Raw genomic sequence first — 56,513 nt, forward strand, 5'->3', positions numbered from 1 at the left:
CCCACCGGCGGCATGGCATCGGTAACCAGGATGACCTTGCCGCGCGGCTTGCACGCCAGCGCCACACGCAGGCTGGCCGGGTGCACGTGCACGCCATCGGCGATGATGCCGACCCAGCTGTCGCGGTCTTCCAGTGCCGCACCGACGGCGCCCGGCTCGCGTCCGGTCAGTGGCGACATCGCGTTGTACAGATGAGTGAAGCCACGGATACCGGCCTCCAGGCCGGCACGTGCTTCTTCGTAACTGGCCGCGGTGTGACCGGCCGCCACCACCACGCCACGTTCCACCAGCGCGCGGATGCTCTCCAGCGGCACCCGCTCGGGCGCCAGCGTAAGCAGGGTGACGCCATTGTCCAGCGAGGCGGCCAACGCGATCTCGGCGGCATCCGGCACGCGGAACTTGTTCGGATCGTGCGTGCCCTTGCGCGCCGGCGCGATGTACGGCCCTTCCAGATGGATGCCGAGCACGCCCGGCACGCCTTCGCTGATCGCCTGGCGGGTCGCGGCAATGGCCGCGCGCATCACCTGCACATCGTCGCTGATCAGGGTCGGCAGCAGGCCGGTGGTGCCGAAGCGGCGGTGCGCCTGCGCCAGCGTACGCAGCGTGGCGACATCCGGGCTGTTGTTGAACAGCACGCCGCCGCCGCCGTTGACCTGGGCATCGATGAACCCCGGCAGCAACCAGCCACCGCCCAGGTCCACCTGCTCATCGGCCTGGCCGAGCATCGGGGCGGCATCGGACACCAGCGCGGTGATCCGGCCACTTTCGATCACCACGGCCAGGTCGTCGCGGAAGTCGTCGCCGGCCAGGATGCGGGCGTTGCGCAGGACAGTTTTCATCAGACGGTTTCCGTCACCTTGTTCAGATGCGGCGGCAGGTCGGGGTTGTGGCCGCGACGCAGCGCCAGCGCGTTGATCGCGCGGTAGAAACTCTGGATGGTCAGCAGCGGCGCGCACGCCGGGTGCGGCGCGACCGGCAGCGGCAGGTCACCGCCGACATCGGCCAGCCACACCTGCGCATCGCGCGCGGCAAACTCGCTCAGCACCGCGCGGGTACCGGCGCCGGTTTCATCCGGCTGGGCGAAGGCCAGCACCGGGAAACCCGGGCCGACCAGCGCCATCGGGCCGTGCTTGACCTCGGCCGAGCTGTAGGCCTCGGCATGCAGGCCGCAGGTTTCCTTGAACTTCAGCGCCGCTTCCTGCGCGGCGGCCAGGCCGAGGCCACGCCCCAGCACGAACAGGTTGTGGGCCGGCACCAGGCCATCGGTCAGCGACGACCAGTCGCTGTTCCAGGCCTCGCGCAGGGCATCGGGCAACGTGCGCAGCGAGGCGATCAGCCCCACGTCCTGGGTCCAGTAGGCCACCAGCTGCAGGATTGCCGACAGCGAGGCCAGGTAGCTCTTGGTCGCCGCCACGCTGCGCTCGGCACCGGCCCCCAGCGGAATCACCGTCTCGGCCAGCTGCGCCAGCGGCGAATCCTCGACATTGACCAGCGCCACCACACGCGCGCCGGCCGCACGGGCGGCCTCGGCGTTGCGCAGCAGGTCCGGGCTCTTGCCCGACTGCGAGATCACGATGTACAGCGCGCCGCGCAGCTTCAACGGTGCCTCGTAGACCGAGCCCACTGACGGCGACGCCGAGGCGGTGACCAGCCCCAGGCGTGTTTCCAGCAGGTACTTGGCGTAGGTGGCGGCGTGGTCGGAACTGCCCCGTGCGCAGGTCACCACGAACGGCGGCGGCGCCGCGCGCAGGCTGGCGGCCAGCGTCTCCACGGCCACCTGGTTGCGCGCGAACTGCGCGGCGATCACATCGGCAGCCTCGGCGGCTTCGCGGTACATCAGGGTGTCGTGGGGAGCAGGCAGGGACATGGGGACTCAGGTCGTTTCAGGAGAAGGAAGCCGTGCACCCTGCGGGCGCATCGGCGCGGTGGAGCCACGCACCACCAGCTGCGGCACGAAGCCCTGGTTCTGCAGCTGCAACGGTGCATCGTCGTAGGCATCGCTGCGCAGCTGCGCGATCAGCAGGCGCGCGGCATGCCGGGCGATGTCTTCAGTGGCCTGCTTGGCAGTGGTCAACGGCGGCCAGGACTGGCGCGAGAACGGACTGTCCTCGAAGCCGGCGATGGACAGATCGTAGGGCACGTTCATGCCGGTGGACTTGGCGGCCGCCAGCACGCCGGCGGCGATTTCATCGTTCGAGCCGAAGATCGCGGTGGGCGGTTCGCGCAGCGCCAGCAGGCGGCGCGCCCCACGGAAGCCGTCGTCGAAGGTGTAATCGCCCTGCACCACCAGGTGCTTGTCGATGGTCATGCCGTAGTCGCGCAGCGCGGCCTCGTAACCGGCATAGCGCTCGCCACTGGAGCGGTGCGAGGTGCCGCCCCAGAGAAAGCCGATGCGCTGGTGACCCAGCTGGATCAGATGCTCGGTGATTTCATAGGCGGCCTCGCGGTCGTCGACGAACACACAGGCACCATCCTGCGGATCGGCCGTGGCGGCAATGATGCGCACCAGCTTGATCCCGCGCGCGGTGAGCGCGGCCACCAGATCCTTGCGCTCGGACATCGGTGCGGTCAGCACCAGCCCGGCCAGGCGCGAACGCTGCACCCAGTCGGCCAGTTCCTCGGCCAGCATCGGCGAGCTGGAGTCGCAGGGATGGATCTGCAGCCCGAACCCGGTCTCTCGGCAGGCCGCGAGCACGCCGTTCTGCACGCCGATGATGTGGTACGGATTGGGGTTGTCGTAGACCAGCCCGACCACCAGCGTGGTGCCGGTGCGCAGGTTGCGCGCGGCCGGATCGGGCTCGTAGTCCAGCTCGGCGATCGCACGCAGCACCCGCGCACGGGTGGCCTGCATCACCGAGGGCTCGTTGTTGATCACCCGCGAGACCGTCTTCAGCGATACCTTGGCCCGTTCGGCGACATCCTTGATGGTCGCTCTACGCATCGTCTTTTCCTGGCTGACCGGTTGAGCGTCCATGATCGCCGATCACTGCCCGTCGCGGGACAGCCCGACGCGGTGGCCGCGCATCGAATAGAACAGGATGTACAGGTAGCAGGGCACCATCAGGCCGGCGAACACCCACTGGAAGTCGAAGTGCTGCTTGAGCACGGCGAACAGCTGGGGAATGATCGCGCCACCGGCGATGGCCATCACCAGCAGGGCCGAGCCGGTCTCGGTGAAGCGGCCCAGCCCGCGGATCGCCAGCGGAAAGATGGCCGGCCACATCATCGCGTTGGCGAAACCGAGGGCGGCCACGAAGCCCACCGACACGTAGCCGTGGGTGAACAGCGCGCCGATGCAGAACACCACGCCCAGCACCGCGGAAATGCTCAGGTAACGCGACTGCGAGACCAGGTGCGGGATCAGCGCCAGGCCGGCCAGATAACCGATGAGCATCGCGCCCAGGGTGATCGAGGTGAACATCTTGGTCTGGTCCAGCGGCAGGTCGAAGCCATGGCCGTAGGTACCGATCGCATCGCCGGCCATCACTTCCACGCCGACATAGACGAACAGGCACAGCACGCCCAGCCACAGGTGCGGGAACTGGAAGATGCTGGTGCGCTCGGCCACTCCCGGCGCGCGGGCCGGCGTAGCGTTGGCTTCAGAGGTCTTCAGTTCGGGCAGCGGCGAGAACAGCACGCCGACCGCCAGCACCACCAGCAGCCCGGCCATGGCCATGTACGGCAGCTGGATCTTGGCCGCGAAGTCGTTGAGCAGCACCGTCTTGGCCGCGGCGTCGGCAACCTTCACCTGGGCATCCAGATCGCCGATCCCGTGCAGCACCAGCGTGCCGATCAGCACCGGGGCGAGCATGCCGGCGATCTTGTTGCAGATGCCCATCAGCGCGATGCGCCGGGCCGCGGTTTCGATCGGGCCGAGAATGCTGATGTACGGATTGACCGCCGTCTGCAGCAGGGCCAGGCCGCTGCCGATGATGAACAGGCCGCTGAGCGCGCCGGGGTACCAGCGCTGCTGGGCGAAGTGGGCGAATACCACCGCACCGGCCGCCATCACCAGCAGGCTCAGGCTCAGGCCTTTCTTCATGCCGGTGCGCTTGAGGATCCACGAGGCCGGCAGTGCCAGGAAGAAATACGACAGGTAGAAGACCATCAGCACCAGGAAGGCGCCGACCTCGTCCAGCTCGAAGGCGAGCTTGACGAAGGTGATCAACGGACCGTTGAGCCAGGTGAAGAAGCCGATCAGGAAGAACAGCACGCCGATGATCAGGATCGAGGTAAGCACGCTCGAACGCGCGGAGGCAGCAGGCACGGCAGACATCAAGGAGGCTCCTGCATCGACGGCACCGGAGCGGCGTCGGAAGAGTGGCTGGGAACAACGTTGTCACATTTATTCGTTGCAGCCGCCGGGTTTGTCAACAACTGGTTCACGCCGACGCCGCGCATTTTCCTTTGCTGCACCTGCGCAATCTGGCGGCAGCGCTCGCGGTGGGCGGAGCGGAGCCCGTATTCACGGCAGTTTGCGAAAACATGACGGCTGTGTGATGAAAACGTTTTCCCGCGCAAACCCGCGTTGCGGCGCAGCATCGAAAGTGTGAGGTTATCGTTGACATCGTTGTCAGAACGATTACAGACTCCGCCTCAATCGCCGGGTCAGCCCTGGCCACGCCCAACCGATGGAGTCCGTGTGACCATAGCCGCCCACGCTGTTCCGGCCCATGCCCCGCCCGCCGCGATGCCGCCGTTCCTGGCCGCCGACGTGGGTGGCACGCATGTCCGGGTTGGCCGGGTCCAGGCCAGCGCCGATCCGGCCCATCCGGTGGAGCTGCTGGACTACCGCAAGTTCCGCAATGCGGATTACTCCGGCCTCAGCGCGATCCTGTCCGACTTCCTGGCTGATGGCCCGCGCCCGACCCATTGCGTGGTCGCCACCGCCGGCTATGCCCGCGACGACGGCACGGTGATCACCGCCAACCTGCCCTGGCCGCTGTCGGCGCGGCAGATCGAGCGCGATGTCGGCCTGGACCAGGTCTACATCGTCAATGATTTCGAAGCCGTGGCCTACGCCGCCGCCCAGGTCGATGCCAGCGGCGTGCTGCAGCTGACCGGCCCGGCCACCGCCCCGCGCGGCCCGACCCTGGTGGTCGGCCCCGGCACCGGCCTCGGCGCGGCGGTCTGGATCCCGACGCCGCACGGCGCGGTGGTCCTGGCGACCGAAGCCGGCCAGCCGACCCTGGCCACGACCACCGAACTGGAGATGGCGATCGTGCGGCAGATGCTGCGCGAGCGCTCGCACGTATCGGTCGAGCAGGCGCTGTCCGGCCCCGGCCTGATGAATCTGTACCGCGCCCTGTGCGCGTTGAACGGCCAGTCCCCCACGCTGACCACCCCGGATGCGATCACCGCGGCCGCGATGACCGACCAGGACCCGCTCGCGCGGCAGAGCCTGGAGGTGTTCTGCGGCCTGCTCGGCAGCACCATCGGGGACATGGCGCTGCAGTACGGCGTCACCGGCGGTGTCTACCTGGCCGGCGGCATCCTGCCGCAGATCCGCGACTTTCTGTTGAACAGCACCTTCGTCGAGCGGTACCTCAACAAGGGCCCGATGCGCGAGGCGCTGGAACGTATTCCCGTGAAGGTGGTCGAGCACGGGCAGCTGGGCGTCATCGGCGCTGCCAGCTGGTACCTGGGCCATAGGGACCACCCGACCGCCTGACGGCGCGCCGGGAAAGGCACTACGCAGTACGCAGCACCCATGGCACGCCCCGGTTTAGGGCGCGCGGAAAAGTCGTACCAGACGCAAGAAGACACGCCGTCGCCGGCGAACCATCGGATTGATGAGGAGAGACATCATGAACCATCGCAAGAGTCTGCTTTCGGCAGCCATTTTCAGCTGTCTGGTGTTCAGCGCGCAGGCGCAGGAAACCTCCAGTACCCCCACCGACCTGGACACCGTCAGCGTCGTCGGCATCCGCGCCAGCCTCGAAAAGTCGCTGGATACCAAGCGCAACAACGTGACCATTTCCGAGGCGATCACCGCCGAGGACATCGGCAAGTTCCCCAGTACGAACGTTGCAGAAGCGCTGTCTCAGCTGCCCGGCATCTCGCTGGACCGCCGCTTCGGCCAGGGTGAGCGCGTCAGCATCGACGGTACCGACCCCAGCCTCAACCTGTCCTTCCTGGACGGCCACCCGGTCGCCCAGGCGATCTGGCTGTACGGCGAGCAGCCCAACCGCGGCTTCGATTACACCCTGCTGTCACCGCTGATCCTGGGTCGCATGGAAGTCATCAAGTCCTCCGAAGCGCGCCTGACTGAAGGCAGCCTGGGCGGCACCATCCTGATGCACACCCGCCAGCCGCTGGACATGCGCGCCAACGAAGTGGCCGCTTCCGTGGGCTACAGCTACAGCGACCAGGCCAGCAAGGGCAAGCCGAACGCCTCGGCCATCTACAGCTGGAAGAATGACGAAGAAACCTTCGGCATCAACGTGGCCGCGCAGCACTATGAAGAGCGCGTGGACCGTCAGGGCATAGAAGTGTTTGGTTACGCCAAGGCGTCCACCTTCACCAACGCGCCGGGCGTGGACCCGAATGCGGACGTACCCAATTCGGTCAACGCGGCGTGGTTCCAGCAGGACCGCAAGCGCGACAGCGCCGTGGTCAATCTGCAGTTCAAGCCGACCGACGAACTCGAGTTCAACCTGAGCGGCCTGTACATCAAGGAGAACTTCGACAACTACAACCAGTCGATGTACTCCTTCCTGACGTGGAATCCCGGCACCGTAGGTGCGGTGAACCAGCTCGGCGACGTGCGCAACGGGGTGGTCACCAGCGGTCACTCCAACGCCAGCGCGACGGCCAACAGCGGCACGGTGATCTACGACAACAACGTGCGCGAATCCGAAGTGACCACCAAGGGCCTGGACCTTCGCGGTGCCTGGAAGGGTGAAGGCTGGGGTATCAGCGGCCAGGCTGGCCAGAGCAAGTCCGAAAACAAGGATCTGGCCCAGTACTTCATCGAACCGTTCTACAACGGTGGCTTCAGCTGGAACCTGGACAAGGGCATCACCTTCGACAACCCCGATGCCGCCCGCAATCCGGCCAACTGGGGCTCGGCCGGCGGCTGGTTCGGCAACAACGGCATCTTCTCCACCGACAGCAAGGACACCTACGCACAGCTGGACTTCAATGTGCAGTTCGACAGCATCTTCAACCAGCTGCAGTTCGGCGTTCGCCACGGCAAGCACGAAGAGAGCTTCGATCTGAACGTGTATGGCGGCGTGCGTCCGGGCACCCTGGCCGACGTCGGCACCATCGGTCTGACCGACATCCAGGGCTTCGCCGATGGCCAGGGCCGTCATATCCAGGCCGGCCGCGACAACGTGCTGAACTGGGTCAAGGGCAGCCCGCTGGACTTCGCCAACCCGGATCCGGCCAGCTATCTCAACAACAGCTGGGCGCTGGAGCAGACCAACAATGCCGCCTATGCGCAGTTGAACTTCTCCAATGGCCCGGTACGCGGCAACGTCGGCGTGCGCTACGTGGATTCCAAGACGGCCGGCAGCGGCTTCGTCTACGGCGGTACCCCCACCCTGACCGATCTGGACAGCAAGTGGCAGACCCAGACCAAGAAGGAAGACTTCCTGCTGCCCTCGGTCAACCTGGTCTACGACACCGACAGCGACTGGGTGTTCCGCTTCGGCGCCAGCAAGGTCATCGCGTGGGCGCCGTACAACCAGATGGTGAACAACACCTTCCTCAACGACACCACCCTGACCGGCAGTGGCGGCAACGCGGCCCTGTCGCCGTATGAGTCCTGGAACTACAACCTGTCGGCCGAGTACTACTTCGCTCCGCAATCGGTGGTGGCCTGGTCGCTGTTCTACAAGAAGATCGACAACTACATCGATACCAGCGCCGTCACCGAGCGCCAGTACAACTCGATCCGCGATACCTCGCCGGCCACCTGGGCCAACATCGTGGGCACCAACGGCTGTGCGGCCGACGGCTATTGCGACTACAGCATCCAGCGTCCACGCAATGCCGGCAGCGGTCACGTCAAGGGCTTCAACCTCAGCTACCAGCAGCCCTTCGGCGAAAGCGGCTTCGGCCTGACCGCCAACTACACCTACGCCAACGGCGAAAACAATTCCGGTGATGCGCTGCCCTACCAGTCGCGCAACTCGGTTGCGTTCAGCCCGTACTACGAAAAGGGTCCGATCAACGCCCGCCTGACCTACAACTGGCGTGACAGCTACCTGGCCGGCGGCTACGTCGCAGGCTCGGCACCGGCCAGCGTGGACGACTACGCCGAGCTGGGCGCCAGCTTCGGCTACACCTTCAACGAGAACTGGTCGGTCACCGTGGACGCCCAGAACCTGCTCGATGAAGAGTACTTCCAGTACCTTGGCGACAAGGATCACCTGGCCTCGCGTTACAAGAGCGGCCGCCGCTACATGGCCACCCTGCACTTCAAGTTCTGATCGCCTTGGCACTATGCTGAATGCCTGAAACGGGCCCGGATTTCCGGGCCCGTTTTCACAGGTGGAACCCGATTCGCTACAAAGGAATGACCCGATGCACACCCGCACCCGTCGTACCTCGCTGTCGCTGCTGACCTTCGCACTGGCACTTTCCCTCGCCCCGCTGGCCCAGGCCACCGACGCACAGGCGCCGAACGGCCCGCAGGCCCTGCCCGGCTCGCTGATGCTGATTCCCGCACCGGCCAGGGTCGACCGCCTCGACGGCGCCGGCTACACCGTGACCGCCGCCACCCCGGTGCATGCACAGGGCCAGGCCGCCGCCCGTGTGGCCGCACAGTTCGCCACCCTGCTGCGTGACAGCGGCGGCCCGGCGGTAACCCTCAGCGAAGGACGCGGCAAGGACGGCATCCGCTTCGTGCTCGACGCCACGCTCAAGACCGGTGCCGAGGGCTATCAGCTGCGTTCGGACGCGCGCGGCGCGACCGTGCAGGCCGCCACCGAAGCCGGCTTGTTCTATGGTGCGGCCACGCTCTCGCAGCTGCTCACCGGCGGCAGCGAAGGCAAGCTCCCGGCGCTGCGTATCGACGATGCGCCCCGTTTCAGCTGGCGCGGCCTGATGCTCGATTCGGCCCGCCACTTCCAGAGCCTCGATGAGATCAAGCAGGTCCTCGATGCCATGGCCGAGCAGAAGCTCAATACCTTCCACTGGCATCTCACCGATGACCAGGGCTGGCGCATGGAGATCAAGCGCTACCCGAAACTGACCGGCGTCGGCAGCTGCCGTATTCCGGCCGGCGATGGCGGCCGCGATCCGGTCACCGGCGCCGAGCGCCCCTATTGCGGGTTCTACACCCAGGAACAGATCCGCGAGGTGATCGCGTATGCAGCCGCGCGCCATATCCAGGTCATTCCCGAGATCGACGTGCCCGGCCATGCCACCGCGGCGATCGCGGCCTATCCGGAGCTCGGCACGATCGACACCCCGCTCAAGCCGCTGAGCGAATGGGGCGTGTTCCCGAACCTGTTCAACACCGACGACAGCACGCTGGCCTTCCTTGAAAACGTGCTGGAAGAAGTCATCGCGCTGTTCCCGGCCAAGTACGTGCACGTGGGTGGCGACGAAGCGGTCAAGGACCAGTGGGAAGCCTCCGCGCGGGTGCAGGCGCGCATGCGTGAGGTGGGCGCCGGCGATGAGATGGAGATGCAGAGCCACATCATCAAGCGCCTGGAAACCTTCCTGGAACAGCACGACCGGCGCCTGATCGGCTGGGATGAAATCCTCGAGGGCGGGCTGCCGCCGGAGGCCACGGTGATGTCCTGGCGCGGTACCGAGGGCGGCCTGAAGGCCGCCAGCGAAGGCCACGACGTGGTGATGTCGCCGGTGACCGACATGTACATGGATTACCTGCAGACCAACTCGCCGAACGAGCCGCCGGGCCGCCCGGCGACGATTCCGCTGGCGCGCGTGTACGGTTTCGAACCGGTGCCCGACGCGCTGGCCAAGGACAAGCAGCACCATATTCTGGGCCTGCAGGCCAACATGTTCACCGAGCACACGCGCAGCTACGCACGCCTGCAGCACAACCTGTTCCCGCGCTTGGCCGCAGTGGCCGAGACCGGCTGGTCGCCGCGCGAACGCCGCGATTACGCCGATTTCCTGGCGCGCCTGCCGGCGCAGCTGCAGCGTTACCAGGCCATGGGCATCGCATATGCGCAGACGCCGTTCCAGGTGGAACTGGACAGCCGTGACGACCGCGCGGCCGGCACCGCGACGCTGGCCCTGCGCACCCCGCTGGGCTACGACATCCACTACAGCGTGGACGGCAGCGCGGTCACCGCGCAGTCACCGCGCTACACCGCCCCGCTGCAGCGGCCGCTGCCGGTGGCACTGCAGGCCGCCACATTCTTCAATGGTCAGGCACTGGCCAAGGCGGCCAGCCGCTTCGACATCACCGCCGCCTCGCTGCTGTCGCGGACCGACGAACATCTTGCGCAGTGCCCGGGTGACGGCCAGCTGCTGCTGCGCCTGGAAGACGACGGCCCGGCCGATGGCGAGCGCGCGATCTTCAACGTGGACATCTTCAACCCGTGCTGGCTGTGGAAAGACGCGGATGTGGACGGCATCGCCAAACTGCGCGTGCGTGCCGGGCAGATCCCGTACTACTTCCAGCTGGCCCACGATGAGCCGAACCGCCGCTTCGCGCCCAAGCGCAGTACGCACGGGGAAATGGACATCCTGGGCGGGCAGTGCGATGGCAAGCCGCTGGCCAGCGTGAGGCTGCCGGCCGCGCCGGGCGCCGATGGCTTCATTACGCTGGAAGCGGCGCTGCCGCGTTCGCTCAAGGGCACGCAGAACCTGTGCGTGCGCTTTACCGGCGATACCCGGCCGACGATGTGGGTGCTGGATGAGCTGACGCTGGTGCCGCGGTAACGCCGCGGCCACCCTCGGTCGTGCCGGCCGCTGGCCGGCACACCCCGCCTCACGCTGCCGGTATCAACCGCGCAGGCGTACCAGCAGATTGCGGAGCGGCGTCACTGCGATCGCCATGCCGGCCAGCACGCCAACGCTGTTGGCCAGTGCGTCCATCGGGTCGGCCATGCGGTTGACGGTCAGGGCGCCCTGGGCGAACTCGATGCCGATGCCCAGCCCAACCAGTCCGACCGCTGCCCAGACCAGGGCAGCGCGTCGCTGGTAGATCTGCACGGCGGACGAGGCCAGCAGGAAATAAGCGAGGAAGTGCTCGATCTTGTCGCTGTTGTCCGGCAATGGAATCGGCGGCGGCGGGATCAGGCAGACCACGATCGTGCCCAGCACCGCCATCCACCACAGCGCCAGCCAGAACCGCGGCCAACGCAGCGGCTTCAACAGGTTCGTGGCAGCCACCTTACAGGCGCCAGGTCAGATCGCCGAGCGCGAACGCCGGCTCGAAATCCACGTCGCGCTGGAAGCCCATCACCTGGAAGCGCTCGCCCATCTCGGTCGGCAGCGTCAGCTTTTTCACCTGGTCGCGCAGCCGCACCCGGCCGATCTCGTCGGTGCGCGCATCGGCTTTTTCCAGCAGCGTATCCAGCCCGTTGCCGAGCAGGAAACTGGCCTGGGTGCAGTAACCGGCCAGCTCGAAACCCGCGCCCGTGCCGGCTTCGGCCAGCGCGGTGAAATCCACCGAGGCAGTGAGGTCCTGCAGGCCCGGCCACCGGTACAGCTCGTTGTGCACGTGGTGGCGGTAGAACGCGCGCACGGTGCCCTCGTCGCGGTCGTCTTGGTAATACTCGTTGCGCGGGTAACCGTAATCGACGAACAGCATCGCGCCGCGCTTCATGCCGCCGGCGATCGCCTGGATCCAGTACGGCAGCTGCGGCAGCAGTTCGGAACGGTAGCCGTCGGCGAAGGGCTTCTCGCGGTAATGCTCGACGTGGCGGACGGCGGCGCTGAGCATCGCATCGGCCGGCTGCGCGCCGCGCACGAAGGCGCCCTCGGCATCCAGTTCGACGGTTTCTTCGTAGACCATGCCGTCGCGTGCGAGGAAGCGCGGCGTCGGCAAGGCATCGATCACTTCATTGGCGAAGACCATGCCGTCCCAATCGTCATCGAACGGACCGTTCAGCCATTCCACCAGGGCAAACACCGGCGGGATCAACGCCTTTTCCAGACGCTCGCGCTGGCGCTCACGCAGGTCCGCGCTGGGCTCCAGGATCGCGTAACGCTCGGGCAGCGCGTCCAGTTCAAGCATGCGCTTGAGCAGCACTTCGGCGAAGGCACCGCTGCCGCCGCCGACTTCCATGAAACGCGCTTCCGGGCCGAGCTGCTGCATCACCGGGGCGATCGCATTGGCCAGGGTCGCGGCGAACAGCGCGCCGATTTCCGGCGAGGTGGTGAAATCGCCGGCGGCCCCGAACTTGCTGGCGCCAGCGCTGTAATAGCCCCAACCGGGCGCGTACAGGCTCAGCTCCATGAAGCGGGAGAACGGCATCGCGCCGCCGTTGGCGAGGATTTCAGCGCGCAGCGCCGCAGCCAGCTCGTCGCTGTGGGCCAGGGCGTCGGATTCGGGGAGGGGCAGTGGGGAATGCATGGCACGGGCGATTGCGGTGACAATGCACAGCATAGCCTGAGCAGGGAGTACCCCCGATGACCGATACCGCGCCCGTGGCGCTGATCACCGGCAGCGCGCGCCGGATCGGCGCGGCCATCGCCCGCCAGTTCCACGCCTGTGGCTGGTCGGTGGTGCTGCACGCCCACACCTCCACCACCGAGCTGCAGCAGATGGCCTTCGACATGGACATGCTGCGCCCGGGCAGCGTGCTGGCGCTGCAGGCCGACCTGCGCGATGCCGATGCCCTGCCCGACCTGATCGACCAGACCGTGGCCCAGTTCGGCCGGTTGGATACGCTGGTCAACAACGCCTCCAATTTCTACCCCACCCTGCTCGGCCAGATTACCGCCGCGCAGTGGGACGACCTGTTCGCGGTGAACGCGCGTGCCCCGTTGCTGCTGGCCCAGGCGGCCGCACCGCACCTGCGCCGCCAGCAGGGCAGCATCGTCAACCTGACCGACCTGCACGGCACCCAGCCGATGCGCGACCACCCGGTGTACGCGGCGGCCAAGGCCGCGCTGGAAATGGTGACCCGCTCGCTGGCGCTGGAACTGGCGCCCAAGGTGCGGGTCAATGCGGTGGCGCCCGGGGCGATCCTGTGGCCGGAGCAGGGCAAGGATGATTTCGCCCAGCAGGCGCTGCTGGCGCGCACGCCGCTGGCCCGCACCGGGACGGTGGAGGAGATCGCCGAGGCGGTTTACTGGCTGGCCACGGAGGCCGCGTTCGTCACCGGGCACACGCTGCGCGTGGATGGTGGGCGGACGTTGTCGTGAACCCCGGTTGGACCGCACGCCGGGGAGAGTCGGCCGCTGGCCGGCGCTGTATGAACCGGCATTGTCGGGTTGCCGGCCAGCCGCCGGCCCTCCCCGATGCCTCGATCAGCCGGGCACCAGGTCCATCGTCTCGAACGGCTCGCCGAACTGCCGGTGGGCCCGCCACAGTGCGTCCAGGGTCAGCCCGCTGACCGGGTCGCGGAACGCCGGGGCGATATCGGCCAGTGGCTTGAGCACGAAGGCGTGCTTGAGTTCCGGGCGTGGAATGCGCAGATGGCCGGGGCCCTCCACGATCAGATCGCCGTAGAACACCACATCGATGTCCAGAGTACGGTCGCTGAAACGCGGGCCGCTGCGGTCACGGCCGTGGGCGTCTTCCAGCGCATGCAGCCAGTCATCCAGCGTCTGCAGCGGCAGATCGGTCTCGATCGCCACGGCATTGTTGAGGAAATCCGGGCCGTCGAAGCCCACCGCTGCGGTGCGGTAGGCCGGCGAGACGGCGATCGTGCCGAAGCGCGCGCGCAGGGCCTCCACCGCGGCGTGAAGGTGCTGTTGCGGCTGCAGGTTGCTGCCCAGGCTCAGGAGCGCAGTGGTCATGGTATTCAGCGTACGTGGGGCGATTCCACACGGGGCCAACAGGGCCAGCGCATAGAATCGGGGTGCACATCATAGGACACCGACATGACCTATTGCGTCGGCATCGAGGTGGACGAAGGCCTGGTCTTCGCCGCCGATACCCGTACCAACGCGTCGCTGGACGACGTGCGCGTGCACCGCAAGCTGCACGAATTCGAGTTCCCCGGTGAAGCGGCCTTCGTGATCATGGCCGCCGGCAACCTGGCGACAACCCAGCTGCTGATCTCGCGGTTGCGCCGTGACGTGGACGAGCAGCGCCCGGAAAACCTCCGCGCCTACCGGCATCTGTTCGAGGTGGCCGAGTACGTGGGCCGGGTGCTGCTCGACAGCCAGGTCAAATCCAGCACGCATGAGGCGGGGCAGGACGGCATCGTGACCCAGGCGACGCTGATCCTGGGCGGCCAGATCGGCGGCGAGCATCCCGGCCTGTACATGATCTATCCGCTCGGCAATGCCATCGCGGCCTCGCCGGAAACCCCGTTCCTGCAGATCGGCGAATCCAAGTACGGCAAGCCGATCCTGGACAGGATCCTGCGCCCGCAGACCCGGCTGGAAGACGCCGCGCGCACCGCCATCGTCTCGCTGGACTCGACGATCCGCTCCAACCTCTCGGTGGGGCTGCCGGTGGACCTGGTGCTGATCCGCAAGGATGACCTGCGCATCACCCAGCGCATGCGCTTGGCCGGCGACAGCCCGCTGTATGCGGAGATCCACGGCAACTGGTCCTACAAACTCGAGCAGGCCGTGGCCAGCCTCCCACGGTTTCCGTGGGAGGTCTGATCAGGCGGTCTCCAGCGCCTCGGCGACCGAGCGGAACACCTGCTGCATTTCCAGCGGCTTGCGCAGCACGTGCACGTTGATGCCGGGCGGGAACACCGCCAGCGGTACGGTGACGTCGGCTTCTTCCAGCACCAGCGCCGGCCCGCGGTAGCCCAGCGTGGCCATCTCGCCCAGCAGATGGCTGGCCGAGAGCAGTTTCGAGCCGGCATCGGCGATCACCAGTGCGGGCATGCTTTCCTGCTGCATCCAGCGCAGTGCGGCGGCACCATCGGAGGCCAGCTGCAGGTGATAACCCTGGCTGGACAGCGCATTGCCCAGCAGCGACAGGCGTGTCGCCTCACCGTCCACGACCAGGATCGACTGCCCCGTGCCGGCGGCGATCGGCCCATCCACCGTGGCGGCCGCGTCGGTGCTCTCGCGCATCGGCAGCAGCAGATCGAAGCGGGTGCCCACGCCGGGCTGGCTGTCGACGTGGATGCTGCCGTGGGCGCCTTCGATGATGCGCTTGCACGAGATCAAACCCAGGCCGGTGCCGGTGGCTTTGGTCGTGAAGAAGGGATTGAACAGATGCGACAGCGTGTCCGCATCCATGCCGATGCCTTCATCGGTCACCGAGATCCGCAGCCAGTCCTCGCCATGCGTATCGGCGGCGGACGCCGCGCGCAGGGTCAAACGGCCACCGTTGGGCATGGCCTGGATGGCATTCAACGAGAGGTTGAGCAGCACCTGCTGCAGCTCGGTGTAGTTGGCATCTACCGCCAGGCCATCGGCCACCTCCAGATGCAGGGTGACCTTGGCCGGCAGGTTGCTGCGCAGGAGCAGCTCCACGCCTTCGAACAGGTGGACCAGGCAGATGTGCTCGCTGGTATTGCGCGAACCGCGCACGAAGGACAGCATCGATTCGGCCATCTCATGCCCGCGCCGGCCGCATTCGGCGATGATGTCGGCCAGATGATGCAGCTGCGGATCATCGGTCCGTGCCTTCATCAGGTCCGGCATGATCAGCAGCGGCTGCAGGATGTTGCGCAGGTCGTGGCTGAGCCCGGCCGCCAGCAGCGACAAGCTCTCCAGACGCTGCGCGCGCATCAGCTCGGCTTCCACGCGCTGGCGGTCGATCGCGCTGCGGGCTTCGCGCACGGCACGCGCCACCGCCGAGGGCAGGCGCGCCGGCTGGTGCTTGATGATGTAGTCGTTGGCGCCCTGGTGCAGGGCGGCCACGGCGTTTTCCTCACCCATCGTGCCGGACACGAAGATGAAGGGCACCTCAGGCAGCGCGGCGCGCACGATCTGCAGCGCCTCATTGCCGGAGAAGCCGGGCATGCTCAGGTCCGACAGCACGATGTCCGGCGCGGCGCGCGCCAGCGCCTCACGCAGTTCCTGCGCGCTCTCGACCCGCTCGAAACTGGCCTCCAGGCCAGCGTCGAGCATCTGCTCGCACATCAGTTCGGCGTCTTCCGGCGAATCCTCGATCAGCAGGATCCGCAGGGCACCCAACGCAGGGCCGGTCAGCGGCATGGCCTTACTCGATCTCCGGTGCCTGGTTGATCAGGCCCCAGAACTTGCCCAGGGTCTGCACCGCGCCGAAGAACTGGTCCACGTCCACCGGCTTGACCACGTAGGCGTTCACGCCCATGTCCCAGCTGCGCGCCAGATCGCTTTCCTCGCGCGAGGATGACAGGATCACCACCGGCAGCCGCTTGAGCTCTTCGGTGTTGCGGATTTCCTTGAGCACTTCCAGGCCGTCCATGCGCGGCATCTTGATATCCAGCAGCAGCACCGCCGGCAGGCCTTCGTCGCGGTTGGCGAAGGCGCCGCGACGCAGCAGGTAATCCATCGCTTCCACGCCGTCTTCGACGTGCACGATCGGGTTGGCCAGGCGGGCCTCCTTCAAGGCGTCGATGGCCATCTCGGCGTCGGCGGGGCTGTCCTCGGCAAGGAGGATGGTACGGAGAGCGGTCATGCGGCGGAGCCCTTGTTGATTGCGTCGAGCGCGGGTGGAAGAACGAAGTGGAACGTGGCGCCCTGATCGACCGCCGACTCGGCCCAGATGCGGCCGCCGTGGCGGGTCAGTACCCGGCGGACACTGGCCAGGCCGATGCCCGTACCCGGGTAGTCGCTGGCCTTGTGCAGCCGTTGGAACACCCCGAACAGCTTGCCGGCGTAGGCCATGTCGAACCCGGCGCCGTTGTCGCGGACCGTGAACAGATGGCTGCCGTCAGGCTGCAGTTTGTAGTCGACCTCGATCCGGGCCGGCTCGCGGTTGGAAGAATACTTGATCGCGTTGCCGAGCAGATTCAGCCACACCTGGCGCATCATGTTTTCATCGGAAACGATGATCGGCAGCGGCGCGATCTTCCAGTCGACATGGTGCGGCACGCCGGTGCTCTCGGCCTCGCTCTGCTGGTTGGCATCGAGCATGGCGCGGGTGTCGGCGACCAGCGACTGCATGTCCACCGCCTGCAGCCGCATCGCGGCCCGGCCTAGGCGCGAATACACCAGCAAATCGTCGATCAGCGCGGCCATGCGGCGCGCCGAGTTGGAGATCACGCCCAGGTAGTGCAGGGATTTCTCGTCGGCCCCCTCGCCCAGGTGGCGGGTCAGCTTGTCGGAGAAGCCGGCCACGTGGCGCAACGGCGCGCGCAGATCGTGCGAGACCGAATAGCTGAACGCTTCCAGCTCGCGGTTCACCTCGGAAACCTGCTCGACCTTGCCTTCCAGCTGGCGGTTCAGTTCCTCCACCCGCAGCTGCACGGCGCGCTGGACGGTGACATCGCTGACCGTCATCAGCACCACTTCGTCATCCTTGTCCGGCAGCGGCATGCGCCGCGCGTTGATCAGCATGATCCGCACCACGTCATCGGCGGTGCGCTGTTCGTGTTCGTAATCCCACAGCTCGCGGCCGCGCAGCAGCACGTCGGTCAGGCGCTGGCGGACCACCGCGTCGGCCCAGGCGCCGTCGCCGATGCTGTCCAGCGGCAGCCCTTCGGCCGTGGTCTCCTCGTCCAGCCCGTACAGCTCGGCGAACGCCGGGTTGTGCATCTGCACGCGCAGGCTGCGGTCGAGCAGTACGATCGGCTCGCGCACCGTATGCAGCACCGAGGCTGCCCGCCCGGCGGCGCGCAGCGAGGCGCGTTCGGCGCTCAGGCGGTGGCGGATCTGCCGCTGCAGCAGCCACAGCACCAGGCCAAGCAACAGCAGCTGCACCACCAGCGCCGACCAGGAGATGAACTCGCCCTGGCGCTGCTGCGCCGTGAACAACGCCGAACGCTTGGCGAGCAGCTGCTCCTCGGTGGCCTGCAGTTCTTCGACCAGGTTGCGGATCGGGTAGCGGGTGGTCAGATCGGCCACCAGCTGCCGCTGATCGGCATCGGGCGCGGAACGGGCCAGTTGCTTGGCCAGCTCCATGCGGCGTTCGAGCATGGACTGGATGCGACCGATCCGGACCAGCTGATCCGGATTGTCGCGGGTCAGCTCGGCCAGCCGGGCCAGCCGCCCCGGGATATCGTCGGCCTGGGCCAGCCGCTCGCGCAGGCCGGGGGCGTCGATGCCCTTGGACATCGTCAGTGCGGCCGATTCGACATCGCGCACGTCGGCCTGCAATTGGTAGACCGCCACGCCGACATCCTGGGTGTGGGTGACCCAGTTCATCGCATCGACGTTGTCGTCGGCCAGTTTGCGCAGGGTGAGCCACGGCACCACGATGATGGCTACCGCCGCCAGGGCCAGGGCCGGCAATCGCCAGCGGTCCCAGATTTGATCACTGAACACCAGCGCCATAGTCCCTCGTCAGCTCGATGCCACCCCTGCTCCGGCCCATGCGCGTACCGCCGGCATGCGCACCGCATGGCGATGGCGAAGCGCTGAATATACTCCACCCCTTTGTGAATACGCGGTCCCTCACCTGACTGAACAGCACGCAGGACCACCGGGCGCGCACAAAAAAGCGCGCCCGAAGGCGCGCTCTGTTCATCGGTGCAGCAGGACTCAGCGCTTGGCGGCCGTCGCGGCAACCTTCAGGTTGGCAGCGTCGACGCGCTTGACGCCCTTGATCTGCTGGGTCACGCGCACCGCCTTGTCATGCTCGGCCTGGCTGGCCACGGTGCCGGTGAGGGTGACCACGCCATTGACGGTCTCCACCTTCACTTCGGTACCCGGGACGTTCTTGCTGGTCAGCAGGTCGGTCTTGACCTTGGTGGTGATCCAGCTGTCGGTGACCGGCTCGGCCGAATCGTGCGTATCGGCATGGGTCATCGCGGCATGATCGGTGGTCTTCGGCGGATCCTTGGCCATGGCCGACGAGGTGCCCAGCACCATGCCCAGGGCCAGCGAAGCAGCAAGCAGATTACGGGTCGTGTTGGTCATGTTCGAATTCCTTTGCGGATGTGCTGCCAGTGTCCGTGCCGGGCCGTGGAGGGGGCGTGCGCGCCACATAACGTCGCCGTGAACCACTCAGCTTCCTGCCTGACCATTCATGTTTCCGCACCGCGCGCGCACCCGTTACGCTGTCCTGCCCATCCTGTTGGAGCGCACCATGGCCACCGAACTGCAGGTCGGACTGATCGGTTACGGATTGGCCGGCAGCGTCTTCCATGCGCCGTTGATCCTGCACACCCCTGGACTGGCGCTGCACAGCATCGTCAGCTCGCAGCGCGACCGCCTGCTGCGCAGCTTCACCGATGTGCGCCTCTGCGAAGACCCGCAGCAGCTGTTCGACGATCCGGCAGTGGATGCAGTGGTGATCGCCACGCCCAACGATGCGCATGCTCCACTGGCGCGCGCCGCCCTCGCGGCCGGCAAACACGTACTGGTGGACAAGCCCTTTGCGCTGTCCGTGGCGGAGGCCGAATCGGTGGTGCAGGCCGCGCAGGATGCAGAGCGTGTCGTCACTGTGTTCCAGAACCGCCGCCATGACGCCGACTTCCTCACCCTCAAGCGGGTGATCGACGAGGGCGGATCGGCCGCGTCGCCGAATGCCATTCCCACTTCGACCGTTTCCGCCCGCAGGTGCGCGATCGCTGGCGCGAAAGCGATGCGCCCGGCAGCGGCCTGTGGATGGATCTCGGTCCTCATCTGCTGGATCAGATGCTGCAGCTGTTCGGCTGGCCCGGCGCGATCAGCGTGGACCTGATGGCGCAGCGCCAGCACGCCTTGGGCAATGACTATTTCCACGCGGTGCTGCATTACCCGCACCACCGCGCGATCCTCCACGCCGGCTCGCTGGTGGCCGCCTCCGGCCCGCGCTTCATCGTGCATGGCGATGCCGGCAGCTACCTCAAAGACGGGCTGGACGTGCAGGAAGACCAGCTGCGCCGCGGCATCGCGCCGGGTGCGCCGGGCTGGGGCCTGGACCCGCAGCATGGGCAGCTGGTGCGGATCGACGCCGACGGTCACACCCAGCGCAGCAGCGTGGACAACGTGCCCGGTGACTACCGCGCGTTCTATGCGCAGTTCCGCGATGCGATGCTGGGCGTGGGGGAAGCCCCGGTCAGCACCGCGCAGGCGCTGCAGGTGATGCGCCTGCTGGAGGCCGGTGCGGAGAGCGCGCGCAGCGGGCGGCGGCTGGCGCTGTGAATCGATCACGCCTGCCCGGGTAGCTGCACGCGCTGCGTGGATGCAGGCCGGACGATCACGTTCGCCGGCCCGCGTCGATCGGCCTCAGGTGGTCTTGATCGCGTGACCACCGAACTCGTTGCGCATCGCCGCCAGCAGGCGGTCACTGAAGGAATTCTTCTCGCGCGAGCGCAGGCGTTCGAGCAGCGACAGCGTGATCACCGGCGCCGGCACGTCCAGATCGATCGCCTCGGCGACGGTCCAGCGGCCTTCGCCGGAATCTTCGACATACGGTGCGATGCCGTCCAACTGCGGGTTGCGGCCCAGCGCATCGGCACTGAGATCGAGCAGCCATGAACGTACCACGCTGCCGTGCTGCCACGCCTTGGCGACCTGCGCCAGGTCGAGATTGAACTCCGCCTTGTGCTGCATCAGCGCAAAGCCTTCGGCGTAGGCCTGCATCATCCCGTACTCGATGCCGTTGTGGACCATCTTGCAGAAATGCCCTGCCCCGCTCGGGCCGACGTGCGCCCAGCCACGGTCCTCGCCCGGCGCAAGGGTGCGGAAGATCGCCCCGACCCGCTCGACCGCGGCCTTGTCGCCGCCGATCATCAGGCTGTAGCCCTCCTGCAGACCCCACACACCGCCGCTGGTGCCGCAGTCGATATAGGTCACCTCCTCACCGCGCAGCTGCTCGCTGCGGCGCACGGAATCCTTGTAGTACGAATTGCCGCCGTCGATCACCACGTCGCCCTCGGACAGATGCGGCGAGAGCGATGCCAGGGTCTGGTCGACCACACCGGCCGGCACCATCAGCCACACCACACGCGGGACCGGCAGCGCGGCGAGCGTCTCGGCGATCGAGGCGCTGACCTCGAAACCACGTTCGGCGGCCGCGTTACGTGCCGCCTCACCGGGATCGACACCGATCACGTGGTGGCCGCCGCGGTGCAGGCGCTCGGCCATGTTGGCGCCCATGCGGCCCAATCCGATCATTGCGATATCCATCAATCACCTTTGCTCAGTTGTCGTGTTGTCTTGCAGGAACGCTGCCGGCGGGGAATCGCACTGGCGAAGGCGTGCGTCGATCCAGCGCCGATACAGCGTGGTATGCAGGTTGTGCAGCCCCAGCTCGATCGCGAACGGCGTGCGCGGGTTGCGATCGAGCAGGCGCGCGATGTGGTACCCGATAGGACGTATACCGCGAGGATGCACGTAAATCAGGAACCCCTGGTAGAACGGATCGTCCAGCAACGCATCCAGTTCCTTCAGCAGCGGTTGCTGTTCGGCCGGCACCTCGCGCCGCCAGATCGGATCGCGCTCGATCAGCAGCCGCTCGAAGCGGCGCGGCCCCGGGCCCGGCATGCGCTGGGCCAGCGACCAGATGCGCCGGTTGATCTGGTCGTAGTGGGCGAAGCCGTCGTGCTCGCGCAGCGCGCGGGCGGCCGCATCACTGACATCGACCACCACGAAGTTCTCGGCCTGGTTGTTGATGTCGTCCAGATACGCGCGCTCGAACACGTGTTCGATGAAACCGGGCGTACCGACGAAGGCCTGCCGCCCGCGTTGCGCGGTCTTCTTCGCTTTGCCGTCGGCCAGGAACGCACCGGCATGCCGGCCGAGCAGGATGCTGTCGGTCTCGTGCAGGGTCAGGAAGGTGCCGATGGAGAGCTCGTCGGCGGAGAACTCGCGATCGAACGCGGCATCGCCGTACAGCTCGCGCTGGGTCGCCAACTGCGCGACCTGGCGGCCGACGCCGCACTCGGCACGCACCCGGCCGTCGTAGAAGGTCTGCAGCGCCGCACTGTTGGCCCCGGCCGGCTGATAGCCGCGCCCGAAGCTGCGGAAGCGCTCCCAGCCCTTGGCCTGCGCGCCACCGGCGCCGAAGCCGATCCAGCCCAGCTGCAACGCCGAGAAGCGGAAGCCGTCGTTGTCCTGCAGCGCGGTAGTGGCGCGGCGCGTGGCCGCGCCGAGCTTGAAGGCATACGCGCAGACCGTGGCCGGCGCATCGAACAGGGTCGGCAGCCACTGCTGCCGCTGGGCCTCTGACCACTGCCGCGGCAACTGCACGCGCAGGTCGCCGGCCGCCTGCGCCTGGCGCAGATCGGCGCGCTCGCAGACCGGTCCGCCGTGCACCTTGGGGGCGTCGATATCGGCTGCAGCGACCTGCCAGCCAAGGTCCTCCAATACGCCCTGCGCACAGGACGCCGCGCTCCACGCGCTGCCTGCCGGGATCAGCCCCAGCAGGACCGCAAGCGCATGGCGGCGCCAACGCCGCGATCCTGTTGCCATGACCTGCCGCACCGCAGCCCGCTCAGTGCAGGGGGGCCGGGGTATCGCTCACCACCGTGGCAGGCGTAGCCTCCACCGCCGCGGCAGGGGCCGGCGTGGGCTCGGGCACGGCCGCCGCAGGCAGATACTGCTGCAGGCGCTCGAAGAAGCGGCGATAGAAGGTGGCGTCCTGCACGGTGCTGCTGGCCACTTTCACCAGCGAGTCGTCATTGCTGCCGAACGGCAGCGACACCGAGCCCAGCGCGCCGACACCCACGCTGGCCGAGGTCGGGCTCTTCTTCAAAGCGTAACGGTCCTGCACCGCGCTGACGAAGACCAGCGCCTGGTCGCCGCGCGGCGCACACGAAATACGCAGCACCAGCTGCTCGTGCTCTTCATCCTTGGGCTGGAAGTTCTTGTTGCCTTCCACCGCGTCATCGCCGGCACGGGCGATCGCATAGCCCTGGCTGAGCAGGGTCCGCCGCGCGGCTTCGCAGGCCTGGGCAGGCGGGCCGGGCACGGTACGCGAATAGGTATCGCCGGAGTCGAACGACTCACGGATCAGGGTGCTGTCGGCGGCGCGGCCGCCACAGGCGGCCAGGGCAGCGAACACCGCCAGCAGCGGGATCGAACGTACACGACGAAAGCGCATGGCCGCTCCTGCGGAAATTCAGCCTCCAAGAATAGACCCGTGCGCGTTGGCAGGAGGTGGATACGCACAGGCCGCCCCGAAGGGCGGCCTGTGGAGTTGTCACCTGTTCAGCTGGCGGTGGCCGCTACGGTCAGTCCGCCCAGCGGCCAACCGCAGTCGACTGCGGCAGCACCTGCGCCGACAGCGGGCGGTCGGCCTCGAGCAGGTTCACCGCATCGGCCAGGATCGCCGCCGACTCGCGCAGCAGCGGATCCGGACGCTTTTCAGCGGCCTTCTCGCGGGCGGCATCCTTGACGATGTCGCGTTCGTTGCCGGTCAGGCCGTCGTCATTGCTGTCGTCGGCCAGCGGGTCCAGATCCAGGCCCAGCTGCTTGCGGATCGCCTGGCGATCGGTGCGCTGCCTGTCCTGCTTCTCACGCTCGGCGCGGCGCTCGGCTTCGTTGAGCGAGATGTACTTCTTGGCCTTCTCGGCGCGGAACTGCTCGACATCCTCGTTCCACCACTGGAATTCCTTGTCGGCGGCGATGCGCGTGTCGTGACGACTCTCCAGCTTGGGCAGCAGCGGGCCGAAATTGCCGTACTGGGTGTGCGGCACGGCGGCGATGCGGGTCCACGGCAGCGCGTTGTCGTAGGTGCTTTCGCCGTACTCGCTGGCGTCCACGCTGGCCGGGAAGGCCAGGTCGGGCACCACGCCCTTGTGCTGGGTGCTGCTGCCGCTGACGCGGAAGAACTGGGCGATGGTCAGCTTGACCTGGCCGAAGCGCTGGGTTTCGCCACTCGGCCAACGGTCGAGGTCGACGATGTTCTGCACGGTGCCCTTGCCGAAGGTGGTCTCACCGATCACCAGGCCACGGCCGTAATCCTGGATCGCACCGGCGAAGATCTCCGAGGCCGAGGCCGAGCCGCGGTTGATCAGCACGGCCAGCGGGCCGTCCCAGGCCACCACATCACTGCGGTCGCTGTTGACGGTGACGCGGCCACCGGATTCGCGCACCTGCACCACCGGGCCCTGTTCGATGAACAGCCCGGTCAGTTCGATCGCTTCATCCAGTGAACCACCGCCGTTGTTGCGCAGGTCCAGCACCACGCCGTCTAGCTTGTCGGCCTTGAAACCGGCCAGCAGCTTGGCCACGTCGCGGGTCGCCGATGCATAGTCGGCGGCGTTGCGGCGGCGGCCTTCGAAATCCTGGTAGAAGGTGGGCAACTTGATCACGCCCACCTTGCGCTCGGGCTCCCCGTCCTTGGCCGGAATGGTCAGGGTCTCGCCCTTGGCGGCCTGTTCGGCCAGGCGCACCTTCTGGCGGGTCAGCACCAGGGTGTGGTGCTTGCCATCCACGCCTTCCTCGGCGGGGATGAATTCCAGGCGGACCTGGGTATCGCTCTTGCCGCGGATCTTGGCCACCACATCATCGATGCGCCAGCCGATCACGTCTTCCAGCGGACCGGACTTGCCCTGGCCGACGCCGACGATGCGGTCGCCCGGCTTGAGCGTGCCATTCACCGCGGCCGGACCACCGGCGATGACCTCGCGGATCACCACCATGTCGTCCTGGCGCTGCAGCTGCGCGCCGATGCCTTCCAGCGACAGCGACATCGCCTGGTTGAAGTTCTCGGCGGTACGCGGGGTGAAGTAATCGGTGTGCGGGTCCACCGCGCTGGTGTAGGCGTTGAGGAAGAACTGGAACACGTCCTCGCCCTTGAGCTCATTGACCGACTTTTCCAGCGTGGCGTAACGCTTGTCCAGCGTCTTGCGGATCTCCGCCGGCTGCTTGCCGGCCAGCTTCAGGCGCAGCCAATCGTTCTTGACCGACTTGCGCCACAGATCGTCCAGTTCGGCGCTGCTCGCGGCCCACGGCACGTCCTTGCGGTCGTACTCGAACTTTTCATCGGTGCTGAAATCGAAATCCTGCTTGAGCAGCTTGCGTGCATAGCCGACACGCTCACCCACGCGCTGCTTGTACACCGCGAACACCTGGAACGCCGGCTCCAGCTCTCCGCCGCGGATCGCGGTGGCGATGTTGGCCTCGAACGGTGCGAAGCGGGTGATGTCGGCCTGGGTGAAGAACTGCTTGCTGCTGTCGAGCGACTCCAGATAGCGCTTGAAGACGTCCTTGGAGGTCGCGGCATCGAGTGCACGCGGCCGGTAGGCGTATCGGCTGTCCGAAAGCAGTCCGTAGACGAGCTTGGAGGTGGTCACCTGGTCGGCCGTGGCCGCCGAGGGCAGCGCGGGCGAATCGGCGTAGGCGGCCAGTGCCATCGGCGCGGTGAGCGCCAGGGCCATCAGGAATGCGGGGGCTTTGAATTTCATGGACTAGCTCGTGGCACCTTGCCAAGGGAGAGACTGCGTGCATTACAGACACCTCGACAGTGCCGAAAGTTGCCGCGTTTGTCACCGGGGCCTTCAGCCTACCGAGGCCGTTGGAGAAATTTGTGAATACCGGGGGCAGCAGCGCGCAGGCACGAGCCTGCGGCCATCCGCGGTTCAGGGCCGCGGCCGGGGAAAGACAGGGGGAATGACAGAACGGGCCCCGAAGGGCCCGCTGGATCAACCGGCGACGCCGGCGTCGGCCGCCTGGCGGTCGGCATGGTAGGACGAGCGCACCATCGGACCGGAAGCGACGTGGCTGAAGCCCAGCGCGTTGCCGTACTCCTCCAGCGCCTTGTATTCCTCGGGGGTCCAGTAACGCAGCACCGGGTGATGATGCGCGGTCGGCTGCAGGTACTGGCCGATCGTGATCATGTCCACGTCATGCTCGCGCAGGTCGCGCAGGGTGGCCTGCACCTGCTCCAGGGTCTCGCCGAGGCCGAGCATGATGCCGGACTTGGTGGCGATCTCCGGGTGCTGGGCCTTGAACTTCTTGAGCAGGGTCAGCGACCACTGATAGTCCGCGCCCGGCCGCACGTTGCGGTACAGGTCCGGCACGGTTTCGATGTTGTGGTTGAACACATCCGGCGGGTTGGTCGCCAGGATCTCCAGCGCGCGCTCCATCCGGCCCTTGCCACGGAAGTCCGGGGTCAGCACTTCGATCTTGGTGTTGGGCGACTTGGCACGGATGGCACCGATGCAGTCGGCGAAGTGCTGGGCACCGCCGTCGCGCAGGTCATCGCGGTCCACGCTGGTCACCACCACATACTTCAGGCCCATATCGGCCACGGTCTGGGACAGGCTGGCCGGCTCGTTGGCATCGGGCGGCTTGGGCCGGCCGTGGGCAACGTCGCAGAACGAGCAGCGGCGGGTGCAGACCTCGCCGAGGATCATGAAGGTCGCGGTGCCGTGGCTGAAGCACTCATGGATGTTGGGGCAGCTGGCTTCCTCGCAGACCGTGACCAGGCGGTTCTCGCGCAGCTTGGCCTTGAGGTTCTGCACGGCGTTGCCGGAGGGAATCCGCACGCGGATCCACGACGGCTTGCGCAGCACCGGCACGTCGGCGAACTGCACCGGCGAGCGGCCGATCTTGTCACCGCCGATCTGTTTGACGCCCGTCTGCAACGGGGCGGCGGACGGCGTGTCGCCCTGCACAACCTGCAGGGGAATGAGGCGAGCGGTGGTTTCAGTCATGGCCTTGGTCGGCGGCGTTCACGCCGCGTCAGTCAAATCGGGTAATTCAGCGGCCGGCTCGAGGGCCAGGCCGAACTGGCGGGCCAGATGGCCCAGCAGCACCGGCGTGACGGCCGCCATGCCGGACGGTCCCCCCAAGTCTACCACCGAGGTCACCTGCAGCCCTTGATAGCCACAGGGGTTGATCCGGCGGAACGGTTCCAGGTCCATGGTCACATTGAAGGACAGGCCATGGAAGGTGCAGCCGCGGCGCACGCGGATGCCGAGCGCAGCGACCTTGGCCCCGCCCACGTAGACCCCGGGCGCGCCCTCCAGGCGCTCGGCGCCGATGTTCCAGTCGCCGAGAGTGTCGATGAGGGCCTGCTCGATGCGGCAGACGTAGTCGCGCACGCCGATCCCGAGCCGCCGCAGCTGCAGCAGCGGGTAGATCACCAGCTGGCCGGGGCCGTGGTAGGTCACCTGGCCGCCGCGGTCGACATGCAGAACGGGAATATCGCCGGGGGCGAGCACGTGCTCGTCCTTGCCGGCCTGGCCCAGCGTGAATACCGGGTCGTGCTCGACCACCCACAGTTCGTCGCGGGTGGCATCGGTGCGGCCATCGGTGAAGCGCTGCATGGCATGCCAGACCGGGGCATAGGGCTGGCGGCCGAGCTCACGCACGAGGGCCGGTTGCGGCGCCCGGTCGCCCGGGGCCGCGGCGGTGGCACAGCTGGCTACAGCGTCCACTTCACTTCCGGATGGTCGCGCAGGGCGGTGTGGGCGGCGTCGTACTGTTCGCGGTTGTCGGCCTTGAACACCAGCCGCACGGACACGTATTTGCCGTTGGACGAGTGTTTCCAGCTGACCCGCTCGGTCAGTACTTCCAGGCCGGCGAGCTCGAGCAGGCGCGGCAGTTCGCGTTCCAGGTCGTTGCCGGCCGCGCCCATGGCGCTGAGTTCGAACTGGCCGGGGAACTGGAAGCCGTGGTCGGGGTTGTCAGACTTGATCTCCATGCGCCCATTATCGGGTCGCACGGCGACAAACCCAAGAGCCTGCATGAATGTGGCCGGAGGTGGCGGCCGTGCGGCGGCCACCTCCGGGCCGGCTCAGCGGGCCAGTTCCATCAGGGTGGAGTTGACCCAGCCCTTGTTGCCCATTTCGTCTTCCACTTCCCACATCGCGCCTTCCTTCAGGCCGGTGGGATACAGCAGCATGCCCGGCTCCAGCGAACGCACGGCCGTGCCGGTGCCCTTGGCGTTGGCCAGCAGGCGGCCCGGCTTGAGCATGGTCGCAGCCTGGCTGACGTTGGTCGCAGCCGGGTTGCCGGACAGGCCACCGAGCTCGCCCACCAGGTTGGTGTAAGCCTGCAGGTACGCCAGGGTGATGACCTGGCCGATTTCGGTGTTGGCATAGCCGCCCACGCCCATGCTGGCCAGGCCGCTGCCACCGAACAGGCTGCCGCGGGCGCCCCAGCCCAGGTCGGTCTTCTTGGAATTGCCTTCGACCACGGCCACCTGTTCGGAGGACCGCACGTCGGTCAGGCTCAAGGTGACGTTGGCGGTCTTGCTGCGCAGGTTGAGGCCGCTGACCACCGAGCCGGCCTTGCCACCCACCAGACCACTGAGCAGGCCACCGATGGCATTGCCGCCGGCATCGCTGTTCTGCGAGATCAGGTCCGGAATCAGGACGTAATCGGCGGCACGCATCTGGCCCTTGCCGACGTTGGAGCGATTGCGCAGTTCACCGTCGGCAGCGAGCGCACGCTCGGCCTGGGATGCGGCCAGGCCCACCCCGCGGTCGACCAGGGTGAAACACTTGGACTTGCTGACGAACACCTTGATCAGACGCGATGGCGCCGGCAACTGCTGCCCGCTCCACCAGTTCACCACGTCTTCCGGCTCGATCACCGCGATCGTGCCCAAGGGCTTGCTGCAGACGGGAATCTCCGCCTGGCCGGCCTGGCTCTGTTCCTGGGCGGAACCGCGGCTGCCGAACGCGTCGCGCAGACCCGCCGACGCCGGCGTGCTGAGGGCCATCAGCCCGGCGCCCAGCGTGGCGCAGGCCAGAAGATGGGCGAGCGAATGTGATTTGATCATCTGTGTCATCCAGCGCTGCCGCCAACGGGCAAGCGCACTCCATGGGTTGAGAGAGGGCCTGCCTGCGCAGACCCGAATCCTTTACGGCGTCCCCTGACGCCTCGCGGAGAATATGGCAAAGCGTTTCCAACCACAACGCCAGCTGACTGAGGGGGCACAGGGGGACCGGCCCGCTGCCGGCGCCACGCAGCAGGGACGGCGTTTCCCGGGACATGCCGGGTTTCGAAACAGACCGATGAACGTGGCGTAGTCGATCCCTCACATCCCTGTCTGTACCGTATCCCGGCAAAAGACGACCGAAACCCATTCTTATATGCCCATCCATCCCAAGCGCTGCGCCGCAGCGCTCGCCCTGTCCGGCCTGATGGCCTCCGCCCTCCCCTTCGCCGCCCAGGCCGCCCCGCAATGCGGGCCCGATGCAATGCGCGAGCACCCGCCGCAGATCAATGTCCGCGTGGACAACGACCTGTTCGGCGGCAAGGACCAGGATCAGGGCTATACCAACGGCGCACAGATCACCTTCGTCTCGCCGAATCTGGTCGATTACACCGACGATCCGTGCCTGCCGCGCCTGGCGCGCTGGGTCAACAGCCATCTGGAGCGGCTGCACCCGGGCGAGTACGAACAGCAGAACATGATCTTCAGCCTGGCCCAGGGGATTTTCACCCCGACCGATTTCACCCGGAAGGACCTGATCGAGGACGACCGGCCGTATGCCGGTGTGCTGATCGGCAGCTTCGGGTACAACGCGCGCCGCGGCGACCGGCTGCAGACCACGCAGCTGGCGGTGGGCGTGGTAGGGCCGTGGGCACAGGGCAAGCAGGTGCAGAACGCGGTGCATGATCTGCTGGGCGATGAGAAGTTCCAGGGCTGGGACAACCAGCTGCACAACGAGCCGGTGTTCATGCTCACGCACGAGCGGATGCGCCGCTGGCCGGCCGATGCCACGGAGAATCTGGGCGGCTGGGGCTGGGATGCGATCAGCCACTACGGTGGTGCGGTGGGCAACCTGGCCACCCACCTCAATGCAGGTGGCGAGGTCCGTTTCGGCTGGAAGCTGCCCGACGACTTCGGCAGTACGCCGCTGCGCCCGGCCGGTGAGAACACGGCACCGACGCGCGGCGGCAAGCCAAGCGGGTGGTCGTGGCATCTGTTCGCGACGACCGATGCGGCGTGGGTGATCCGCGATATCACGCTGGATGGCAATACCTTCCGCAACAGCCACAGCGTGGACAAGCGCCCTGTGGTGGGGACGGCCGGTTACGGCCTGGCGGTGATGCGCGGACGCTGGAAATTCGCGTTGGCCCGTTACCACAGCACGCGCGAATTCGATGGGCAGCGCGAGGCGCCGGTGTTCGGCAGCTTTACGATCAGCCGCTCGATGTAAGGCGACTGTCCGCCGGTGCCAGCCGGTGGCCGCCAGTAAAGAAAAGACCGGCTTTCGCCGGTCTTTTTTTTCATCTGAGGCAGTGGCGCGGATTACTCCGATTCCCACCACATCCAGAAGCTGTCCCACAGGCGCTTGAAGAAGCCGGCTTCTTCCACGGCGGCCACGGCCACCAGCGGGGCCTGGGCGACAACCTGGTTGTCCAGCATCACCTTCAGGGTGCCGACCTGCTGGCCGGCGGTGAACGGGGCTTCCAAGGTCTTGGGCACATCGATGCTCGGCTTGAGATCGTTGTAGCGGCCACGCGGGACACTGACCAGCATCGGCTGGGCCACGCCCAGCTGCAGCTTGTCGGTCGTGCCCTTCCACACCTTGTGCTCGGCCACGACCTTGCCCGGCTCGTACATGCGGTGGGTTTCGAAGAAGCGGAAGCCCCAGTTGAGCAGCGCCAGGCTGTCATCGGCGCGCTGCTTTTCCGAGCCGCCACCGAGCACCACGGCGACCAGACGCTGATCACCGCGCTGGGCCGAACTCATCAGGCAGTAGCCGGCTTCGGAGGTGTGACCGGTCTTGATGCCGTCCACGCTCTGGTCGCGCCACAGCAGCAGGTTGCGGTTGGGCTGGGTGATGTTGCCGACGGTGAATTCCTTCACCTTGTTGTAGGCGTAGGTTTCCGGGTAGTCACGCACCATCGCGCGGCCGAGCAGTGCCAGGTCGTAAGCGGTGGTGTGGTGGCCCGGGGCGCTCAGGCCATGGGCGTTGACGAAGTGGGAATCCTTCATGCCGATCTTGGCGGCGTAGCTGTTCATCAGCGAGGCGAAGGCCTCTTCGCTGCCGGCCACGTGTTCGGCCAGGGCGATCGCGGCATCGTTGCCGGACTGGATCGCCATGCCCTTTTCCATGTCTTCCAGGCGCGCGGTCTGGTTGACCGGGAAGCCGCTGTAGCTGCCGTCGGTGCCGGCGCCGCCCTCGCGCCAGGCGCGTTCGCTCATCATCACCTGGTCGTCGGTACGGACCTTGCCGTTCTTGACCTCGGCGGCCACGACATACGAGGTCATGACTTTGGTGATGCTGGCCGGGGCCAGTTGTTCGTGCACGTTTTCACCGGCCAGGACCTGCCCGGTGGCGTAATCCATCAGGATCCAGGCCTTGGAGACGCTGGGCTTGGGCGCCGGCGGGGTGGCCACGGTGGCCGGCGCGGCGGCGGCGGGAGCAGGCGCCGGTGCCGGGGTCGGCAGGGGGGTCTGGGCGGAAACCATGCCCACGAACAGGGTCGTGGCCATGGCAGCGGCGGCAAAGCGGAATTTCATCGGACAGCAAGCTCCTGGAGGGCGCCAAGGGGTGGATGAGGGATAGCGGGCATTGTAGGCCCAAGGAGCGGCGGCACGCGCTGGCGTGCCGCGGGCAGTGGAAGGCTCAGTCCTTCACGATCTGCGGCGCCCCGAAGCCCAGACCGGCAATCCGGCCGGCAAGTTCCGAGGCGCTGGCATGGTCGGGGGCCGGGACGCGCAGGCGCCACAGGGTGCGCCCGCCACTGACGATGTCACTGATGCTGGCCCCGGCGATGCCGGCCGAGGACAGCTGGCCAAGCGCGCGCGTGGCGTTGTCGCGGCTGGCGAAGCTGGCGACCTGCAGCAGCACGCTGCCGAGCACCTGCTGGGAAAGTGTCGCGCTGGGCGCCGGCGCCGGGCGTGCGGCGGGTGCGGCGGCGGGCAACGCGGCCACCGCGACCGGGGCGCTGTTCACGCTGGCGGCCTGGGTGGTGGCGGGCTTGCCGGTGGCCACGCGTACGCCGTTGTCGCGCATCCAGTGATCGAAGTTGTCGGCGTTGCCGGGCTTGGCCGAATCGGCAACGCGGTAGCGGTACTGCTCGCCGGCCGGTTTGGCGGCGGCGGTCGCCGTGGCGGCGGGCAGCTTGCCGACCAGCGCATCCATCTCGCTGGCGCTGCGTGCCGCGGCAGCGGTGGAGGTCGCCGCCGCCGCAGCGGCCGCGACTTCGCGGCGCTCGCGGCGGCTGGGCTTGTCGACCATCAGGTTGTCATCCCCCGGGGCCAGCGCGCGGACTTCCACGTTGCCGGTGCCGCGCTGGGTGATGCCCAGGCGCACGGCGGCGGCATAGCTGAGGTCGACCACGCGGCCATCGTGGAACGGGCCGCGATCGTTGACGCGCACGATCACCGATTCGCCGTTGTCCAGGTTGGTGACCCGGGCGAAGCTCGGCAGCGGCAGCGTCTTATGCGCGGCGGTGAAGGCGTACATGTCGTACACCTCGCGGTTGGAGGTCAGGCGCCCGTGGAACTTGGCGCCGTAGTACGAGGCGGTGCCCTTCTCGGCGTAGCCGCGGGTTTTGTCCATCACCTGGTACTGCTTGCCCAGCACGACATACGGCGATTTGTTGCCGATCGGCGAGCGCGGCAGGTCAACCACTTCCGGCTCGGGGATGCAGGCCACGTTCGGGATGTAGGTGGGCGTGCTGTCATTCACGCCGGGCTTGTACAGGCCACCGGCGCGGTAGTCACCGCGCGTGCTCGGATCTTCTGCGGCGGCCTTGTAGGGCGAACCGTCAGGGCAATGCGCCGGGCGCCCGCCCTTGCCCTGCACCACCGCACCGGACGGCTTGCTGCTGCCGGCGCTGCTGCCACCGGGTTTCTTCGGCGCACTGCTGCAGGCGGCCAGTGCCAGTATCAACAGACCCGGGATCAGCCATCTGGAGCGTGCGATCGTGTTCATGCCGGCGGCAACTCCTGTCCGGCGATGGCCTGGGACAACTGGTACACGGCCATCGCGTACATTTTCGAGAGGTTGTAGCGGGTAATGGCGTAATAGTTCTGGAAGCCCAGCCAGTACTGCTTGCCGGTGCTGCCTTCCAGCGTGATCGGGGTGGCGGTCAGGCCGGCCGCGACCGGCACGCTGGGCTGGTAACCCCGTTGGGCCAGCTGCGGCAACGTCCAGGTCGGCGCCCATTCGGTCGGATTGAATTCCTCACGACCGGCCTGCAGCGTCGCCGGCACGGCGACCGGGCCACCGCGGACCCAACCGCCCTTCTTGACGAAGTAGTTGGCGATCGAGGAGAACACGTCGTCGTAGCTGGTGAACAGATCGCGGCGGCCATCGCCGTTGCCGTCCACCGCATAGTCGAGGTAGCTGGAGGGCATGAACTGCCCCATGCCCATCGCGCCGGCGTAGCTGCCCTTGATCGCGGTGATGTCCAGCTTCTCGTCGCGGGTCAGCGCGAACAGCTGTGACAACTCGTCGCGGAAGAACAGTTCGCGGCGCACTTCGCGTTCCAGCTTGGCCGGGTCGCCGCTGCGCGGGTACTTGAAGGCCAGCGTGTACAGGGCATCGAGCACGCGGTAATTGCCGGTGTTGCCGCCATAGCTGGTTTCCACGCCGATGATCGCCACGATCACTTCGGCCGGCACGCCGGTGCGCTGCTGCACGCGCATCAGCTCATCGCGGTGCTGGGCGAGGAATTTCCTGCCGCCCTCGATCCGCGCCTGGCTGATGAACATCGGCCGGTATTCGTTCCAGGGTTTGACCCGCTCGGCCGGGCGCGACATCGCGGCGATGATCGGATCACGGATCTGCGCCTGGGCCAGGGTCGCTTCGATCTGCGCGGCGGGAATGCCGTAACGGGCCGCGGTGTCGCGCACGAAGTTGGCGCGGGCCACCTCGAACGGCACCGGGGTCAAGTCGACCGGGGCGGCATTGGCACCGGCGGCCTCGGGAGCGGCTTCGGCCGGCCCTTTGTTGCCCGCCGCTGGCGTGACAGGGACACCCGAGGCCTGCGGCGTCGGTGAAGGAGTCTGCGGCTGGGTCGCACAAGCGACCAAACCGAGCGTGAGCATGCAGGCCAGGGAGCGTCGAATCATCGCGGCAGGTTAGCAGGTCATGGATGAATTAAAACCCCTAAGACCATGAATCTCAACGGATTGCCTGAGTTTCTTCGCGACCGTTAAGCCCGCGTGTAGAGAGGCGCGACCTCCCCTGCCCATTCATGTTCTGACGCCGTGGTGTCCAGCGTGCGCCGATGCAGTGAGGCCTCAACTCCGTTCACCGGCGAGACCCGACGAAGCGCCATGGAGCAACGTACGTCTCACTTTTGAGAAAGATGCGGTAGGCACAAGAGGTCTGCCGGTTGCGTCCCCATCCCCGCAGACGCAACCGGCCAAACCGGACCCGGTCGGCAGCGGCGTGGCGCGCATCTCCCCAGCGCGCGCCTCGCCCCTCTACCTGTGAGGCCAACTACTCCCCGCCAGACTCCCCCTCCGCGATGCTTGGCTCAGCGCGTCGTTGTTGGCGGGCCGCCATTGTGCAGGCCGTTTACGACAAGTCCATTGATCGAGATCAAGTCACTTCATATCTGTGCGCCACTTCTCACTTTTGTCTCGGCGCGTTGACATTGTTTGCACCTGAAACCGTTTCCGTATGCTGGGCTGCGCAAGGGCTGGCGCAGGATCACTCATGTCGCATGCACCGGCTGATGCTGCCGCGCCGCCATCACCAACCCGAAACTGGCCAGCAGCGATACCGCCGAGGTGCCGCCATAGCTGATCAGCGGCATCGGCACGCCCACCACCGGCAGCAGACCCGAAATCATGCCGCCGTTGACTACCACGTAGACGAAGAACACCAAGCCGGTGGTGCCCACCAGCAGGCGTGAGTAACCGCAGCGCGATTGGCTGGCGATCCACAGGCAGCGTGCGGTGACGAACAGGAAGAGGCTGAGCACCACCGCCACGCCCACCCAGCCGAACTCCTCGGCCAACACCGAGAAGGCGAAGTCGGTGGTGTACTCGGGCAGGAAATCCAGCGTCGCCTGGGTGCCCTGCCCCCAGCCTTTGCCATGCAGGCCGCCCGAGCCGATCGCGATCTTGGACTGGATGATGTTCCAGCCCGTGCCCAGCGGATCGTTCTCGGGATACAGGAAGGTCAGCACGCGATCCTTCTGGTACTGGCGCAGCAGGCCGAACCAGGCCAGTGGCGCGGCCACCGACAGCCCCCCCAGCGCCACGGCCATCCACCACCAGCGCAGCCCTGCCAGCAGCAGCGCGAACACGCCACTGGCGGTCACCAGGGTGGCCGTGCCCAGGTTGGGCTGCAGCAGGATCAGCACCGCCGGGCCACCGATCAACACGGCGGCGGTCAGCACCGCACGCGGCCGCGGCGGCAACGGCTGCTTGTGCAGGTACCAGGCCATCATCATCGGCAGGCTGAGCTTGAGCAGCTCGGAAGGCTGCAGATAGAACACGCCCAGATTCAACCAGCGCTGGCCGTATTTGCCGGTGCCGACCACATACACCGCCAGCAACGGCAGCAGGGACAGCGTGTAGATCCATGGCGACCACGCGCGCAGCGTCACCACCGGCAGCCGCGACAGTCCCCACAGCGCGGCAAGGCCGGCACCGTAGCGCATCGCCTGCGCATGCACGGGCCCGTCCACGCTGTGCAGCACGGCCAGGCCGGCCACCATCAGCAGACACAATGCGCCCAGCAGCGGCAGGTCCAGCGTACGGAAAAAGAAATGGAACACGGCGCGTGCGCGCTGCAGTAGTTCGACCATGCGGACGACTCCTGTGGATGACGCGACGCACAGCAGGAGGCGACACGGCGAACAGAAAGCGGACCCGCGATGCGGGCCGGCGCGAGCGCAGGACCGTAACACGCGCGGGCGCCCCAATCCTTAGCCGACACGTACCGCCGGGGCGCGGCGTACGCCGCGCGCGCCCTCAGCCGTAGCCGCCGTGCACCGGATTGTGGCGACGCACCGCCATCACCAGACCGAAGCCGGCCAGCAGCGACACCGCCGAGGTGCCGCCGTAACTGATCAGCGGCATGGGAACACCGACCACCGGCAACAGCCCGGAAATCATGCCGCCGTTGACCAGCACATAGACGAAGAACGCCAACCCGGTCGCGCCGGCCAACAGCCGCGAATAGGAGTCGCGCGACTGCGAGGCGATCCACAGGCAGCGCCCGATCACCACCAGGTACAACGCAAGCACGAGGGCCACGCCGATCCAGCCGAACTCTTCGCTGAGCACGGAGAAGGCGAAGTCGGTGGTCTGTTCGGGAATGAAGTTCAGGTGCGACTGCGAGCCCTGGCCCCAGCCCTTGCCGTCCAAGCCGCCCGAGCCGATCGCGATCTTGGACTGGATGATGTTCCAGCCCGCACCGAGCGCATCGCTCTCCGGGTCCATGAACATCATGATGCGGTCCTTCTGGTACGGCCGCAGCAGCCAGAACCAGGCCACCGGCGCGGCCGCGGCGACACCGCCGACCGCCACCCCCACCCACCACCATGGCAGCCCCGCCAGCAGCAGCACGAACGCACCGCTGGCGGCGATCAGCACGCCGGTGCCGAAGTCCGGCTGCAGCATCACCAGTCCGGTCGGCACGCCGATGATCACCGCGCTGGTCAACACCGTGGAGAAGCGCGGCGGCAACGGCATGCGATGCAGATACCAGGCCACCATCATCGGCAGACTGACCTTGAGCAGCTCGGCCGGCTGCAGGTAGAACAGCTTCAGATCCAGCCATTGCCGGCCGTACTTGCCGGTGCCGAGCACGAACACGGCCAGCAGCGGAATCATCGACACCGCATAGATCAGCGGCGTCGCCGAACGGATGCGCAGGATCGACACGCGGGAGATCGCCCACATCGCGGCCAGGCCGACCGCGAAACGCGCGCCCTGTGCGAACACCAGTCCATCGCCGCCGGCGCTCTTGAGCACCGCCAGGCCGATCAGCATCAGCGCGCCCAGGGCCAGGCACAGCACCCAGTCCAGCGAGCTGCTGAAACGGACGGCCATGTCGACCGCCCAGCGCAGGAAGACCTTCATCGTGGCCGCTCCGGTGCGGTCGGGGGCGCGGTGGCAGTGGGCACGGGGGCGCCCGGGTCCGGCGCGGGCGCTGGGGCGGGCACACCCACCACGACCGGCATCAGCTCCAGCGCAGCCACCGCCGCATCGCCGGCTTCGCGCGCCGCGCCGTCGCCACCATCGAAGGCGGTGATGCCGATCGCGGTGGTGCCGCGCTCGCTGTCCAGCGGTTCCAGACCGTCGGGCATCTTGCCGAGCAGCCAGGCATCGAAGATCTTGCGTGCGATCGGTGCCGCCGCCGAGCCGCCGTAACCACCGCCCTCGACCGCGATCGCCACGGCGATGACCGGGTTGTCGGCCGGCGCGAAGCCCACGAACAGCGCGCGGTGGCGCAGGTGCAGCGGCAGGCTGCGCGGATTGACCGCGGCCGTGCCACGGCGGCTGATCACCTGCGCGGTACCGGTCTTGCCGGCCATCACGTACGGCGCGCCCGCGGCCGCACGCGCGCCACTGCCGCCCGGCTGCATGGTGCCCATCATGCCCTCGCGCACGGCCTGCAGATTGCTCGGCGTGGGGCTGATCGGCTTGCTCTCGCCCGGCGGCGTGGCCGTCCAGTCCGCGTCGAACCCGGCGCGCTGCTGCATCACCAGGTGCGGCTGGCGCAGCTGGCCATCGGCGATCCCGGCCACGCCATGCACCAGCTGCAGCGGGGTGACCTTCCAGTCGCCCTGGCCGATGCTGACGTTGACCGTGTCGCCGGGATACCAGCGTTCCTTGCGCGATTTGTACTTGGCCGCCGGCGAAGGCAGGATGCCGCCGATCTCACCGGTCAGGTCGATGCCGGTCGGCGCACCGAACCCGTAATAGCCCATGTAGTGGTCGAAGCGTTCGATGCCCAGATCCAGCGCGAGCTTGTAGTAGTACGTATTGACGGACTGGGTGATCGACTTGCGCAGATCGGTCCAGCCATGGCCGCCACGGTTGGCATCGCCCCAGCCCCGCGAGGTACCCGGCAGATAGAACATGCCGGTGGAGAGGATCTTGTCTTCCGGCCGGCGCACGCCGCTGTCCAGCCCGGCCAAGCCGATCAACGGCTTGATCGTGGAGCCCGGCGCGACGCCGCCCAGCACGAGGCGGTTGAACTGCGGCCGCGACGGGTTGTCGTTGAGCGCCTTGAAATCGGCGTGCGAGATGCCGTTGACGAACAGGTTGGGGTCGTATGAGGGCAGGCTGACCATCGCCAGCACCTCGCCGGTGCGCGGGTCCATCGCCACCGCCGCGCCCTCGAACTCGCCGAAGGCGGCCACCATCGCGCGCTGCAGATCGGCGTCGATGGACAGCCGCAGATCGCTGCCGGACTGCGCCGCGACCCGGCCGATGGTGCGGATCGCGCGGCCCTGCACGTTGGTCTCGACCTGCTCGTAACCGACCTTGCCGCGCAGCTGCTGCTCGTAATAGCGCTCCAGCCCGGACTTGCCGATGTGGGTCAGCGCGGCATTGCCTTCGCCCAGCATCTCCAGGTCCTTGTCATCCACCCGGCCGACGTAGCCGATGATGTGCGCGAACAGATCGCCATAGGGATAGCGACGGGTCAGGTAGGGCTCCAGCTCCACGCCGGGGAAGCGCCAGCGATCCACCGCGAAGCGCGCCATCTCCTCATCGGTGACGCGCAGCTTGAGTGTGACCGGCAGGAAGCTGCGGCGGGCCTTGCGCGACTTGTTGAACGTCTCGATGTCTTCCGGGCTGAGCGCGAGGATGTTGGACAGGCCGGCCAGGGTGGCGTCCATGTCCTTGACCTTGTCCGGGGTGATGTCCAGGCGGAACGCGGGCACGTTCTCGGCCAGCAGCCGGCCGTTGCGGTCGTAGATCATCCCGCGCCCCGGCACCACCGGCCGCGGCTTGATCCGGTTGGCTTCCGAGCGCGTGGCGTAGATGTCGTGGTCCATCACCTGCAGCTTGAAGTACCAGCCGCCCAGCCCGACCAGGCACACCAGGACGCCGAGGAAGCCCAGCGCGGCGCGGCGCCGGAACTGTTCTGCCTCGGCATGCGGATTCTTGGCCTGGCGGCGCATGTACATGTCAGCGCCCGCGTCGCCCGAAGCGCAGCGCGTCCAGCAGCACGAACACCAGCGGCCACAGCGCCATGCCCAGCAGCGGCGCCCACCAGTACGACCACGGCAGGGTCGGCTCGCCGACCACGATGTGCACCACCGCGCTGACGATGCGGTCGTTGAACAGCAGCCCGCCGATCGCCAGGATCTGCTGGGACATCGGGAAGAAGCGGATCCGCGCGCGGAAGCGCTGCAGGATGAAGGTCAGGATCACCAGCCGCAGCGCCTGCTCGCCGAGCACGCCGCCGTAGAGCAGATCGGCGATCACGCCGCTGGCGAAGGCGATGCCCAGCCCGACCCGGTCCGGCGTTTCGATCACCCAATAGGCCAGCACCAGCGCCAGCCAGTACGGCCGCAGCGGCTGCAGCAGCGCCGGCAACGGCAGCAGGCCAAGCAGCAGCGCCACCACCAGACTGACCGGCAGCACCCAGGGTTTATCGCGCAGGCGGCTCATCGTTGTTCCTCCGGCGGCGTGGCGCCGGTTTCAGGCGCGGGCGCGGGCGATGCCGTGGCCCGACGCGGGACCGCCACCGGTACCGGCGCGGCCGGGCCGGGCCGGTTGGCCTGCGGCACGTTGGCCGGCACGCTCGTCGGTGCGGTGCCTGCGGGGGGAGCGCCAGCCGGTGCCGCGCTGCCCGCCGGACGACCGTCCTGCAGCGGCGATGCCGCCGGGCCACCCGCTTCAGCGGCGTCGCGGCGCAGGTTCGGCGGAAGATGGATCGCTTCGCCCGGACGCAGCAGCAGGACGTCGCGGCCACGGTCGAGCTGGGCGGCCGGCTTCAGTTCGCCGACCAGGAAGGCATGGGTGTCATCCGGACGCAGCGCGGTGATGCTGCCGACCGGGAAGCCGGCCGGGAAGCGGCCGCCCAATCCGGAGGTGACGATCTCATCGCCGACTTCCACCCCGGCACTGAGCGGGATATCGCGCAGTTCCAACTTGTCGCCGCGGCCATAGACGATCAGCCGCACGCCGTTGCGGGCCACGGTGACCGGCACGGCATGATCGGGGTCGGTGAGCAGCAGCACCGTCGCGCTGTTGCCGGTGGTGGCGATCACCTGGCCCATCAGGCCACCGGCGTCGATCACCGCCTGGCCGACGTGCACGCCGTCACGGGTACCGGCGGCCAGCACCAGGCGCTGGCGCACCGGGTCCAGGTCGATATCCAGGATCGGGGCAAGCTGTACGTCCAGCCCGCTGCGCTCGGCCACGTTGAGCAGTTCGCGCAGCTGGGCGTTGTCCAGCGCGGCGGTCTGCAGGCGGGTCAGGCGCGCATTGGCGATCAACAGCTGGTTGCGCAGCTCGCGGTTCTCGGTGACGAGCTGGCCGTGGCTGGCCGCGTTGTCCTTGACCTGGGTGCCGAGCCGGCCCGGCAGGCCGGCCAGTGCCCACACCGGCTGCACCAGCACGTTGGCCTGCGCGCGCAGGCGCGACAGCCAGCCGGCCTGGTCATCGAGCACGATCAGGGTGATGGCCAGGGCCAGGTAAGCGAGCAGGCGCAGGGGACTGGCGGCATCGCCCTGGCGGGAGGCTACGGGAGGACCGGCGTAAGGCGGCACAGGCGTCGACTGGGAAAAGTGGGAGTGAAGCGCGTTGCAGCACAGCGCAGCGGGAACAGCATGCGACAACGCCCCGGCGAGGCGATGCCCGGTGAGCGGGGCCCACCGGCATCACGCCGCAGAGGCGCGTCCACGATACACGGCCGGTACGGCTTACTCCGGCGCAAAGAACTCGTTGCCGTGCATGTCCACCAGTTCCAGCGCACGACCACCACCGCGGGCCACGCAGGTCAGCGGGTCATCGGCCACCTGCACGTGCAGGCCGGTCTCTTCGGAGATCAGACGGTCCATGTCGCGCAGCAGGGCGCCACCACCGGTCAGCACGATGCCGCGCTCGGCGACGTCGGCGCACAGTTCCGGCGGGGTCTGCTCCAGCGCCAGCTTGACCGCGCTGACGATGCCCGAAAGCGGCTCGTGCAGGGCTTCCAGCACCTCGTTGGAGTTGATCTTGATCATCTTCGGCACGCCCTCGGCGAGGTTGCGGCCGGAGATTTCCATCTCGATCACTTCCGCCTGCGGGTAGGCGCAGCCCAGCTCGACCTTGATCCGCTCGGCGGTGGCTTCACCGATCAGCATGCCGTGGTTGCGGCGCACGTAGTTGGTGATCGACTCGTCGAAGCGGTCGCCGCCGATGCGCACGGAGGCCGAGTAGACGATGCCGTTGAGCGAGATCACCGCCACTTCGGTGGTGCCGCCGCCGATGTCGATGACCATCGAGCCGCGCGCTTCGGTGACCGGCATGCCGGCGCCGATCGCAGCCGCCATCGGCTCTTCGATCAGGAACACATCGCGCGCACCGGCCTCCTCGGCCGATTCCTTGATGGCGCGGCGCTCGACCTGGGTCGAGCCGGCCGGCACGCAGACCAGCACGCGCGGGCTCGGGCGCAGGAAGCGCGACTTGTGGACCTTCTTGATGAAGTGCTTGAGCATCGCCTCGGTGTAGGTGAAGTCGGCGATGACGCCGTCCTTCATCGGGCGGATGGTGGTGATATGGCCCGGGGTACGGCCGAGCATCTGCTTGGCCTCGGCGCCCACGGCAGCCACGGAACGGGTACCACCGATGGCACGGTCCTGGCGCACGGCCACGACCGACGGCTCGTTCAGCACGATCCCCTGCCCACGCACGTAGATGAGGGTGTTGGCCGTGCCCAGGTCGATGGACAGGTCATTGGAGAACATGCCACGCAGTTTCTTGAACATCTGGGAGTTGATCCTGAGGGGTGTCGCGCCCAACGCGGGATGGCGAAAAAATGGGCAGAATTCGAGGCCGACAAGCCTAGCAATCCCCCTGTGCGCGAGCAAGGACAAATCTGGCCGAAAGCCAGCCTTCACGGCCATTCAGGCCAATCCGGACAGCCCGGGTTCTGGCCCAAAGCCGCCCTACCCGTTAACCTTTGCGCCGCAGGGCGCCGCAGGGCGCCGTTTCGTTGCCCGCCCGACGGGCCTCAAACCCCCTTCCGCATAGGCCTTACTCGATGTCCGCTTTGATCTGTGGTTCTCTTGCCTTCGACACCATCATGGTGTTCCCGGACCAGTTCAAGAATCACATCCTGCCGGACAAGGTGCACATCCTGAATGTGTCGTTCCTGGTGCCGCGCATGCGTCGTGAATTCGGCGGTTGCGCCGGCAACATCGCCTACAACCTGTACCTGCTGGGTGGCGAGCCGATCCCGATGGGCACCGTGGGCTCGGACTTCGGCCCGTACCGCGAGTACTTCCAGGGCCTGGGCATCGACCTGAGCCGGGTCAAGGTGATCGATGAGCTGTTCACCCCGCAGGCGTTCATCACGACCGATCACGACAACAACCAGATCACCGCCTTCCACCCGGGCGCGATGATGCGGTCCTACGAGAACCACGTGAAGGACGTGCCGGGCGTGACCCTGGGCCTGGTCGGCCCGGACGGGCGCGAGGGCATGATCCAGAATTCGCAGGAGTTCTTCGAGGCCGGCGTACCGTTCATCTTCGACCCGGGCCAGGCCATGCCGCTGTTCAACGGCCCGGAGCTGCGCACCTTCATCGAGCAGGCCGACTACGTCGTCGTGAACGACTACGAGTCCAACCTGCTGCAGGAGCGCACCGGCTGGGATGAAAAGGAGATCGTGAGCCGGGTCAAGGCCTACATCACCACCCGCGGCCCGAAGGGCGCGGTCATCCATACCCCGGAAAAGACCTATGACATCCCGCCGGCGCACGAGCGCCGCGTGGTGGACCCGACCGGCTGCGGCGATGCATTCCGCGCCGGCCTGATCTACGGCATCGAGAAGGGCTACGACTGGCTGACCATCGGCCGCATGGGCAACCTGATGGGCGCGCTGAAGGTCGAGCACCCGGGCACCCAGAACCAGCGCTTCACGTTCGATGAGTTCAATGAGCAGTTCAAGCAGCAGTTTGGTTACGCGCTGAGCGTTTGATCGCATTGCGATCAAACGCGGCCCACGATTCGCCGAGGCGAATCGCGGGTCCCAATGGCATGCCACCTTATCCCCGCGCCGTTGGCGCGCCCCCTTTGGACAACAAGGGGGCTCTCCACCAGAAGGGGATCGGGGGGTGAGGTTGGAGCCAGGCCATGTCTGGCTGCTTTCCGGCCCCACCGCCTGCGGATCATGCAGCAGGCACTTGCCGCTGCGGTCAGGCCGAAACCCGGCCCGCTTCCCATGTCGCCAGCACCTGCCCGCAGTCGGCCAGGTGCCAGCAGGCCATGCCCGGCCAGGGGTTGTCCGGGGTGTTGACCAGCATCGTGCGGGTGCCTGCGGCGCGGCCGCATTCCAGGTCGAAGCGGTAGTCGCCGACTATCACCACCCGGGCGGGATCGACCTGCCAACGTTCCACAAAATATCGCAGGCCCGCCGGTGACGGCTTGGGCTCGGCGTCGTCGCGGCCGATGATGTCGTCGAGGGCGAACACGTCCCCGATGCCGATCGCCTGCAGCGTCACCTGGGCCAGTTCGCGCGCGTTGCGGGTCAGAATGCCCAGCCGGCAGCCCGCGGCGTGCAGCGCGCGGATCAGGGGGACGGCGCCGGGGGCGGCCTGCGCCTCGCCGGCCAGCGCGCGTTCGTGTGCGAGCAACCACGCATGCTTGGCTGCGGCCTCCTCGGCCGGCAGCGCGGCGAGGTGGGTGAGGATGTCCTCGTCCGCGGGAATCGCGAGCTCACGCTTGATCCGCTGGAAATCGTGCACCGCGACGGTCAGCGTGCCGTCCATGTCGAACACCCAGTGACGGATCGCCGCAAGCCCGCTCATGGGGTCGGTTGCGTACAGGTGGGCTGCTGGTCACCGCCGCACAGCGTGGTCGCGGTGATGGCCTGCATGTACCCCGCGATCCGGGCCGGCTCGATCCGGTACGGCTTGTTGCGCCGAAGCTCGGCCGCATCGGCCGGGCGCCAGCCGTACTGCAGCTGGTGCATGAACCCATTGCCCTGCACGAAGGCCACCACCGCGCCTTCGCCGAACGGTGCCGCCGGACCCAGCTTGTCGCAGAAGCCACCGGCCACGGCGAACTCGACACCGTTGAAGCGGTTGCTGCGCGCACTCGTCGGGGTGAAGCGTCCCGCGCAGAACGTCTTCGCCTTTTCCTGCTGCTGGGTGATACCAACCTGCGCCAGGGTCGCACCGCTGGCCGCGACCTGCTGCAACACCTCGGCTGAAGGCATCGGCAACCGGCGGATCAGCAGATAGCCGCCACGCCAGGTCTGGATGTCTTCACCGGGAGGCAGATACTCGGCCATCACCTCACCGTTGCCGCTGCGATCACCCTCCATCCAGGCCAGGGTCCACCCCGCTGGCACGGTGTGCTGCAACTGCTCGCCATGCACCTCGAACGCGCTGCCGGCGGCCGCGTCGGCGAAGGCCGGTGACGACGCCGACAGCGCCACGGCCGCCAGTGCCGCCAGTGCCGCGATCGCGCCCGGCACGCGTCTGCGCACCGGCGGGCGCCGGCTCATTGCCACCACCCGGGCATCCGGCTCGCATCCACGCCACCGGTTTCGAACACGGCCGTGCGCGTGCCACCGGCCTTGACCGGGAACTCGATGCTGATCACCTTGGCCTTGCGCGCCAGGTTCCACAGCGCTTTCTGGTCGGTGATGAACATCGCGATCGCTTCATCGGTGTCCGGGCGCCAGGCCGCCATCGAGACCGGCTTGCCATCGTCGACGGTCACCTTGACCTGGCACTTCGGGCAGCGGAAATCGCCGGCCTGCAGCACCAGATAGGCGTGCCGCTTCCACTCGGGGTGATCGCGGAAGACCAGCTGCACCGGCTTGGCGCCGCTGCCATCCACGTCCACGCGTTCCTTGCTGTAGATCTGCGCCGAGGACTGGATGCCCTTGGTGCCGACCGGGATCTGGTTGTACTGCCACAGGGCCTGCAGACGACGCGTTTCGCGCGCGGCCTCGGCCTTGGCCTTGACCTCGGCGTAGCCCGGCTCGATCCGGGCGGCGACGTCGGTGTCCTTGTACTGGTCCAGCAGCGAGCCACCATGGATGCGGGCACGTTCCCAATCCTGCGCGGCGACAGCCATGTCGTACTGCTTGGCCACGCCTTCGGCCTTTTCTTCCTGCTGCGCCTTGGCGGCGGCCGCGGCGGCCTGCTGCGCCTGGCGTTCGGCTTCGGGGTTGCTGCAGGCTGCCAGCGCGAAGGCGCAGGCCGCTACCAGGATCAGTCGTTTCATCGCGTGCTCCGTAGTGGACGATGGCGCGCACGGCGCCGGCGCCTACTTTATCGCCAAGCCGCGCACGCCGGTGTTGCCGCGATGATGGCCCGCCTCATTCCGCGCTTGGCTGTCCTTCGCGCCACCAGTGGGTGGACGGTGCCGGCGCGCGGATATCCAGGCGTTCGCCCATATGCGGTGCGGTCAGCGCTACGCCCTGTTCCTGCGCCAGCGCGGTGATGCGCTCGAACGGTTCGGTCCACGGGTGCAGGGCCAGGTCGAAGGTGCCGTTGTGGATCGGCATCAGCACCTTGCCACGTACATCCAGATGCGCCTGCAGACTCTGCTCGGGCTGCATGTGCACATCGGGCCAGTCCTCGCCGTAGGCGCCGGTTTCAATCATGGTCAGGTCGAACGGGCCGTAGCGTTCGCCGATGCGGGCGAAGCCATCGAAGTAGCCGGTGTCACCGCTGAAGAAGATCCGGGTACGTCCGGTATCGATCACCCACGAGGCCCACAGCGTGCGGTTGCCATCGGCCAGGGTGCGGCCGGAGAAATGCTGGGCCGGCGTCGCGACGATCTTCAGGCCGTCCACGCGGGTGTCCTGCCACCAGTCCAGCTGCACGACCTTCGCGGCCGGTACGCCCCAGGCGATCAGGCGATCGCCCACGCCCAGCGCGGTGACGAAGTGCTGCACCTTGGGGGCCAGCGCCCGGATCGCGTCGTGATCGAGGTGATCGTAGTGGTCATGCGAGATGATCACGCCGGTGATCGGCGGCAGTTCGTCGATGGTGAGCGGCGGCGCATGGAAGCGCTTGGGGCCCATGAACGACATCGGCGAGGCACGCTCGGAAAATACCGGGTCGGTCAGCCAGAAGTGGCCGTCCAGCTTCATCAGCATCGTCGAATGCCCCAACCGCCACAGGCTGTCGTCCGGCGCGTCGAGCAGGGCCTGGCGGGTCAGCGCCTGCACCGGGATCGGCGCCAGCGGGCTGGCATCGGCCGGCTTGTTGAACAGGAAGCGCCACATCACCCCGACCGTGCGGAAGAAGCCGAGGTCGGTCTTGCCGGTGGGGTTGTGGAAGCGACCGTCGCCGAACTGGGGCGACTGGTCGTAGGCGGCCGCCGGGCGGGCACCGCAGGTCAACAGGCCAATGGACATGGCGATCAACACCGTCAGAAGGAGGAGGACACGAGGCAGGCGACGTTTCATGTGGGGCTTGCCCTGGAAAGTACACCGGGGAGTTTACTTGCCTTTTTCGAAAAGTAAACTGAACGGTGTAAAATGGGCACATGAGCACTTCCCAGCGCCCCACCCGCCTGACCGACCGCAAACGCGCGGCCATCCTCGGCGCGGCCGTGGCCGAGTTCCGCGAATTCGGCTTTGCCGGCACCAGCATGGATCGCATCGCGGCCACCGCCGAAGTGTCCAAGCGCACCGTCTACAACCACTTCGCCAGCAAGGACGAGTTGTTCGCCGCGATCCTGTGGCAGCTGTTCGAGGCCAGCCAGGCGCTGGATGTCGTGCCATACGATCCCGAGCAGCCGTTGCGCGAACAGTTGCTGGTGTTCGCCGCGCGGAAGATGCGCCTGCTGGACGATCCCGGCTTCATCGATCTCTCGCGGGTCGCGATGGCCGAACTGGTCCATGCCCCCGAGCGTGCGCGCGCGATGATGGACAAGCTGGCCGAGAAGGAAGAGGGCCTGACCGGCTGGATCCGCGCGGCCCAGGCCGATGGCCGGCTGCGCACGGAGATGCCGCCGGCGGAGGCCGCGCATCAGTTGCAGGCGATGCTCAAGGCCTTTGCGTTCTGGCCGCAGATCACCTTCGGCCAGCCCTCGCTCACGCCGTCGCAGCAGCAGCAGGTGATGCACGACTGCGTGGACATGTTCCTGGCGGTGCGCGCGCTGTAAGCGCTGCCGCCCAGGCATGAAAAACGGCGGGTTTCCCCGCCGTTTTTCGTTCAACCGATACCTCTGGCGATTACGGCTTGGCCGCGCCCGCCTCGGCCTTGTCCAGCATGTCCTGGACCGAGCCGGTGGTGATCGGGTGGTAGCCCGGCTTGGCCTTGGCAAAGGCCGCCTTGGCGAAGGCCAGGCCTTCGGGCGTCTTCACCAGCTCGGCGTAGATCGGCATGATCAGCTTGCGGCGACCGACGCGTTCGATGAAGGCACCGGCGGCTTCGTTGGCTTGGCTGTAGCCACTGCGGATCGTCAGCGGGTACCAGCGCATCGCGATTTCACCGTTGGCGGTGCCGGTGAAGTGGTACGCCTTGTCCAGCGCGGCCAGCTTCTCGACCGGCAGGGTCTTGCCCAGGCCGTCGATGAAGTGCACCCATTCCTGGGTGCCCCACTCGCCGGTGATCTGTGCGTTCGGCAGCGTGTTGCTGCCCTGCCAGGCGATGCGGGCGGTATCGACGATGGAGAAGTTGCGCGAACGGGCCTTGGTCGCGAACGACGGAATGCCCGGCTCGTCCAGCCACGCCTTCAGCTCGGCATCGGTGACGGCGCCGGGCTTCTTGGACAGCAGATTCTTCTTCAGGTACTCGATGAACTGATCGGTGTTCGCGCTCTGGAAGGCGTGATCATCGAACCAGCCACGCAGGAACGGATCGAAGGTCTCGCGGCCGAAGCGCTGTTCCAGGAACTGCAGGAACCACGCGCCCTTGACGTAGGCGACCTGGCTCAATGCCTCGTCCGGATCACGCTCGCTCAGCGGCGGCAGCGCCAGGGCCTGGTCGGCCGGACTCATGTCCTTCACTTCGGCGAGCAGGTCGTTCTGGTCGATCTCGCGCTCCATCTCGGCCATCTCCTGGCCATACAGCGCCTCGGTGATGCGGCCCTGCACGTAGGTGGTGAACCCTTCGTTGAGCCAGATGTCCTTCCAGCTGGCGTTGGTCACCAGGTTACCCGACCAGCTGTGCGCCAACTCGTGGGCGACCAGCGAGACCAGCGACTTGTCCCCGACGATCACGGTCGGGGTGGCGAAGGTCAGGCGCGGGTTTTCCATGCCACCGAACGGGAACGACGGCGGCAGCACCAGCATGTCGTAGCGGCCCCAGCGGTACTCGCCGTAGAGCTTCTCGGCGGCGCCGATCATCTTCTCGGTGTCTTCGAACTCCTTGGCGGCCTTGCCGACCATGGTCGGTTCGGCCCACACGCCGGAGCGGCCGGAGATCGGCTCGAACACCAGGTCGCCGGCGGCGATGGCCAGCAGGTAGGACGGGATCGGCTGCGGCATCTTGAAGGTGTAATCCCCATCACGCGCGGCCTTGGGATCGTTGTCGGCGCTCATCAGCACCATCACGTCCGGGCGCGAGACCACGTGCGCGCTGTAGGTGAAGCGCACGCTCGGGGTGTCCTGCAGCGGCACCCAGGAACGGGCGTGGATCGCCTGCGACTGGCTGAACATGAAGGGCAGCTTCTTGCCCTCGGTCATCGACGGCTCCAGCCACTGCAGGCCCGAGGCGGTCGGTGCGGTGTGATACGTGATCACGACCTTGGCCGGCTGGTCCGGCGTCTCGATGCTCAGCTTGCTGCCGAACACCTTGTCGGCCGGCGCCAGCACGAAGGGCAGCGGCGCGGCCTTGCCGTCGGCGGCGATCGCCTCGACCTTCTCCACGCTCAGCTCGCGGGTGTCGAGCACCAGCTGCTTGGCGGCCTTGTCCTTCCACTCCAGCGTGTAGGTCGCGGTGCCGCCGATCTGCTTGCTGTCGAAATCCAGCTTCAGGTCCAGCGCGATGTCCTTGACGACGACCTTGTCCGGCTCGGCGTAGGAACTTTCATCGTGGCTGCGGCTGTCGGCTTTCATGGCAGTGCTCGCCGGGGCGGTGGCAGTGGGATCGACGGTCGGAGCCGCCGGTTCTTTGGAGCAGCCGGACGCCAGGGCGACGGCCAGGGGAATCAACAGGAACGGAGATCGCATGAACTCGGGACCGATCAGGGTGAAACGACCAGTTTACCCCCTGTCCCGAGCGCCCGCGCAGGCCGCGCGTGGCGGTTCGCGCATTCAGTCCTCCGCGCGCAGCAGGCGGCCGCCCCCGGCGTACTTGGCCCGGTACATCGCCGCATCGGCGCGCCGGTAGGCCTCGCGCAGGTCATCACCGGGACGATAGCCCGCCGCACCGGCACTGGCCCGCACCGGCGGGTCGCCGGCGCGCGCAGGCGCGGCCAGCTGCGCCAGCCAGCGGGTCACCCGCTCCCCCGCCTCGTTGCCGTCAGCGTGCACGGCCAGCAGGAATTCGTCACCGCCCCAGCGGCCGATCCAGTCCGGGCCGCGCAGCCACTGCCGCGCGGTGTCCACCAGCCGCACCAGCACCTGGTCGCCGGCCAGATGGCCGTGGGCGTCGTTGATCGGCTTGAGGTTGTCCAGATCGACCACGAACAGGGTCAGCGGCCGGTCCGTTTCGCTGGCCCAGGCCGCAGAATCGGCCAGCGCCTGCTCGCAGCCACGACGGTTCAAGGCCTGGGTGAGCGGATCGAGCAGCACGCTGCGGCGCAGGTCGCGCAGGCCGGCATCCACGCCATGCAGATTGCGGTTGATGCTGCGCAGCAGCCGGCCGATTTCATCGTGGCCCAGATCCGGCAGATGTGGCAGGCGTTGCTCATCGTAGTAGGCCTCCAGCGCATCGGCGGCCTGGCGCAGCGGCGCCATCAGGCGGTACAGCGCCATCATCGCCATCGCCGTGCCGAGCAGCGTGGCCAGCAGCACCACCCCGACCACGGTCCACATCATCCCGCGCTCATAGTGGCCGGTGGCGGCCATCCACAGCAGCAGGACCAGCAGCGGGACGTGCAGGCCAAGAAACACCACCGCCATCAGCTTGGCGGTGAACGAGCGGGGAAACACACGGGCAAGCCCGCGGTACAGGCGCATGGCAGGCCCTCTTCGACAGCCTGCCTGCAGTGTGGCCGAGCCCCCTCAGCGGGAACCGGACCGCTGTCTCAAAGTTTGTAGCCGGAGTGAATCGAAACGATGCCACCGGTCAGGTTCTTGTAATGGCAACGCTCGAAACCGGCCTCGGCCATCATGGTCTTGAGCTGTTCCTGCGGCGGATGCTTGCGGATGCTCTCGGCCAGGTACTGGTAGCTGTCGCCGTCACGCGCGAACAGCTGGCCCAGCTTGGGCAGGATCTTGAAGGAGTGGAAATCGTAGATCGGCTTGAACCAGTCGGCGGTGACTTCGGAGAACTCCAGCACGCGCGCCTGGCCGCCCACCTTGAGCACGCGGTGCATCTCGCGCAGGCCGGCTTCCTTGTCGGTCACGTTGCGCAGGCCGAAGGCGATGGTGACCAGATCGAAGCTCGCATCGGGGAACGGCAGCGCCTCGGCGTTGCACTGCACGTAGTTCAGGCCCGCGACCAGGCCGCGGTTGGTCAGCCGGTCACGGCCGACGGAGAGCATGCCGGCGTTGATGTCGCCCAGCACCACTTCACCCTCGTCCCCCACCCGCTCCTTGATCAGCGCGGCGATATCGCCGGTGCCGCCGGCCAGATCGAGCACGCGGTCGCCCGGCTTCACCTGCGCGGTGGCGACGTAGTAGCGCTTCCACGCCCGGTGGATGCCCAGGCTCATCAGATCGTTCATCAGGTCGTAGCTGCGCGCGACCGAGGTGAACACTTCGCCCACCAGCTTCTGCTTGTCCTTCGCAGCGACATCGCGGAAGCCGAAATGGGTGGTGCCAGTCTTGTAGGGGGATTCGCTCATGGGGACGATTATCGCACCGCCGGCGCCGTTGCGGCAGGCCGCCCACTATCATGAAGGCCTTCACGTCCCTGGATTGCGCATGATCACCACCCCCGACTACGCCGCCCTGCTCGAAACCGCCATCGCCGAAGCCCGCCAGGGCCTGGCCGAAGGCGGCATCCCGATCGGCGCCGCGCTGTACCACAACGACGGCCGCCTGCTCGGCTGCGGCCACAACCGCCGCGTGCAGGAAGGCGACCCGTCCGTGCATGGCGAAACCGACGCCTTCCGCAAGGCCGGCCGCCAGCGCCGTTACCAGGACACCATCATGGTGACCACCCTGGCCCCGTGCTGGTATTGCAGCGGGCTGGTGCGCCAGTTCAACATCGGGACCGTGGTGGTCGGCGAGTCGGTCACCTTCCAGGGCGGCATCGAGTGGCTGCGCGAGAACGGGGTCAAGGTGATCGACATGCAGAGCCAGGCCTGCGTCGACCTGCTTGGTGGCTTCATCAGCGCCCATCCCGAGGTCTGGAACGAAGACATCGGCGAGTAAGCGCAGCCGATTCCGCGCGGATCGGCGGTGAAGCTGCCCGCGCGATGCTCAAACGCAGCGCGCGGGCACTGCCACGTTCTGAATGCTTCAGTGAGCGGGGCGGCGCGCAAGGCCCTGTCCCGTGGGTGTCTGCCTGCAGTGCCGTCACGCGACGTCCACTGCAGTGGGACAGCGCGAACACGCGGCACTAACAACCGCGGTGCATGAACGTCTTAAGGTGGTTGCACAGGGGGCACCATCGTCGAGGAGACGTCATGCATGCCCAAACCCGCCGCACCTCCTCCGTCGAACCTGCGTTGATGGACGCGTGGGAAAGACTGCAGGTGCATTACGCACGCCACCACAACGCCGCGCCTTTCTGGGATGCCTACCAGGCGATCCAGGATGAGTTGACGCGGTCCCATCCGCATCACCGCGTCGCGGTCTGCAACCGGCTGGCGACCCTGGCCGAACGCCTGGGCGTGGTCCGCCACGCGCATCTGCTGGGCGATCACCGCAGCGAAAGCCGCCACACCGGCTCCACATCGCCATGACATCACATGCACCGCGCCCTACGCCATCATCCAGATTCCCTTCTTCCCATATTGAAGTGACCATGTCCTCCGCCCAGATCTCCATCCCTGCCGTCATCGATGTCGACGCCGAAGTCAGCTACTGGCGCCAGCGTCATGCCGACGGCAACCTCGGGACGGGCTCATTCGGCCACTACGTGCCGTGGATCAAATTCGCCTGCGATTCGCTGATCACGCAACCGCGTGCCAGCGATGAGCAGCGCGATGAAATGTTCCAGACCCACTACGCGCTGCAGATCATGCCGCGCCTGTCCGAAGAACAGGCCCGCCAGTTTGTCGACCAGTGCTGGGAACACGTCTACCATGCCGGCCGCCAGGACCTGTCCTCGCGCCCGCGGCTGCATGCCCGCGTCTGACCCGCGCCGGCTGCACAGCGCCTGCACGGCGCCCCACCAATGATGCAGGCACCCCCGGCCATCGCCTGTCGTGCCTCATGAAACTGCGCAGTCTCTTCAACCTTGTCGCCAAGAAGGCGTCCTATGCGGCGGGAACGCCGTGGACCTTCCTGGCGGCGGTCACCATCGTGGTGGTCTGGGCCCTGAGCGGGCCGATCTTCAGGTTCAACGACACCTGGCAACTGGTGATCAACACCGGTACCACCATCATCACCTTCCTGATGGTGTTCCTGATCCAGCACAGCCAGAACGCGGACACCGCCGCGATCCAGATCAAGCTCGATGAGCTGATCCGCGCGAGCAAAGACGCCAACAACGAACTGCTCGATCTGGAAGAGCTGGACGAAGAGCGCCTGGAAGAAATCCGCCGCGAGTACGAACGCATGGCGCGCGAAGCCGGCAACGCGCTGGATCGCGCGCGGCGCTGCCATGGCGATGGTCGCGCCGACGACCCATGACCGGCACGGGTGCGACCGGCTGGCCGCACCCGCACTGACTCACCCGCGCTCGTGCCAACCGCCGCCGAGCACCTTGTACAGCGCCACCTGGTTGGACTGCTGCGCCAGCTGCGTGCTGACCAGCGACTGCCGTGCGGTATACGCAGTACGCCGTGCATCCAGCAGGGTCAGGAAGCTGTCCAGCCCGGCGTCGTAGCGCGCCTGCGACAGCCGCTGCGCCTGCTCCGCCGCGGCCACCAGCGCCTGCTGCGAAGACAACTGTGCATCCAGGCTTTCGTTGAGTGCCAGCGCATCGGCCGCCTCGCGGAAACCGGACTGGATCGCCCTCTCGTACTGTGCCAGCGCGATATCGCGGTCAGCCGTGGCCATGCCCAGGTTCGCGCGCAGCTTGCCGCCCTGGAAGATCGGCAGGTTGAGCTTGGGAATGAAGCTCCACACGCGCGTGCCGCTGTCGAACAGGCCCGACAGCTCCGACGAGGCCGATCCGATGCTGCCGGTCAGGCTGATCGACGGGAAGAACGCCGCGCGCGCGGCACCGATGTTGGCGTTGGCCGAGAGCAGCACGTGCTCGGCGGCCATGACGTCCGGCCGCCGCAGCAGCACATCGCCCGGCATCCCGGCCGGCAGCGGCCGCACGCTGGCGACCTCGGTCACCTCGGCCTGCGGCAGCAGCGTGGCATCGACCGGCCCACCGGCCAGCAGCACCAGCGCATTGCGGTCCTGCGCGACCTGCCCGGCAAAGCGCGCCACATCGGTGCGCGCGGTTTCCACCAGGGTGCGGGTCTGGCTCAGTTCCAATGCCGAGGCGCCACCGAGTTCCCGGCGGGCTTCGGTCAGCCGCAGCGAGTCCTCATAGGTGGCCAGCGTCGCCTGCGCGATCCGCAGCTGCTCGCTGTCCGCGCCCAGGGTCAGCCACGCATTGGCCACCTCGGCCACCAGCGACAGCTGTGCGCTGCGGCGGTTGGCCGCCTCGGCGAAGTACTGCTGCAGCGCCGCTTGGCTGAGGTTGCGCACGCGCCCGAACAGATCCAGCTCGAACTCGACCACGCCGAGGTTGGCACTGAACTGCTCGGTCACCGGTGCATCGCCACCACTGCGGGTCATCTGCCCCTGCACCCCGACCGCCGGCACGCGGTCGGCGCGCTGGATGCGGTACTGCGCCCGGGCACGCTCGACATTGAGCACGGCCACGCGCAGGTCGCGGTTGTTCTCCAGCGACTGGGTGATCACCGCCTGCAGGCGCGGATCGACGAAGAAATCGCGCCAGCCGATGTCGGCCACCTCAGCCGTCGGCGTGGCCGGCGCCCCGGCAGTGACCGCTGCCGGCCACTGCGAGGGAATCGCCGGAGCGACTTCAGTGCTGCGCGGCTCCAGTGTCGAGCAGCCGGACAGCACCAGGCTCACGGCCAGCGCCACGCTGGCCATCATGGGCTTACGCATCGGAACCTCCAGCATTCTTGCCGTACTTCTTGCGATTGAACACGCGCTGCACCACCACGAAGAACAGCGGGATGAAGAACACACCCAGCAGCGTGCCGACCAGCATGCCGCCCAGCACGCCGGTACCGATGGCCTGCTGTGCGCCCGAACCGGCACCGGAGGCGATCGCCAGCGGCAGCACGCCCAGGCCGAAGGCCAGCGAGGTCATGATGATCGGGCGCAGACGGTCGCGCACGGCATGCATCGTCGCCTCGATCAGGCCCGCGCCCTTCTCCAGGTTTTCCTTCGCAAACTCCACGATCAGGATCGCGTTCTTGCTGGTCAGGCCCACCGTGGTCAGCATCGCCACCTGGAAGTAGATGTCGCGCTCCATGCCGCGGAAGGTGTTGGCCAGCACCGCGCCGAGGATGCCCAGCGGCGCCACCAGCAGCACCGAGGTCGGCACGCTCCAGCTTTCATACAGCGCGGCCAGGCACAGGAACACGATCAGCAGCGACAGCGTGTACAGCAGCGGTGTCTGCGAACCGGCCTGGCGTTCCTGGTACGACAGCGCGGTCCACTCGATGTCGAAACCGGCCGGCAGCTGCTTGGCGAGCTTCTCCACTTCGTTCATCGCATCGCCCGAGGCCACGCCCTGCGCCGGCTCACCCTGGATCTCCATCGCGGACACGCCGTTGTAGCGCTCCAGGCGCGGCGAACCGTAATCCCATCGCTGACTGGCGAAGGCCGAGAACGGCACCATCTCACCGGCGGTGTTCTTCACCGACCACAGGTTGAAGTCTTCCGGGTTCATGCGGAACGGCGCGTCGGACTGCACATACACGCGCTTGACCCGGCCACGGTCGATGAAGTCATCGATGTAGCTGCTGCCCCAGGCCGCCGCCAGCGTCGTATTGACCGCCTCCAGCGACAGACCCAGCGCACTGGCCTTGCCGACATCGATATCGATGCGCAGCTGCGGGGTGTCTTCCTGCCCGTTCGGGCGCACGTTGGCCAGCAGCTTGCTCTGCCCGGCCATGCCGAGCAGCTGGTTGCGTGCATCCAGCAGCGCCTGGTGACCGGCACCGCTGGTGTCCTTCAGGAAGAAGGTGTAGCCCGAACCGATACCCAGCTCCGGCATCGCCGGCGGCGGGAAGGCGAAGATGAAGGCGTCCTTGATCCCGCCCAGCGCGGCCATGGCACGGCCGGTGATCGGCATCGCGCCCTGGTCGGCATCACGGTCCTTCCAGTCCTTGAGCTTGACGAAGGCCATGCCCGCGTTCTGGCCCATGCCGGCGAAGCTGAAGCCCTGCACGGAGAAGATCGACTCGATCGCGTCGGCCTCGTTCTCCATGAAGTGCTTTTCGAGCTTGTCGATCGATTCCAGCGTACGTTCCTGGGTGGCACCAACCGGGGTCTGCACCAGCGCCATCAGGATGCCCTGGTCTTCATTGGGCAGGAACGAACTGGGCAGGCGCATGAACAGCAGGCCCATCACCAGCGCGAGCGCAGCGAACACCCCCATGAAGCGCCACGGACGGCCGAGGATGCCGCGCACGCCACGCTGATACTTCGCGCTGGAGCTGTCGAAACCACGGTTGAAGGCGTTGAAGAAGCGACCCGACCAGCCCTTGTGGGCCACGTGGTGCTCGCCCTTCTTGAGCGGCTTGAGCATGGTCGCGCACAGCGCCGGGGTCAGCACGATGGCGACCAGCACCGACAGCGCCATCGCCGAGACGATGGTGGCCGAGAACTGGCGGTAGATGACGCCGGTGGCACCGCTCATGAAGGCCATCGGCACGAACACCGCCGACAGCACCAGGCCGATGCCGACCAGCGCGCCGGTGATCTGGCTCATCGATTTGCGTGTCGCTTCCAGCGGTGACAGGCCCTCTTCGGACATGATCCGCTCGACGTTCTCCACCACCACGATCGCGTCATCGACCAGCAGGCCGATCGCCAACACCATCGCGAACATGGTCAGCATGTTCACCGAGAAGCCCAGCGCGGCCAGGATGCCGAACGTACCCAGCAGCACCACCGGCACCGCGATCGTCGGGATCAGGGTCGCGCGGAAGT

50 protein-coding genes and 1 pseudogene (2 of these 51 running past the window's edge) are annotated in these 56,513 nt (G+C 67.3%); 13 read left to right on the forward strand and 38 right to left on the reverse strand.

Translation table 11 applies throughout. The features are described 5' to 3' along the window. The 5 genes in view from nagA to ACTT2I_RS14940 are tightly spaced (at most 42 nt apart) and all read right to left on the reverse strand, a layout consistent with a single transcriptional unit that may run on beyond the window. On the reverse strand, positions 1–839 hold the 5' portion of the coding sequence (gene nagA / locus ACTT2I_RS14920; RefSeq protein ID WP_421098977.1) for an N-acetylglucosamine-6-phosphate deacetylase. 310 nt of this gene lie to the left of the window's left edge; the window shows 839 of its 1,149 coding nt (coding positions 1–839); its start codon is at positions 837–839; its stop codon lies beyond the left edge, outside the window. Further along, a complete protein-coding gene (locus tag ACTT2I_RS14925; RefSeq protein WP_421098976.1) occupies positions 839–1,867 on the reverse strand; it encodes an SIS domain-containing protein in 1,029 nt (342 codons plus the stop codon). The genes nagA and ACTT2I_RS14925 overlap by 1 nt, the downstream gene beginning before the upstream one ends. 6 nt (positions 1,868–1,873) lie before the next feature. Continuing rightward, complete coding sequence (locus ACTT2I_RS14930) at positions 1,874–2,941, reverse strand: LacI family DNA-binding transcriptional regulator (protein WP_088432334.1); 1,068 nt, start codon at positions 2,939–2,941, stop codon at positions 1,874–1,876. A 42-nt stretch (positions 2,942–2,983) separates the two neighbouring features. Next, positions 2,984–4,276, reverse strand: coding sequence for a sugar MFS transporter (locus ACTT2I_RS14935; protein ID WP_088432335.1), 1,293 nt, complete (start codon positions 4,274–4,276; stop codon positions 2,984–2,986). Continuing rightward, the gene (locus ACTT2I_RS14940; RefSeq protein WP_143592029.1) at positions 4,276–4,542 is read right to left on the reverse strand and encodes a hypothetical protein; all 267 of its coding nucleotides are present in this window, start codon (positions 4,540–4,542) and stop codon (positions 4,276–4,278) included. The genes ACTT2I_RS14935 and ACTT2I_RS14940 overlap by 1 nt, the downstream gene beginning before the upstream one ends. Before the next feature lie 106 nt (positions 4,543–4,648). Between ACTT2I_RS14940 and ACTT2I_RS14945 the strand changes: the two genes are divergently transcribed. From ACTT2I_RS14945 to ACTT2I_RS14955, 3 genes are all read left to right on the forward strand, one after another. Further along, positions 4,649–5,671, forward strand: coding sequence for a glucokinase family protein (locus ACTT2I_RS14945; RefSeq protein WP_301178495.1), 1,023 nt, complete (start codon positions 4,649–4,651; stop codon positions 5,669–5,671). 136 nt (positions 5,672–5,807) lie between these two features. Beyond that, positions 5,808–8,438, forward strand: a complete 2,631-nt coding sequence (locus ACTT2I_RS14950; RefSeq protein ID WP_421098975.1) for a TonB-dependent receptor — start codon at positions 5,808–5,810, stop codon at positions 8,436–8,438. A gap of 94 nt (positions 8,439–8,532) precedes the next feature. Beyond that, the gene (locus ACTT2I_RS14955; protein WP_421098974.1) at positions 8,533–10,869 is read left to right on the forward strand and encodes a family 20 glycosylhydrolase; all 2,337 of its coding nucleotides are present in this window, start codon (positions 8,533–8,535) and stop codon (positions 10,867–10,869) included. Positions 10,870–10,932: 63 nt separating this feature from the next. On the opposite strand, the gene ACTT2I_RS14960 is transcribed toward ACTT2I_RS14955, so the two are convergent. After that, a complete protein-coding gene (locus ACTT2I_RS14960; protein WP_253247778.1) occupies positions 10,933–11,259 on the reverse strand; it encodes a VanZ family protein in 327 nt (108 codons plus the stop codon). Positions 11,260–11,323: 64 nt separating this feature from the next. Further along, on the reverse strand, positions 11,324–12,508 hold the full coding sequence (locus tag ACTT2I_RS14965) for a class I SAM-dependent methyltransferase (RefSeq protein ID WP_421098973.1): 1,185 nt from the start codon (positions 12,506–12,508) through the stop codon (positions 11,324–11,326). Between the two features lie 56 nt (positions 12,509–12,564). Here ACTT2I_RS14965 and ACTT2I_RS14970 point away from each other — a divergent pair, with 56 nt between their 5' ends. Continuing rightward, on the forward strand, positions 12,565–13,302 hold the full coding sequence (locus ACTT2I_RS14970; protein ID WP_088434448.1) for a pteridine reductase: 738 nt from the start codon (positions 12,565–12,567) through the stop codon (positions 13,300–13,302). 105 nt (positions 13,303–13,407) lie between these two features. On the opposite strand, the gene folK is transcribed toward ACTT2I_RS14970, so the two are convergent. Continuing rightward, complete coding sequence (folK, locus tag ACTT2I_RS14975; RefSeq protein ID WP_421098972.1) at positions 13,408–13,899, reverse strand: 2-amino-4-hydroxy-6-hydroxymethyldihydropteridine diphosphokinase; 492 nt, start codon at positions 13,897–13,899, stop codon at positions 13,408–13,410. A gap of 84 nt (positions 13,900–13,983) precedes the next feature. Between folK and ACTT2I_RS14980 the strand changes: the two genes are divergently transcribed. Continuing rightward, positions 13,984–14,718 (forward strand): 20S proteasome subunit A/B, encoded by a 735-nt coding sequence (locus ACTT2I_RS14980; RefSeq protein ID WP_088434446.1) that lies wholly within the window; start codon positions 13,984–13,986, stop codon positions 14,716–14,718. Here ACTT2I_RS14980 and ACTT2I_RS14985 read toward each other — a convergent pair whose 3' ends face one another. The 4 genes from ACTT2I_RS14985 to ACTT2I_RS15000 form a co-directional block, all read right to left on the reverse strand. Next, positions 14,719–16,233 (reverse strand): ATP-binding response regulator, encoded by a 1,515-nt coding sequence (locus tag ACTT2I_RS14985; RefSeq protein WP_088434445.1) that lies wholly within the window; start codon positions 16,231–16,233, stop codon positions 14,719–14,721. Between the two features lie 4 nt (positions 16,234–16,237). After that, the gene (locus tag ACTT2I_RS14990; RefSeq protein WP_019186024.1) at positions 16,238–16,678 is read right to left on the reverse strand and encodes a response regulator; all 441 of its coding nucleotides are present in this window, start codon (positions 16,676–16,678) and stop codon (positions 16,238–16,240) included. Beyond that, positions 16,675–18,495: a sensor histidine kinase gene (locus tag ACTT2I_RS14995; protein ID WP_088434444.1), complete on the reverse strand. Its 1,821-nt coding sequence runs from the start codon at positions 18,493–18,495 to the stop codon at positions 16,675–16,677. The genes ACTT2I_RS14990 and ACTT2I_RS14995 overlap by 4 nt, the downstream gene beginning before the upstream one ends. A gap of 207 nt (positions 18,496–18,702) precedes the next feature. After that, positions 18,703–19,080: a BON domain-containing protein gene (locus tag ACTT2I_RS15000; protein ID WP_088434443.1), complete on the reverse strand. Its 378-nt coding sequence runs from the start codon at positions 19,078–19,080 to the stop codon at positions 18,703–18,705. A 169-nt stretch (positions 19,081–19,249) separates the two neighbouring features. Here ACTT2I_RS15000 and ACTT2I_RS15005 point away from each other — a divergent pair. Next, positions 19,250–20,289, forward strand: a pseudogene (locus tag ACTT2I_RS15005) (oxidoreductase). An 84-nt stretch (positions 20,290–20,373) separates the two neighbouring features. Here the strand turns inward: ACTT2I_RS15005 and gnd are convergent. From gnd to ACTT2I_RS15045, 8 genes are all read right to left on the reverse strand, one after another. Beyond that, positions 20,374–21,276, reverse strand: a complete 903-nt coding sequence (gene gnd, locus ACTT2I_RS15010) for a phosphogluconate dehydrogenase (NAD(+)-dependent, decarboxylating) (protein ID WP_421098971.1) — start codon at positions 21,274–21,276, stop codon at positions 20,374–20,376. A gap of 3 nt (positions 21,277–21,279) precedes the next feature. Beyond that, positions 21,280–22,560 (reverse strand): hypothetical protein, encoded by a 1,281-nt coding sequence (locus tag ACTT2I_RS15015; protein WP_421098970.1) that lies wholly within the window; start codon positions 22,558–22,560, stop codon positions 21,280–21,282. A 22-nt stretch (positions 22,561–22,582) separates the two neighbouring features. After that, positions 22,583–23,191, reverse strand: a complete 609-nt coding sequence (locus ACTT2I_RS15020; RefSeq protein ID WP_421098969.1) for a DUF2242 domain-containing protein — start codon at positions 23,189–23,191, stop codon at positions 22,583–22,585. Between the two features lie 130 nt (positions 23,192–23,321). Next, entirely contained in the window at positions 23,322–25,499 is a 2,178-nt protein-coding gene (locus tag ACTT2I_RS15025) for a carboxy terminal-processing peptidase (protein WP_443096697.1), read from the reverse strand. A 237-nt stretch (positions 25,500–25,736) separates the two neighbouring features. After that, the gene (lipA, locus tag ACTT2I_RS15030) at positions 25,737–26,750 is read right to left on the reverse strand and encodes a lipoyl synthase (RefSeq protein ID WP_088434440.1); all 1,014 of its coding nucleotides are present in this window, start codon (positions 26,748–26,750) and stop codon (positions 25,737–25,739) included. Positions 26,751–26,768: 18 nt separating this feature from the next. Continuing rightward, a complete protein-coding gene (gene lipB, locus ACTT2I_RS15035) occupies positions 26,769–27,476 on the reverse strand; it encodes a lipoyl(octanoyl) transferase LipB (protein WP_421098967.1) in 708 nt (235 codons plus the stop codon). Then, positions 27,464–27,742, reverse strand: a complete 279-nt coding sequence (locus ACTT2I_RS15040) for a DUF493 family protein (RefSeq protein ID WP_088434438.1) — start codon at positions 27,740–27,742, stop codon at positions 27,464–27,466. The genes lipB and ACTT2I_RS15040 overlap by 13 nt, the downstream gene beginning before the upstream one ends. 93 nt (positions 27,743–27,835) lie before the next feature. Then, positions 27,836–28,825: a CsgG/HfaB family protein gene (locus ACTT2I_RS15045; protein WP_088433831.1), complete on the reverse strand. Its 990-nt coding sequence runs from the start codon at positions 28,823–28,825 to the stop codon at positions 27,836–27,838. A gap of 313 nt (positions 28,826–29,138) precedes the next feature. Here ACTT2I_RS15045 and ACTT2I_RS15050 point away from each other — a divergent pair, with 313 nt between their 5' ends. Continuing rightward, entirely contained in the window at positions 29,139–30,212 is a 1,074-nt protein-coding gene (locus ACTT2I_RS15050; RefSeq protein ID WP_253247715.1) for a lipid A deacylase LpxR family protein, read from the forward strand. A gap of 92 nt (positions 30,213–30,304) precedes the next feature. On the opposite strand, the gene ACTT2I_RS15055 is transcribed toward ACTT2I_RS15050, so the two are convergent. From ACTT2I_RS15055 to ACTT2I_RS15095, 9 genes are all read right to left on the reverse strand, one after another. Then, a complete protein-coding gene (locus tag ACTT2I_RS15055; protein WP_088433830.1) occupies positions 30,305–31,522 on the reverse strand; it encodes a D-alanyl-D-alanine carboxypeptidase family protein in 1,218 nt (405 codons plus the stop codon). Positions 31,523–31,628: 106 nt separating this feature from the next. Further along, positions 31,629–32,942, reverse strand: a complete 1,314-nt coding sequence (locus ACTT2I_RS15060) for a septal ring lytic transglycosylase RlpA family protein (RefSeq protein WP_421098966.1) — start codon at positions 32,940–32,942, stop codon at positions 31,629–31,631. Next, the gene (gene mltB, locus ACTT2I_RS15065) at positions 32,939–34,084 is read right to left on the reverse strand and encodes a lytic murein transglycosylase B (protein ID WP_421098965.1); all 1,146 of its coding nucleotides are present in this window, start codon (positions 34,082–34,084) and stop codon (positions 32,939–32,941) included. Before mltB ends, ACTT2I_RS15060 begins: the two co-directional genes overlap by 4 nt. Before the next feature lie 590 nt (positions 34,085–34,674). Beyond that, positions 34,675–35,775, reverse strand: coding sequence for a rod shape-determining protein RodA (gene rodA / locus ACTT2I_RS15070; RefSeq protein WP_293979881.1), 1,101 nt, complete (start codon positions 35,773–35,775; stop codon positions 34,675–34,677). Between the two features lie 166 nt (positions 35,776–35,941). Further along, positions 35,942–37,054 (reverse strand): rod shape-determining protein RodA, encoded by a 1,113-nt coding sequence (rodA, locus tag ACTT2I_RS15075; protein ID WP_088433826.1) that lies wholly within the window; start codon positions 37,052–37,054, stop codon positions 35,942–35,944. Then, positions 37,051–39,111 (reverse strand): penicillin-binding protein 2, encoded by a 2,061-nt coding sequence (gene mrdA / locus ACTT2I_RS15080; protein WP_088433825.1) that lies wholly within the window; start codon positions 39,109–39,111, stop codon positions 37,051–37,053. Before mrdA ends, rodA (ACTT2I_RS15075) begins: the two co-directional genes overlap by 4 nt. 1 nt (position 39,112) lies before the next feature. After that, positions 39,113–39,598, reverse strand: a complete 486-nt coding sequence (gene mreD, locus ACTT2I_RS15085) for a rod shape-determining protein MreD (RefSeq protein ID WP_019186042.1) — start codon at positions 39,596–39,598, stop codon at positions 39,113–39,115. Further along, positions 39,595–40,701 carry a rod shape-determining protein MreC gene (mreC, locus tag ACTT2I_RS15090; RefSeq protein WP_421098964.1) on the reverse strand — a complete coding sequence of 369 codons (1,107 nt, stop codon included), beginning with the start codon at positions 40,699–40,701 and terminating at the stop codon, positions 39,595–39,597. The genes mreD and mreC overlap by 4 nt, the downstream gene beginning before the upstream one ends. 153 nt (positions 40,702–40,854) lie before the next feature. Further along, positions 40,855–41,901 carry a rod shape-determining protein gene (locus ACTT2I_RS15095; protein WP_019186044.1) on the reverse strand — a complete coding sequence of 349 codons (1,047 nt, stop codon included), beginning with the start codon at positions 41,899–41,901 and terminating at the stop codon, positions 40,855–40,857. Between the two features lie 275 nt (positions 41,902–42,176). Between ACTT2I_RS15095 and ACTT2I_RS15100 the strand changes: the two genes are divergently transcribed. Next, entirely contained in the window at positions 42,177–43,115 is a 939-nt protein-coding gene (locus ACTT2I_RS15100) for a carbohydrate kinase family protein (RefSeq protein ID WP_088433823.1), read from the forward strand. A gap of 217 nt (positions 43,116–43,332) precedes the next feature. Here the strand turns inward: ACTT2I_RS15100 and ACTT2I_RS15105 are convergent, their stop codons facing one another. The 4 genes from ACTT2I_RS15105 to ACTT2I_RS15120 all read right to left on the reverse strand — a co-directional run bounded on the left by ACTT2I_RS15105 (position 43,333) and on the right by ACTT2I_RS15120 (position 46,514). Beyond that, positions 43,333–43,944, reverse strand: a complete 612-nt coding sequence (locus ACTT2I_RS15105) for an HAD family hydrolase (RefSeq protein ID WP_421098963.1) — start codon at positions 43,942–43,944, stop codon at positions 43,333–43,335. Then, positions 43,941–44,645 (reverse strand): hypothetical protein, encoded by a 705-nt coding sequence (locus tag ACTT2I_RS15110; RefSeq protein WP_421098962.1) that lies wholly within the window; start codon positions 44,643–44,645, stop codon positions 43,941–43,943. Before ACTT2I_RS15110 ends, ACTT2I_RS15105 begins: the two co-directional genes overlap by 4 nt. Next, positions 44,642–45,373 (reverse strand): hypothetical protein, encoded by a 732-nt coding sequence (locus ACTT2I_RS15115; RefSeq protein WP_421098961.1) that lies wholly within the window; start codon positions 45,371–45,373, stop codon positions 44,642–44,644. Before ACTT2I_RS15115 ends, ACTT2I_RS15110 begins: the two co-directional genes overlap by 4 nt. Before the next feature lie 94 nt (positions 45,374–45,467). Then, positions 45,468–46,514 carry an MBL fold metallo-hydrolase gene (locus ACTT2I_RS15120; protein ID WP_216359465.1) on the reverse strand — a complete coding sequence of 349 codons (1,047 nt, stop codon included), beginning with the start codon at positions 46,512–46,514 and terminating at the stop codon, positions 45,468–45,470. Positions 46,515–46,645: 131 nt separating this feature from the next. Here ACTT2I_RS15120 and ACTT2I_RS15125 point away from each other — a divergent pair, with 131 nt between their 5' ends. After that, positions 46,646–47,266 carry a TetR/AcrR family transcriptional regulator gene (locus ACTT2I_RS15125; protein WP_088433818.1) on the forward strand — a complete coding sequence of 207 codons (621 nt, stop codon included), beginning with the start codon at positions 46,646–46,648 and terminating at the stop codon, positions 47,264–47,266. Positions 47,267–47,336: 70 nt separating this feature from the next. Here ACTT2I_RS15125 and ACTT2I_RS15130 read toward each other — a convergent pair whose 3' ends face one another. From ACTT2I_RS15130 to ubiE, 3 genes are all read right to left on the reverse strand, one after another. Beyond that, complete coding sequence (locus ACTT2I_RS15130) at positions 47,337–49,277, reverse strand: M1 family metallopeptidase (protein ID WP_088433817.1); 1,941 nt, start codon at positions 49,275–49,277, stop codon at positions 47,337–47,339. Positions 49,278–49,361: 84 nt separating this feature from the next. Then, positions 49,362–50,228 carry a GGDEF domain-containing protein gene (locus ACTT2I_RS15135; RefSeq protein ID WP_088433816.1) on the reverse strand — a complete coding sequence of 289 codons (867 nt, stop codon included), beginning with the start codon at positions 50,226–50,228 and terminating at the stop codon, positions 49,362–49,364. A gap of 68 nt (positions 50,229–50,296) precedes the next feature. Beyond that, positions 50,297–51,058, reverse strand: a complete 762-nt coding sequence (gene ubiE / locus ACTT2I_RS15140; protein WP_070471930.1) for a bifunctional demethylmenaquinone methyltransferase/2-methoxy-6-polyprenyl-1,4-benzoquinol methylase UbiE — start codon at positions 51,056–51,058, stop codon at positions 50,297–50,299. Positions 51,059–51,137: 79 nt separating this feature from the next. On the opposite strand from ubiE, the gene ACTT2I_RS15145 reads away from it, so the two are divergent. The 4 genes from ACTT2I_RS15145 (at position 51,138) to ACTT2I_RS15160 (ending at position 53,015) form a co-directional block, all read left to right on the forward strand. Beyond that, positions 51,138–51,590, forward strand: a complete 453-nt coding sequence (locus ACTT2I_RS15145; protein ID WP_421098960.1) for a nucleoside deaminase — start codon at positions 51,138–51,140, stop codon at positions 51,588–51,590. Positions 51,591–51,844: 254 nt separating this feature from the next. Next, positions 51,845–52,123: a hypothetical protein gene (locus ACTT2I_RS15150; protein WP_088433814.1), complete on the forward strand. Its 279-nt coding sequence runs from the start codon at positions 51,845–51,847 to the stop codon at positions 52,121–52,123. A gap of 62 nt (positions 52,124–52,185) precedes the next feature. After that, on the forward strand, positions 52,186–52,518 hold the full coding sequence (locus tag ACTT2I_RS15155) for a hypothetical protein (protein WP_019186055.1): 333 nt from the start codon (positions 52,186–52,188) through the stop codon (positions 52,516–52,518). Between the two features lie 77 nt (positions 52,519–52,595). Then, entirely contained in the window at positions 52,596–53,015 is a 420-nt protein-coding gene (locus ACTT2I_RS15160) for a low affinity iron permease family protein (RefSeq protein ID WP_088433813.1), read from the forward strand. Between the two features lie 39 nt (positions 53,016–53,054). Here ACTT2I_RS15160 and ACTT2I_RS15165 read toward each other — a convergent pair whose 3' ends face one another. Beyond that, entirely contained in the window at positions 53,055–54,455 is a 1,401-nt protein-coding gene (locus tag ACTT2I_RS15165; RefSeq protein WP_421098959.1) for an efflux transporter outer membrane subunit, read from the reverse strand. After that, on the reverse strand, positions 54,448–56,513 hold the 3' portion of the coding sequence (smeE, locus tag ACTT2I_RS15170; protein ID WP_088433811.1) for a multidrug efflux RND transporter permease subunit SmeE. Its footprint extends 1,081 nt past the window's final position; 2,066 of the gene's 3,147 nt are visible here — the last part of the coding sequence; the start codon falls outside the window, past its right edge; the stop codon is at positions 54,448–54,450. Before smeE ends, ACTT2I_RS15165 begins: the two co-directional genes overlap by 8 nt.

It is taken from the genome of Stenotrophomonas sp. PUT21, assembly GCF_052232875.1.
Taxonomy (GTDB): domain Bacteria; phylum Pseudomonadota; class Gammaproteobacteria; order Xanthomonadales; family Xanthomonadaceae; genus Stenotrophomonas; species Stenotrophomonas maltophilia_N.

Bases quoted from the DNA above. Each gene is read 5' to 3' on its own strand.
- mreD (WP_019186042.1), bottom strand. From the start codon at position 39,598: ATGAGCCGCCTGCGCGATAAACCCTGGGTGCTGCCGGTCAGTCTGGTG.
- ACTT2I_RS14935 (WP_088432335.1), bottom strand. From the start codon at position 4,276: ATGTCTGCCGTGCCTGCTGCCTCCGCGCGTTCGAGCGTGCTTACCTCG.
- ACTT2I_RS15105 (WP_421098963.1), bottom strand. From the start codon at position 43,944: ATGAGCGGGCTTGCGGCGATCCGTCACTGGGTGTTCGACATGGACGGC.
- rodA (WP_293979881.1), bottom strand. From the start codon at position 35,775: ATGGTCGAACTACTGCAGCGCGCACGCGCCGTGTTCCATTTCTTTTTC.
- ACTT2I_RS15135 (WP_088433816.1), bottom strand. From the start codon at position 50,228: ATGCGCCTGTACCGCGGGCTTGCCCGTGTGTTTCCCCGCTCGTTCACC.
- ACTT2I_RS15000 (WP_088434443.1), bottom strand. From the start codon at position 19,080: ATGACCAACACGACCCGTAATCTGCTTGCTGCTTCGCTGGCCCTGGGC.
- ACTT2I_RS15050 (WP_253247715.1), top strand. From the start codon at position 29,139: ATGCCCATCCATCCCAAGCGCTGCGCCGCAGCGCTCGCCCTGTCCGGC.
- rodA (WP_088433826.1), bottom strand. From the start codon at position 37,054: ATGAAGGTCTTCCTGCGCTGGGCGGTCGACATGGCCGTCCGTTTCAGC.
- ACTT2I_RS15120 (WP_216359465.1), bottom strand. From the start codon at position 46,514: ATGTCCATTGGCCTGTTGACCTGCGGTGCCCGCCCGGCGGCCGCCTAC.
- mrdA (WP_088433825.1), bottom strand. From the start codon at position 39,111: ATGTACATGCGCCGCCAGGCCAAGAATCCGCATGCCGAGGCAGAACAG.
- ACTT2I_RS15040 (WP_088434438.1), bottom strand. From the start codon at position 27,742: ATGGAGATCAAGTCTGACAACCCCGACCACGGCTTCCAGTTCCCCGGC.
- ACTT2I_RS15055 (WP_088433830.1), bottom strand. From the start codon at position 31,522: ATGAAATTCCGCTTTGCCGCCGCTGCCATGGCCACGACCCTGTTCGTG.
- ACTT2I_RS15165 (WP_421098959.1), bottom strand. From the start codon at position 54,455: ATGCGTAAGCCCATGATGGCCAGCGTGGCGCTGGCCGTGAGCCTGGTG.
- ACTT2I_RS15155 (WP_019186055.1), top strand. From the start codon at position 52,186: ATGTCCTCCGCCCAGATCTCCATCCCTGCCGTCATCGATGTCGACGCC.
- ACTT2I_RS15130 (WP_088433817.1), bottom strand. From the start codon at position 49,277: ATGCGATCTCCGTTCCTGTTGATTCCCCTGGCCGTCGCCCTGGCGTCC.
- ACTT2I_RS15025 (WP_443096697.1), bottom strand. From the start codon at position 25,499: ATGAAATTCAAAGCCCCCGCATTCCTGATGGCCCTGGCGCTCACCGCG.
- ACTT2I_RS15150 (WP_088433814.1), top strand. From the start codon at position 51,845: ATGCATGCCCAAACCCGCCGCACCTCCTCCGTCGAACCTGCGTTGATG.
- lipA (WP_088434440.1), bottom strand. From the start codon at position 26,750: ATGACTGAAACCACCGCTCGCCTCATTCCCCTGCAGGTTGTGCAGGGC.
- ACTT2I_RS15110 (WP_421098962.1), bottom strand. From the start codon at position 44,645: ATGAGCCGGCGCCCGCCGGTGCGCAGACGCGTGCCGGGCGCGATCGCG.
- ACTT2I_RS14995 (WP_088434444.1), bottom strand. From the start codon at position 18,495: ATGGCGCTGGTGTTCAGTGATCAAATCTGGGACCGCTGGCGATTGCCG.
- ACTT2I_RS14970 (WP_088434448.1), top strand. From the start codon at position 12,565: ATGACCGATACCGCGCCCGTGGCGCTGATCACCGGCAGCGCGCGCCGG.
- ACTT2I_RS14990 (WP_019186024.1), bottom strand. From the start codon at position 16,678: ATGACCGCTCTCCGTACCATCCTCCTTGCCGAGGACAGCCCCGCCGAC.
- ACTT2I_RS14925 (WP_421098976.1), bottom strand. From the start codon at position 1,867: ATGTCCCTGCCTGCTCCCCACGACACCCTGATGTACCGCGAAGCCGCC.
- ubiE (WP_070471930.1), bottom strand. From the start codon at position 51,058: ATGAGCGAATCCCCCTACAAGACTGGCACCACCCATTTCGGCTTCCGC.
- ACTT2I_RS14950 (WP_421098975.1), top strand. From the start codon at position 5,808: ATGAACCATCGCAAGAGTCTGCTTTCGGCAGCCATTTTCAGCTGTCTG.
- ACTT2I_RS15100 (WP_088433823.1), top strand. From the start codon at position 42,177: ATGTCCGCTTTGATCTGTGGTTCTCTTGCCTTCGACACCATCATGGTG.
- mltB (WP_421098965.1), bottom strand. From the start codon at position 34,084: ATGATTCGACGCTCCCTGGCCTGCATGCTCACGCTCGGTTTGGTCGCT.
- ACTT2I_RS15045 (WP_088433831.1), bottom strand. From the start codon at position 28,825: ATGATCAAATCACATTCGCTCGCCCATCTTCTGGCCTGCGCCACGCTG.
- ACTT2I_RS15060 (WP_421098966.1), bottom strand. From the start codon at position 32,942: ATGAACACGATCGCACGCTCCAGATGGCTGATCCCGGGTCTGTTGATA.
- folK (WP_421098972.1), bottom strand. From the start codon at position 13,899: ATGACCACTGCGCTCCTGAGCCTGGGCAGCAACCTGCAGCCGCAACAG.
- ACTT2I_RS15015 (WP_421098970.1), bottom strand. From the start codon at position 22,560: ATGGCAACAGGATCGCGGCGTTGGCGCCGCCATGCGCTTGCGGTCCTG.
- ACTT2I_RS15160 (WP_088433813.1), top strand. From the start codon at position 52,596: ATGAAACTGCGCAGTCTCTTCAACCTTGTCGCCAAGAAGGCGTCCTAT.
- ACTT2I_RS14965 (WP_421098973.1), bottom strand. From the start codon at position 12,508: ATGCATTCCCCACTGCCCCTCCCCGAATCCGACGCCCTGGCCCACAGC.
- ACTT2I_RS14955 (WP_421098974.1), top strand. From the start codon at position 8,533: ATGCACACCCGCACCCGTCGTACCTCGCTGTCGCTGCTGACCTTCGCA.
- ACTT2I_RS15020 (WP_421098969.1), bottom strand. From the start codon at position 23,191: ATGCGCTTTCGTCGTGTACGTTCGATCCCGCTGCTGGCGGTGTTCGCT.
- ACTT2I_RS14980 (WP_088434446.1), top strand. From the start codon at position 13,984: ATGACCTATTGCGTCGGCATCGAGGTGGACGAAGGCCTGGTCTTCGCC.
- ACTT2I_RS14940 (WP_143592029.1), bottom strand. From the start codon at position 4,542: ATGCTGCGCCGCAACGCGGGTTTGCGCGGGAAAACGTTTTCATCACAC.
- ACTT2I_RS14930 (WP_088432334.1), bottom strand. From the start codon at position 2,941: ATGCGTAGAGCGACCATCAAGGATGTCGCCGAACGGGCCAAGGTATCG.
- ACTT2I_RS14985 (WP_088434445.1), bottom strand. From the start codon at position 16,233: ATGCCGCTGACCGGCCCTGCGTTGGGTGCCCTGCGGATCCTGCTGATC.
- ACTT2I_RS14960 (WP_253247778.1), bottom strand. From the start codon at position 11,259: ATGGCGGTGCTGGGCACGATCGTGGTCTGCCTGATCCCGCCGCCGCCG.
- gnd (WP_421098971.1), bottom strand. From the start codon at position 21,276: ATGGATATCGCAATGATCGGATTGGGCCGCATGGGCGCCAACATGGCC.
- ACTT2I_RS15115 (WP_421098961.1), bottom strand. From the start codon at position 45,373: ATGAAACGACTGATCCTGGTAGCGGCCTGCGCCTTCGCGCTGGCAGCC.
- ACTT2I_RS15125 (WP_088433818.1), top strand. From the start codon at position 46,646: ATGAGCACTTCCCAGCGCCCCACCCGCCTGACCGACCGCAAACGCGCG.
- ACTT2I_RS15095 (WP_019186044.1), bottom strand. From the start codon at position 41,901: ATGTTCAAGAAACTGCGTGGCATGTTCTCCAATGACCTGTCCATCGAC.
- ACTT2I_RS15145 (WP_421098960.1), top strand. From the start codon at position 51,138: ATGATCACCACCCCCGACTACGCCGCCCTGCTCGAAACCGCCATCGCC.